General features: G+C 64.0%; 57 protein-coding genes, 1 tRNA gene, 1 other RNA gene and 1 pseudogene (2 of these 60 cut by a window edge). 29 read left to right on the forward strand and 31 right to left on the reverse strand.

Annotated elements, in window-relative coordinates; all coding sequences use genetic code 11:
- On the reverse strand, positions 1-327 hold the 5' portion of the coding sequence (locus AC6I6S_RS13150; RefSeq protein WP_497950704.1) for an SRPBCC family protein. Its footprint begins 165 nt before the window's first position; only the first 327 of its 492 coding nucleotides appear in the window; its start codon is at positions 325-327; its stop codon lies off the left edge, out of view.
- A gap of 105 nt (positions 328-432) precedes the next feature.
- Between AC6I6S_RS13150 and AC6I6S_RS13155 the strand changes: the two genes are divergently transcribed.
- Positions 433-1,218: an enoyl-CoA hydratase-related protein gene (locus tag AC6I6S_RS13155; RefSeq protein WP_497950705.1), complete on the forward strand. Its 786-nt coding sequence runs from the start codon at positions 433-435 to the stop codon at positions 1,216-1,218.
- A gap of 98 nt (positions 1,219-1,316) precedes the next feature.
- A complete protein-coding gene (locus tag AC6I6S_RS13160) occupies positions 1,317-2,282 on the forward strand; it encodes a D-2-hydroxyacid dehydrogenase (RefSeq protein WP_497950709.1) in 966 nt (321 codons plus the stop codon).
- A 22-nt stretch (positions 2,283-2,304) separates the two neighbouring features.
- On the opposite strand, the gene AC6I6S_RS13165 is transcribed toward AC6I6S_RS13160, so the two are convergent.
- Positions 2,305-2,511, reverse strand: coding sequence for a hypothetical protein (locus tag AC6I6S_RS13165; RefSeq protein WP_497950712.1), 207 nt, complete (start codon positions 2,509-2,511; stop codon positions 2,305-2,307).
- A 104-nt stretch (positions 2,512-2,615) separates the two neighbouring features.
- Here AC6I6S_RS13165 and AC6I6S_RS13170 point away from each other — a divergent pair, with 104 nt between their 5' ends.
- The 3 genes from AC6I6S_RS13170 (at position 2,616) to AC6I6S_RS13180 (ending at position 4,402) form a co-directional block, all read left to right on the forward strand.
- Positions 2,616-3,239 carry a helix-turn-helix domain-containing protein gene (locus AC6I6S_RS13170; protein WP_497950713.1) on the forward strand — a complete coding sequence of 208 codons (624 nt, stop codon included), beginning with the start codon at positions 2,616-2,618 and terminating at the stop codon, positions 3,237-3,239.
- 182 nt (positions 3,240-3,421) lie between these two features.
- On the forward strand, positions 3,422-3,781 hold the full coding sequence (locus AC6I6S_RS13175) for a group I truncated hemoglobin (RefSeq protein ID WP_497950714.1): 360 nt from the start codon (positions 3,422-3,424) through the stop codon (positions 3,779-3,781).
- 192 nt (positions 3,782-3,973) lie between these two features.
- Positions 3,974-4,402 carry a universal stress protein gene (locus AC6I6S_RS13180; protein WP_497950716.1) on the forward strand — a complete coding sequence of 143 codons (429 nt, stop codon included), beginning with the start codon at positions 3,974-3,976 and terminating at the stop codon, positions 4,400-4,402.
- A 42-nt stretch (positions 4,403-4,444) separates the two neighbouring features.
- Here AC6I6S_RS13180 and AC6I6S_RS13185 read toward each other — a convergent pair whose 3' ends face one another.
- Complete coding sequence (locus tag AC6I6S_RS13185) at positions 4,445-4,696, reverse strand: DUF8593 domain-containing protein (protein ID WP_497950717.1); 252 nt, start codon at positions 4,694-4,696, stop codon at positions 4,445-4,447.
- Between the two features lie 297 nt (positions 4,697-4,993).
- On the opposite strand from AC6I6S_RS13185, the gene AC6I6S_RS13190 reads away from it, so the two are divergent.
- The 7 genes from AC6I6S_RS13190 to AC6I6S_RS13220 are packed head-to-tail and all read left to right on the forward strand — an operon-like array spanning position 4,994 to position 13,361.
- Positions 4,994-8,428, forward strand: coding sequence for a type II/IV secretion system ATPase subunit (locus tag AC6I6S_RS13190; protein ID WP_497950719.1), 3,435 nt, complete (start codon positions 4,994-4,996; stop codon positions 8,426-8,428).
- The gene (locus tag AC6I6S_RS13195; RefSeq protein WP_497950720.1) at positions 8,425-10,488 is read left to right on the forward strand and encodes a type II secretion system F family protein; all 2,064 of its coding nucleotides are present in this window, start codon (positions 8,425-8,427) and stop codon (positions 10,486-10,488) included. Before AC6I6S_RS13190 ends, AC6I6S_RS13195 begins: the two co-directional genes overlap by 4 nt.
- A gap of 1 nt (position 10,489) precedes the next feature.
- Positions 10,490-10,996: a DUF7287 family protein gene (locus tag AC6I6S_RS13200; protein ID WP_497950722.1), complete on the forward strand. Its 507-nt coding sequence runs from the start codon at positions 10,490-10,492 to the stop codon at positions 10,994-10,996.
- Position 10,997: 1 nt separating this feature from the next.
- Positions 10,998-11,612, forward strand: coding sequence for a DUF7288 family protein (locus AC6I6S_RS13205; RefSeq protein ID WP_497950724.1), 615 nt, complete (start codon positions 10,998-11,000; stop codon positions 11,610-11,612).
- Positions 11,606-12,091, forward strand: coding sequence for a DUF7261 family protein (locus AC6I6S_RS13210; RefSeq protein ID WP_497950726.1), 486 nt, complete (start codon positions 11,606-11,608; stop codon positions 12,089-12,091). The genes AC6I6S_RS13205 and AC6I6S_RS13210 overlap by 7 nt, the downstream gene beginning before the upstream one ends.
- Positions 12,091-12,609: a DUF7266 family protein gene (locus tag AC6I6S_RS13215; RefSeq protein ID WP_497950728.1), complete on the forward strand. Its 519-nt coding sequence runs from the start codon at positions 12,091-12,093 to the stop codon at positions 12,607-12,609. Before AC6I6S_RS13210 ends, AC6I6S_RS13215 begins: the two co-directional genes overlap by 1 nt.
- Positions 12,606-13,361 carry a DUF7289 family protein gene (locus AC6I6S_RS13220; RefSeq protein WP_497950730.1) on the forward strand — a complete coding sequence of 252 codons (756 nt, stop codon included), beginning with the start codon at positions 12,606-12,608 and terminating at the stop codon, positions 13,359-13,361. Before AC6I6S_RS13215 ends, AC6I6S_RS13220 begins: the two co-directional genes overlap by 4 nt.
- Here AC6I6S_RS13220 and AC6I6S_RS13225 read toward each other — a convergent pair.
- The gene (locus AC6I6S_RS13225; protein ID WP_497950732.1) at positions 13,358-14,494 is read right to left on the reverse strand and encodes a hypothetical protein; all 1,137 of its coding nucleotides are present in this window, start codon (positions 14,492-14,494) and stop codon (positions 13,358-13,360) included. The genes AC6I6S_RS13220 and AC6I6S_RS13225 overlap by 4 nt on opposite strands.
- A 199-nt stretch (positions 14,495-14,693) precedes the next feature.
- Here AC6I6S_RS13225 and AC6I6S_RS13230 point away from each other — a divergent pair, with 199 nt between their 5' ends.
- Positions 14,694-17,297 (forward strand): methyl-accepting chemotaxis protein, encoded by a 2,604-nt coding sequence (locus AC6I6S_RS13230; protein WP_497950734.1) that lies wholly within the window; start codon positions 14,694-14,696, stop codon positions 17,295-17,297.
- A gap of 290 nt (positions 17,298-17,587) precedes the next feature.
- On the opposite strand, the gene AC6I6S_RS13235 is transcribed toward AC6I6S_RS13230, so the two are convergent.
- From AC6I6S_RS13235 to AC6I6S_RS13270, 8 genes are all read right to left on the reverse strand, one after another.
- Positions 17,588-18,406 (reverse strand): CheR family methyltransferase, encoded by an 819-nt coding sequence (locus AC6I6S_RS13235; protein ID WP_497950736.1) that lies wholly within the window; start codon positions 18,404-18,406, stop codon positions 17,588-17,590.
- Positions 18,403-18,918 (reverse strand): chemotaxis protein CheD, encoded by a 516-nt coding sequence (locus tag AC6I6S_RS13240; protein WP_497950738.1) that lies wholly within the window; start codon positions 18,916-18,918, stop codon positions 18,403-18,405. Before AC6I6S_RS13240 ends, AC6I6S_RS13235 begins: the two co-directional genes overlap by 4 nt.
- Positions 18,915-20,150: a chemotaxis protein CheC gene (locus tag AC6I6S_RS13245; RefSeq protein ID WP_497950739.1), complete on the reverse strand. Its 1,236-nt coding sequence runs from the start codon at positions 20,148-20,150 to the stop codon at positions 18,915-18,917. The genes AC6I6S_RS13240 and AC6I6S_RS13245 overlap by 4 nt, the downstream gene beginning before the upstream one ends.
- Positions 20,147-20,752, reverse strand: coding sequence for a chemotaxis protein CheC (locus tag AC6I6S_RS13250; protein ID WP_497950740.1), 606 nt, complete (start codon positions 20,750-20,752; stop codon positions 20,147-20,149). Before AC6I6S_RS13250 ends, AC6I6S_RS13245 begins: the two co-directional genes overlap by 4 nt.
- A gap of 61 nt (positions 20,753-20,813) precedes the next feature.
- Positions 20,814-24,074, reverse strand: a complete 3,261-nt coding sequence (locus AC6I6S_RS13255; protein WP_497950742.1) for an Hpt domain-containing protein — start codon at positions 24,072-24,074, stop codon at positions 20,814-20,816.
- The gene (gene cheB, locus AC6I6S_RS13260; protein ID WP_497950744.1) at positions 24,067-25,206 is read right to left on the reverse strand and encodes a chemotaxis-specific protein-glutamate methyltransferase CheB; all 1,140 of its coding nucleotides are present in this window, start codon (positions 25,204-25,206) and stop codon (positions 24,067-24,069) included. The genes AC6I6S_RS13255 and cheB overlap by 8 nt, the downstream gene beginning before the upstream one ends.
- Entirely contained in the window at positions 25,203-25,565 is a 363-nt protein-coding gene (locus tag AC6I6S_RS13265) for a response regulator (protein WP_497950746.1), read from the reverse strand. Before AC6I6S_RS13265 ends, cheB begins: the two co-directional genes overlap by 4 nt.
- Positions 25,566-25,686: 121 nt before the next feature.
- Positions 25,687-26,427: a chemotaxis protein CheW gene (locus AC6I6S_RS13270; RefSeq protein ID WP_497950748.1), complete on the reverse strand. Its 741-nt coding sequence runs from the start codon at positions 26,425-26,427 to the stop codon at positions 25,687-25,689.
- A 146-nt stretch (positions 26,428-26,573) separates the two neighbouring features.
- Between AC6I6S_RS13270 and AC6I6S_RS13275 the strand changes: the two genes are divergently transcribed.
- Together AC6I6S_RS13275 and AC6I6S_RS13280 are read left to right on the forward strand one after the other, a co-directional pair.
- Positions 26,574-27,278: a DUF2270 domain-containing protein gene (locus AC6I6S_RS13275; RefSeq protein ID WP_497950750.1), complete on the forward strand. Its 705-nt coding sequence runs from the start codon at positions 26,574-26,576 to the stop codon at positions 27,276-27,278.
- 75 nt (positions 27,279-27,353) lie between these two features.
- Positions 27,354-27,803, forward strand: coding sequence for a chemotaxis protein CheW (locus AC6I6S_RS13280; RefSeq protein WP_497950752.1), 450 nt, complete (start codon positions 27,354-27,356; stop codon positions 27,801-27,803).
- Positions 27,804-27,808: 5 nt separating this feature from the next.
- On the opposite strand, the gene AC6I6S_RS13285 is transcribed toward AC6I6S_RS13280, so the two are convergent.
- The 3 genes from AC6I6S_RS13285 to AC6I6S_RS13295 are packed head-to-tail and all read right to left on the reverse strand — an operon-like array spanning position 27,809 to position 29,794.
- The gene (locus tag AC6I6S_RS13285) at positions 27,809-28,582 is read right to left on the reverse strand and encodes a DUF5803 family protein (protein WP_497950754.1); all 774 of its coding nucleotides are present in this window, start codon (positions 28,580-28,582) and stop codon (positions 27,809-27,811) included.
- 1 nt (position 28,583) lies between these two features.
- Positions 28,584-29,270, reverse strand: coding sequence for a DUF2110 family protein (locus tag AC6I6S_RS13290; RefSeq protein WP_497950756.1), 687 nt, complete (start codon positions 29,268-29,270; stop codon positions 28,584-28,586).
- Entirely contained in the window at positions 29,270-29,794 is a 525-nt protein-coding gene (locus tag AC6I6S_RS13295) for a transcription factor (RefSeq protein WP_497950757.1), read from the reverse strand. The genes AC6I6S_RS13290 and AC6I6S_RS13295 overlap by 1 nt, the downstream gene beginning before the upstream one ends.
- 167 nt (positions 29,795-29,961) lie before the next feature.
- Here AC6I6S_RS13295 and AC6I6S_RS13300 point away from each other — a divergent pair, with 167 nt between their 5' ends.
- Positions 29,962-30,225, forward strand: a complete 264-nt coding sequence (locus tag AC6I6S_RS13300; protein WP_497950759.1) for a hypothetical protein — start codon at positions 29,962-29,964, stop codon at positions 30,223-30,225.
- A 192-nt stretch (positions 30,226-30,417) separates the two neighbouring features.
- On the opposite strand, the gene AC6I6S_RS13305 is transcribed toward AC6I6S_RS13300, so the two are convergent.
- The 4 genes from AC6I6S_RS13305 to AC6I6S_RS13320 form a co-directional block, all read right to left on the reverse strand.
- Positions 30,418-30,966: a tRNA (cytidine(56)-2'-O)-methyltransferase gene (locus AC6I6S_RS13305; RefSeq protein ID WP_497950761.1), complete on the reverse strand. Its 549-nt coding sequence runs from the start codon at positions 30,964-30,966 to the stop codon at positions 30,418-30,420.
- A 105-nt stretch (positions 30,967-31,071) separates the two neighbouring features.
- Positions 31,072-31,404 (reverse strand): BsuPI-related putative proteinase inhibitor, encoded by a 333-nt coding sequence (locus tag AC6I6S_RS13310; RefSeq protein ID WP_497950763.1) that lies wholly within the window; start codon positions 31,402-31,404, stop codon positions 31,072-31,074.
- 64 nt (positions 31,405-31,468) lie between these two features.
- Positions 31,469-32,590, reverse strand: coding sequence for a S8 family peptidase (locus AC6I6S_RS13315; protein WP_497950765.1), 1,122 nt, complete (start codon positions 32,588-32,590; stop codon positions 31,469-31,471).
- Between the two features lie 132 nt (positions 32,591-32,722).
- Positions 32,723-33,898 carry a S8 family peptidase gene (locus AC6I6S_RS13320; protein WP_497950767.1) on the reverse strand — a complete coding sequence of 392 codons (1,176 nt, stop codon included), beginning with the start codon at positions 33,896-33,898 and terminating at the stop codon, positions 32,723-32,725.
- Positions 33,899-34,037: 139 nt separating this feature from the next.
- Between AC6I6S_RS13320 and AC6I6S_RS13325 the strand changes: the two genes are divergently transcribed.
- Both AC6I6S_RS13325 and AC6I6S_RS13330 read left to right on the forward strand, forming a co-directional pair.
- A complete protein-coding gene (locus AC6I6S_RS13325; RefSeq protein WP_497950769.1) occupies positions 34,038-34,790 on the forward strand; it encodes a DUF2797 domain-containing protein in 753 nt (250 codons plus the stop codon).
- 47 nt (positions 34,791-34,837) lie between these two features.
- Complete coding sequence (locus AC6I6S_RS13330) at positions 34,838-35,236, forward strand: hypothetical protein (protein ID WP_497950771.1); 399 nt, start codon at positions 34,838-34,840, stop codon at positions 35,234-35,236.
- A 38-nt stretch (positions 35,237-35,274) separates the two neighbouring features.
- Here the strand turns inward: AC6I6S_RS13330 and AC6I6S_RS13335 are convergent, their stop codons facing one another.
- The 4 genes from AC6I6S_RS13335 to AC6I6S_RS13350 form a co-directional block, all read right to left on the reverse strand.
- Positions 35,275-36,402: a glycosyltransferase gene (locus tag AC6I6S_RS13335; RefSeq protein WP_497950773.1), complete on the reverse strand. Its 1,128-nt coding sequence runs from the start codon at positions 36,400-36,402 to the stop codon at positions 35,275-35,277.
- Positions 36,403-36,459: 57 nt separating this feature from the next.
- Positions 36,460-37,296 carry a phosphatase PAP2 family protein gene (locus tag AC6I6S_RS13340; protein ID WP_497950775.1) on the reverse strand — a complete coding sequence of 279 codons (837 nt, stop codon included), beginning with the start codon at positions 37,294-37,296 and terminating at the stop codon, positions 36,460-36,462.
- A complete protein-coding gene (locus AC6I6S_RS13345; protein WP_497950777.1) occupies positions 37,296-39,164 on the reverse strand; it encodes an ABC transporter substrate-binding protein in 1,869 nt (622 codons plus the stop codon). The genes AC6I6S_RS13340 and AC6I6S_RS13345 overlap by 1 nt, the downstream gene beginning before the upstream one ends.
- Before the next feature lie 84 nt (positions 39,165-39,248).
- Positions 39,249-40,310: a glycosyltransferase family 4 protein gene (locus AC6I6S_RS13350; RefSeq protein ID WP_497950779.1), complete on the reverse strand. Its 1,062-nt coding sequence runs from the start codon at positions 40,308-40,310 to the stop codon at positions 39,249-39,251.
- A gap of 114 nt (positions 40,311-40,424) precedes the next feature.
- Here AC6I6S_RS13350 and AC6I6S_RS13355 point away from each other — a divergent pair, with 114 nt between their 5' ends.
- The 3 genes from AC6I6S_RS13355 (at position 40,425) to AC6I6S_RS13365 (ending at position 41,959) form a co-directional block, all read left to right on the forward strand.
- Positions 40,425-40,700, forward strand: a complete 276-nt coding sequence (locus tag AC6I6S_RS13355; protein WP_497950781.1) for a ribonuclease P protein component 4 — start codon at positions 40,425-40,427, stop codon at positions 40,698-40,700.
- Between the two features lie 87 nt (positions 40,701-40,787).
- A complete protein-coding gene (locus AC6I6S_RS13360) occupies positions 40,788-41,036 on the forward strand; it encodes a YhbY family RNA-binding protein (protein ID WP_497950782.1) in 249 nt (82 codons plus the stop codon).
- Between the two features lie 23 nt (positions 41,037-41,059).
- Positions 41,060-41,959, forward strand: coding sequence for a mechanosensitive ion channel family protein (locus tag AC6I6S_RS13365; protein WP_497951482.1), 900 nt, complete (start codon positions 41,060-41,062; stop codon positions 41,957-41,959).
- A 363-nt stretch (positions 41,960-42,322) separates the two neighbouring features.
- Here AC6I6S_RS13365 and ffs read toward each other — a convergent pair.
- An RNA gene (gene ffs / locus AC6I6S_RS13370) (signal recognition particle sRNA) lies at positions 42,323-42,634 on the reverse strand.
- Positions 42,635-42,713: 79 nt separating this feature from the next.
- Here ffs and AC6I6S_RS13375 point away from each other — a divergent pair.
- Positions 42,714-43,766: an AI-2E family transporter gene (locus AC6I6S_RS13375; protein ID WP_497950783.1), complete on the forward strand. Its 1,053-nt coding sequence runs from the start codon at positions 42,714-42,716 to the stop codon at positions 43,764-43,766.
- A 9-nt stretch (positions 43,767-43,775) separates the two neighbouring features.
- On the opposite strand, the gene AC6I6S_RS13380 is transcribed toward AC6I6S_RS13375, so the two are convergent.
- Positions 43,776-44,195 carry a DUF7548 family protein gene (locus tag AC6I6S_RS13380; protein WP_497950785.1) on the reverse strand — a complete coding sequence of 140 codons (420 nt, stop codon included), beginning with the start codon at positions 44,193-44,195 and terminating at the stop codon, positions 43,776-43,778.
- A 163-nt stretch (positions 44,196-44,358) separates the two neighbouring features.
- Between AC6I6S_RS13380 and AC6I6S_RS13385 the strand changes: the two genes are divergently transcribed.
- Entirely contained in the window at positions 44,359-44,703 is a 345-nt protein-coding gene (locus AC6I6S_RS13385; protein ID WP_497950786.1) for a DUF5798 family protein, read from the forward strand.
- Positions 44,704-44,775: 72 nt separating this feature from the next.
- Positions 44,776-45,756: a PLP-dependent cysteine synthase family protein gene (locus tag AC6I6S_RS13390; protein ID WP_497950788.1), complete on the forward strand. Its 981-nt coding sequence runs from the start codon at positions 44,776-44,778 to the stop codon at positions 45,754-45,756.
- A 103-nt stretch (positions 45,757-45,859) separates the two neighbouring features.
- Here the strand turns inward: AC6I6S_RS13390 and AC6I6S_RS13395 are convergent, their stop codons facing one another.
- Both AC6I6S_RS13395 and AC6I6S_RS13400 read right to left on the reverse strand, forming a co-directional pair.
- Positions 45,860-46,477 (reverse strand): RAD55 family ATPase, encoded by a 618-nt coding sequence (locus AC6I6S_RS13395; RefSeq protein ID WP_497950790.1) that lies wholly within the window; start codon positions 46,475-46,477, stop codon positions 45,860-45,862.
- A 164-nt stretch (positions 46,478-46,641) separates the two neighbouring features.
- Positions 46,642-47,490 (reverse strand): geranylgeranylglycerol-phosphate geranylgeranyltransferase, encoded by an 849-nt coding sequence (locus tag AC6I6S_RS13400; protein ID WP_497950792.1) that lies wholly within the window; start codon positions 47,488-47,490, stop codon positions 46,642-46,644.
- Positions 47,491-47,789: 299 nt separating this feature from the next.
- Here AC6I6S_RS13400 and AC6I6S_RS13405 point away from each other — a divergent pair.
- Positions 47,790-47,864: transfer RNA gene (locus AC6I6S_RS13405), tRNA-Arg, on the forward strand.
- A gap of 146 nt (positions 47,865-48,010) precedes the next feature.
- Here the strand turns inward: AC6I6S_RS13405 and AC6I6S_RS13410 are convergent.
- Complete coding sequence (locus AC6I6S_RS13410) at positions 48,011-48,412, reverse strand: VOC family protein (protein WP_497950793.1); 402 nt, start codon at positions 48,410-48,412, stop codon at positions 48,011-48,013.
- Between the two features lie 910 nt (positions 48,413-49,322).
- Here AC6I6S_RS13410 and AC6I6S_RS13415 point away from each other — a divergent pair.
- Complete coding sequence (locus AC6I6S_RS13415; protein ID WP_497950795.1) at positions 49,323-49,724, forward strand: helix-turn-helix domain-containing protein; 402 nt, start codon at positions 49,323-49,325, stop codon at positions 49,722-49,724.
- Positions 49,725-49,945: 221 nt separating this feature from the next.
- The gene (locus AC6I6S_RS13420; protein ID WP_497950796.1) at positions 49,946-51,070 is read left to right on the forward strand and encodes an MBL fold metallo-hydrolase; all 1,125 of its coding nucleotides are present in this window, start codon (positions 49,946-49,948) and stop codon (positions 51,068-51,070) included.
- 94 nt (positions 51,071-51,164) lie between these two features.
- On the opposite strand, the gene AC6I6S_RS13425 is transcribed toward AC6I6S_RS13420, so the two are convergent.
- From AC6I6S_RS13425 to AC6I6S_RS13435, 3 genes are all read right to left on the reverse strand, one after another.
- Positions 51,165-51,428, reverse strand: coding sequence for a DUF7521 family protein (locus AC6I6S_RS13425; RefSeq protein WP_497950798.1), 264 nt, complete (start codon positions 51,426-51,428; stop codon positions 51,165-51,167).
- Positions 51,428-51,787: an ArsR/SmtB family transcription factor gene (locus AC6I6S_RS13430; protein ID WP_497950800.1), complete on the reverse strand. Its 360-nt coding sequence runs from the start codon at positions 51,785-51,787 to the stop codon at positions 51,428-51,430. Before AC6I6S_RS13430 ends, AC6I6S_RS13425 begins: the two co-directional genes overlap by 1 nt.
- A 224-nt stretch (positions 51,788-52,011) precedes the next feature.
- Positions 52,012-52,488, reverse strand: coding sequence for a hypothetical protein (locus tag AC6I6S_RS13435; protein WP_497950801.1), 477 nt, complete (start codon positions 52,486-52,488; stop codon positions 52,012-52,014).
- Positions 52,489-52,792: 304 nt separating this feature from the next.
- Between AC6I6S_RS13435 and AC6I6S_RS13440 the strand changes: the two are divergent.
- Both AC6I6S_RS13440 and AC6I6S_RS13445 read left to right on the forward strand, forming a co-directional pair.
- Positions 52,793-53,062, forward strand: a pseudogene (locus AC6I6S_RS13440) (DsbA family protein); the annotation flags it as partial.
- Positions 53,063-53,492: 430 nt separating this feature from the next.
- Positions 53,493-54,632, forward strand: the 5' portion of a protein-coding gene (locus tag AC6I6S_RS13445; RefSeq protein ID WP_497950802.1) for a hypothetical protein. Its footprint extends 894 nt past the window's final position; the window shows 1,140 of its 2,034 coding nt (coding positions 1-1,140); it begins with the start codon at positions 53,493-53,495; its stop codon lies off the right edge, out of view.

The following is a 54,632-nucleotide window of genomic DNA, read 5'->3' on the forward strand; positions in this document are numbered from 1 at the left end:
GAAGGTGTGGGTGTGCTCCCACCGGTCGAACGGCCCTCGGATCATCTCGTCGCGGAAGTAGGCGACGCCGTTCTCCCGCTCGCGCTCGACGATCAGCGATGTCCAGTGCTGGCGCGGTCCCACGCCGAACGGCTGTAGCGACATGTCGATCTCCGAGCCGGCCTCGAGCACCCCCGGTTCGGCCTCACCGTCGGGACCGACGACGCGCTCGATGTGGAGTCCCAGCCAGGTAGGTGTCAGCGCTTCGAGTCCCGCGACGGTCGAGTGAAACTCCCAGACGTCCTCGAGGGGCGCGCGGATCGTCGTCTCGCGTTCGTAGGTCGGCATGTCTCCGTGTACGGGAGCGGGCGTCAAAACCTCGGGGCCTACGCCGCGACGATCGCTCGAGGCGAAACCGGCCGCTTTTTCTCACCCTCCGTTGGACGGGCGTGTATGGACACGGATTCCCTCTCCATCGAGACTGACGACGGCGTTGGCCGAATCGTGATGACCCGTGCGGATCGCCACAACGCGATGGATGCGGCGATGGCCGGGGAGCTGGCCGACGCCCTCGAGTCGCTGTCCGCCGACGACGACGTGCGCTGTCTCCTCCTCACCGGTACCGGGACGACGTTCAACACCGGTGCGGACCTCTCGACGCTCGAGGGCGATGCGAGCGACGCCGACGGGATCGAAGCGATCGCAACGCCGCTCCACAGGGCCGTCAGGACGATCATGGAGGCACCTAAACCGGTCGTTACCGGCATCAACGGCGTCGTCGCCGGGGGCGGACTGGGACTCGCGCTCGCGGGTGACATCGTGGTGATCTCCGAGAAGGCTCGTCTCGAGTACGCCTACCCGAAGATCGGTCTGTCGGGTGACGGTGGCGCGACCTGGTTCCTGCCGCGGCTACTCGGCTACCGCCAGGCCCAGCGGTTCGCCCTCCTCGACGAACCGATCAGTCCCGAAGAAGCCGTCGAGCGGGGGCTGGTGACGGAGGTCGCACCGGCAGACGAGTTCGAGGATCGGCTCGCGGAAGTCGTGAACCGACTCGCCGACGGACCCACTCTCGCGTACGCGGAGATAAAATCGCTGCTCCGGGAGTCGACGACGGCGGAACTCGACGACCACCTCGAGACGGAGAAAGCGCGGATCACGAGCCTGGCCGAGACGGACGACTACGCGGCGGGAATCGAGAGCTTCTTCGAGAAGGGGCGCGCCGAGTTCGAGGGGCGGTGAACGCCGGCCCACCGCGCTCGAGACGGCGGCGCCAGCCTCGGTCGACTGCTCACGCCGAATGCGTGTGCTTCTTGGTGGCTCCTCGCAAGCACTGACCCATGACAGACGCATTCGAGGTGACCGTCCTGCGACGCGGCGTGCACGGAATTCCGGTCACCGAGTACGTCTCCGCGCTCGAGGAGCGATTACCCGGCTGTTCGATCCGCCACGCACGCACCCCTGCCGAGGAGCGAGACCTGATCGCGGACGCCCGGTTCGTCACCGGGCTGGACCTCGAGCCGGCGGCTCTCGAGGCCGCGTCCGACCTCGAGGTGTTCGCCTGCGCCTACGCGGGAACCGGCCACCTGCCCCTCGAGCGCCTGGCGGAGCGCGGGATCGCCGTCACCAACGCCTCGGGGGTTCACGGACCGAACATCGGCGAACACGTCCTCGGCGCGATTCTTTCGTTCACCCGCCGATTTCACGTCGGCGAGCGCCGCCAGCGTCGCCGGGAGTGGCGCCACTACCGAACGCACGAACTGCAGGGGTCGACGGTGACGGTCGTCGGCCTCGGGGCGCTCGGCACCGCGGTCTGTGAGCGCCTCGAGCCGTTCGGCGTCGACACGGTCGGTGTTCGACACAGTCCCGAAAAGGGCGGTCCGGTCGACGAGGTGGTCGGCTACGACGACGACCTCGGGGCGGCGTTCGCCCGCACCGACTACCTGGTGTTAACCTGCCCGCTGACCGAGGAAACGCGGGGGTTGATCGACGAAACCGCACTCGCCACGCTGCCGCCGACGGCCGTCCTCGTCAACGTCGCCCGCGGCCCCGTGGTCGACACCGACGCGCTCGTCGCGGCGCTCCAGGGACACGGCCTTCGGGGTGCGGCCCTCGACGTCACCGATCCCGAACCGCTTCCCGAAGAGCATCCGCTCTGGGGACTCGAGAACGTTCGGATCACGCCGCACAACGCCGGCTTCACCCCGAACTACTACGACCGGCTCGCCGACATCGTCGCGGCGAACGTCGACCGGTTCCGAGAGAGTGGCGAGACGGCGGACCTCGAGAACCGGGTGCGCCTCTGAGGGCCCCCGCGCGCTGGTCCCGTCATCGTGCGTCGGGATCAGCGTCGCTCGCGTTCCGGCCGAGGAGGTGGGCCCCGGCGAGAACGATGCCCAGCGCGAGGGCGGCGGCGACGATGACGATCCCGCCGTGCCACTCGGGGGCGAGCCAGCGCAGCCCGAACGCGAGGACCAGGCTCACGACGATCGCGACCGGCAGCGCGCCGGCGGGGAGCAAACGATCCTGTGACATGGCTCGAGTGTCGCCGGCCAGCAGCAAACGACCGTTGCAGGCGCATGCAGCCCGCCGGGACGAGAACATGGGGCACTTATTGACGGATCGCGACTGGATCGAGTATGGAGTCCGGAACGGGAGTTCACGTCCAGCTCACGGTAACCGATGCGGGCGCGTGTCCGCTCTCGTCGGTGAACGCCGAGATCGAGTCGCTCACGGTCGATCGGCGGTCGGGCGGAACCGTCGTCGGTGACGTGACGGTGGACGCGGACGGAGAGGACCCGCCGCTCGGCGAGGCGGTTTTCTCGGACGACTCGCAGGCGGTGTATCGCTACTCACACGACGGCGACTGTCCCTGCCAGCGCGTTCCGGACCACGGCTGCCCGATTCGCGACCTCGACGCGACATCGGGAACACTCCACCTCTCGTTTATCGCACCCGACCTCGAGACGCTGCGGGCGGTCGTCACCGACCTCCGGTCGTCGTCTGGCGGCGTGTCCGTCCGTCGGCTCACCCGCTCGGCACCCGAAGACGGCGACGGCTCGCTCCTGGTCGTCGACCGCCGCGCGTTCACCGACCGCCAGTACGAGGCCCTCGAGACGGCCCACGAGATGGGGTACTTCGACTCGCCGAAACGAGCGAGTTCACGGGCCGTGGCCGACGAACTGGGAATCTCGTCGGCGACCTTCGTCGAACACCTCTCGGTGGCCCAGACGAAGCTGCTCGACCAGCTACTCGAGGCATAGCTACCGATCTAATTTCCCGCTGGTGTTCGCCCGCCGATGCCTCACGCCAGTCGAGTCCCGCCCGCTACTGGCTGTTCGTCAACGTCTATGCTGGGCGATACCGCCTGACACACATATAAATAAACCCGACTGTGTGAGGAACAGGGTGTATCCGAACTCTCCACCGAGTGCAACCGGAAACAATGTCGCAATCTGTGTACCGAGAGATCGGCGGCCGCGAGGCCGTCGAGGCAGTCGTCGCGGACTTCTACGACCGCGTACTGGCAGACGAACGACTCGAGTCGTACTTCGAGGGGATGGATATGACAGAACTGCGCGCCCACCAGGTCCAGTTCATCAGCGCCGTCACCGGCGGGCCGGTCGAGTACTCGGGCGAGGGGATGCGAGAGGCGCACGCCCACCTGGATATCGACGAGGCGGACTTCGACGCGGTTGGCTCCCACCTCGAGGCCGCGCTTCGAGCGAACGACGTCGACGAGGCCAGCGTCGACGCGATTATGACGGAAGTCATCGCGCTCAAAGAGCCAGTTCTCAACCGGTAGGCGATCACCGCTGGCATCGGCTCCCGGCCGGTGAACGCCCGGGACCGGAGCACGTACGGCGAGTCGCCGAGACGGGCTGGCATTTATCTCGATCGGTGTCGAACCCTCTCCCGAGATGATTCGGAACGGAATCCGACAGCCGACGGCGAGCCGACTCGACGACCACGGCGTTCGACCCACGGTGATCGAGCGATGACGATGCACTTCGACGGGCCGGTGATCGTGCCGGCGGCGGACCCAGACGACGGCGAGCGGACCGCACGCGCGCTCGCGCCGCGACTCGCTTCCTCGAGTACGGCCGTCGTCGTCCACGTCGTCGAGAAAGCCGGCGGCGGCATCGACAAGGCGCCGATGGGAGCCCAGGAGGACGTCGCCGACGACATCTTCGGCCGTGCGCGTGGGCCACTCGAGTCAGCGGGTGCGACCGTGGAAACCGACGTGCTGTACGGGACCGACGTCGTGGAAGCGATTTTCGACGGAGCGCGCGATCACGACGCCGACGCCGTCGCGTTCGTTCCACGGGAGGGGAACCGGATCGCCGAGTTGCTCACCGGAGACGTCGCTCGGCGGATGGTCAAGGAAGCCTCGGTTCCGGTGGTCGTCCTGCCAGAGGTGGAGTAGGTATCGACGGACCCGGGGCCGTTCGGCGTCGATCCGATCGGATCAGACGTTCGGGTCCGTCCACTCCGTCAGTCGAATCTCGTCGTCGGTGACGGCGCGGACGTCGTCCGCTTCGATCGGAAACGTGTCCTCGTCGGCGCTCGACATTCCGAATCGAGAGCCGAGTTCATCGATCATCGACGGATCGGGGTCGACGTACGCCCGGCCGCGCTCTACTTCGACGACGACGCCGACCTCCCGGCCGTCGTCGTCGACGACGGTCTTGCCTTCCTCGCTGCTATCGAATGTAACCATGGTAGTACTCTCGTGGTGTCGGTGCCGTCCGACGTTCGGACACATGTCGTGACCCGTGAAATATCTCCACGGCGCACGTGCCGGGTAGCGCGGGGGGAGGCAGGCCCCGGCTCGAGCGGTGTCCTGTCGAGACAAATGGTGTCCTGGTCCTGACAAGATCTCCGAACGAGAGTCTCGACTCCGGAGGTACGGGACTGGTAGGTGCGTGGATGCTCCGAAAAGGCATGCCAGCGGGAATTATCAGACCTGGTAATGGGTGGATGAATTTTTTGAGGGGTGGGTCACTGAAGGACGGTAATGACTAGCGACGAACCCGACCAGTCGGACGCCCGACAGTTTTCTGACGGCGAGGCGTCGACCGCAGGGTCGGAAGATCACCACGCTGACGAACCGACGCGAGGATCGGACGTCCGCGTCGGCGAGTATACGTGGGCGGATTTCATGGCAGAACACGGGCATGGCGACGAGGTGTCTCGGCTGTACCCGGAGGACAGCGGCGGTCCGAACGATCAACTCGGCATCGATACGGACGAGGACACCGATGCGAGAACGCTCACTGCCGCCGACTGGGACCGTGTAGAGTTTGATCCGGCGGCACACCTCGGCTACGACCCGCTCGAACTTCCGTCTCTTCTCGGGACCGTCTTCGGCCCCAACGCGGACGCGCTTCAGGAAATCTTTCTCGAGTACGTCGATCCGGAGACGACGCCGGTCACGAAGGACGTCTGGACCTGGGAACACTACAAGTGGGAGTACTACTACGAGGACGACGGCAGTCGACCGCGCGACGGCGATGGCGAGATCGTTCGCCACGACGAGGAGGACGCGCTGGGGTTCGACCCCGATCGGATCGAGGAGTACCTCCACGCGGGCGGCCAGGCCGCGGCGGAACTCGACGACCTGGTCGACGAACGAACGGTCAACGTCGCCGAGGACGTCGACGAAGACGAGTTCTTCTCGACGGTCGAGGGGCACACGACCGTCACTAACCGGTACGATCTGGAGAAAGCGGTCTCGTTCCCGAAGAAACGTCACTTCACGGAGGTCGAGCGCTACTGGGTCGACAAACCCTACGCGTTCGTCATCATCTTCCACTCCGAGAAGGAGAACGAGAAGAAGTACTACATGATCGAGCCGTACCGGACGGAGATCGAGACGGAGCTTCAGGAGTTCCTCTCGGGCAAACTCAGGACGGCTATCAAGTACTCTGACGAGGGGATCAAGGAGATCGACGGCGAGGAGAGTCGTCGCGAGGTGATCGAGGCCGAAACACGACGGCTGCTCGAGCGCTACGACCTCTTCGAGGGGACCAGCGGGAGTACGGACGCGGGTATCCTCGAGACGCTCAAGACACTGCTCGACGACGACGAAACCGAGGAGTCCGAAGAGGGCGGTCTCGAGGGAATCGAGGCTCGTCCGGAGCCCGTGTTGCTCGAGGAGGACTCCGACCTCCTGAGCGAGTACCAGGTCGAGAAGCTGTTACACCTGCTCAAACGGAACTTCATCGGCTACGAGCGGATCGACGGCATCAAACACGACATCAACGTCGAGGACATCTCCGTCGACGGCTACAACTCACCGGTGTTCGTCTACCACTCCGAGTACGAGCAGATCATCTCGAACATCTTCCATGGGGAGTCCGAACTCGACGACTTCGTCGTCAAACTCGCTCAGCGATCGGGCAAGGGGATCAGTAAGCGGCTGCCGCAGGTCGACGCGACCCTGCCGGACGGCTCGCGGGCGCAGCTCACCCTCGGAAAGGAAGTGTCCGACCACGGGACGAACTACACGATCCGCCAGTTCAAGGACGTGCCGTTCACCCCGATCGACCTCATCAACTGGAACACCTTCAGCCTGGAGGAGATGGCCTTTCTCTGGCTCGCCATCGAGAACCACAAGAGCCTGATCTTCGCTGGCGGGACCGCATCCGGGAAGACGACCAGCCTGAACGCGGTGTCGCTGTTCATCCCCTCGGCGACGAAAATCGTCTCCATCGAGGACACCCGCGAGGTCGAACTGCCCCAGCGAAACTGGATCGCGAGCGTCACTCGACCGTCCTTTTCCGACGACTCCACTGGAGACGTCGACGAGTTCGACCTACTCGAGGCCGCCCTCCGACAGCGACCCGACTACATCGTGATGGGCGAGATCCGCGGCGAGGAGGGACGGACGCTGTTCCAGGTCATGTCGACCGGTCACACGACCTACACAACGTTCCACGCCGACTCCGTCGACGAGGTTCTGAAGCGGTTTACGACCGATCCGATCAACGTCTCGAAGACGATGTTCACCGCCCTGGACCTGGTTTCGATCCAGACCCAGACGCGGGTCCAGGGACGCAAGGTCCGCCGAAACAAGTCGCTCACGGAGATCAACCACTACGAGGCAGAACACGACGAGATCAACGTCCAGGACGTCTACCAGTGGCAGGCCGAAACCGACGAGTACCTCAAGATGGGGGACTCGAACACCCTCGACGCGATCCAGTTCGACCGCGGCTGGAGCCGGGAGAAGCTCCAGGGCGAACTGTTCAAACGGCAGATCATCCTGGCGTACCTGATCAAGAACGAACTCAACACCTACGCGCAGGTCGCGGCGACAGTCCAGGCGTTCATCAACGACCCTGACACGATCATCACGCTGATCGCCAACGGCCAACTCGAGGACAGCCTCGAGGACCTCCGGGAGATGGAGAGCGTGCTGATCGACGTCGACCCCGAAAAGGAGGAACTCGTTCCCCGACCGGGGTCGACCACCGAGACGTACAACACCTCGATGGACATCCTCGAGCGGGCCGAAGAGTCGCTGTTCGAGGATTACCGCGGAAAAGTGCCGAGCGGCCTCGCCAGTGCGCTCGGTAACCTCGAGGAGGCCGATCCGGTCGAGGTCGACGGCGAGGCGTTCGGCACCGATGCGGACGCGACGGTCGACGACTGGGATCTCGACGACGGGAGCGAGTTCACGTTCGGCGGATCGGCAGACGCGGAGAACGCGCCCTCGTGGCTCGATGACGACGGCGGGTTCGAAGTGGAGGCGGACGCGTCGGGAACAGACGATCTGGCCGACGACGCGACCGCCGATCAGACGGAAACGCCCCGACCGGACGAACCCGACCGGCCGGCGCTCGAGGCCCCGCCGACGGAGGCGACCACCGACGAGTCGGGCGCCGAGCCAGAGTCCACGGTTGACGCCGAAGCTGACGACCCTCCATCGACGGACCTGTCCCAGAACGACCCAGCATCGAGTACCGAACGCGACGACGCTGACTCCTCGGCGGATACAGCCACGGCCGACGGCACTGATACCCTCTCGTTCGACGAGGGTCTCGGCGACGGAGCGGACGACGATGGTGGCAACGAAGGTATCAACGCCGACGGCGAATCCGACCTCGGTGGCCTGTTCGACGATATGGAAGGGACACTCGAGAACCTCGAATCGGGGAGCCCCGAACCCGACTCCGAGCGGCCAGAAACCGGGGTCGACGGCTCGGAACTTGAGGGGATGTTCTCCGACGACGGCCTCGACTCGGTGTTCGGAGCCGACGCCGAGGCGGACGGTCAGCCGAACGCGGAGGGGTCGAAACCGGTCGAAACCGGCTCCCTCTTCGGCGACGAGTCGGAGTCGATCTTCGGCGACGAACCGGCGGACGAGGACGGATCGCTGTTCGATTCAGCGGACACCAGCGAGTCGGAGTCGATCTTCGGAACTGACGCCGGGGAGGACGACGAATGAGCTTGCAGACGGGCTCCGAGGGAATGAACTCCGGTTCCGACTCGCTGGGCAACGCGTTCTACCCCGTATACGACCGCCTGTTCTCCGACGACAGCCAGTTCGTCGGCGACGTCGAGTTGAAACTCGCCCAGGCGCGGATGACCGACACGGTCGAACTCTACCTCGCCCGCTCGCTCGGCGTGGGGTTCATCACCGGTCTGGTGCTCTGGTTTCTTGGCGTCGTCCTCGGCTACGCGCTGTTCGCGACAGGGCTCGTCCCGGTCGGGCGGTTCACCAGCATGCCCGTCCCGAACGAGACGGTGCTCGCGCTCATCGAAACGCTTCGGGTCCCCGCGCTAATTCTCGTAACAGGAGTCGTCTTCGGAACGATCGGTTTCGCCCTCGGCTTTGGCTCGCTCGTCGCGATCCCCTACTCGCGGGCGTCGGCGCGCAAGCGCGAGATCAACATGCTGCTGACCGACTCGATCTCGTTCATGTACGCGCTGTCGGTCGGCGGGCTCAACCAGCTCGAGATCCTCGAGTCGATGGCCCAGGCCGAAGACACCTACGGCGAGGTCGCAAAGGAGTTCCAGAGCATCGTCCAGGAGACGCAGTACTTCGACGCCGACTACCGAACCGCGGTGCGCAAGCAGGCGATCGAGACGCCGAGCGACGACCTCTCGCAGTTTCTGACGGACATGCTCTCGATCATCAACAGCGGCGGTGACATGGAGAGCTTCCTCGAGGACAAGAAGGAAAAACACATGCGCACCGCCAAGCAGGAACAGGAGACCACCCTCGAGACGCTCGAGCTGTTCGGCGAGATGTACATGACGCTCTCGCTGTTTCCCCTCCTGCTCATCATCATCCTCGTCATCATGCAGATGATTCCCTCCGCGGACGTCTCCGACGGCATGCTGTACATGACCGTCTACGGCCTGATTCCGATGACGGGAATCGCCTTCATCGTTCTCGTCTCGACGGTCAAACACGACGAGCCGGGCGACGGCTTCCTCTCGGTCGGCGGCGACGACAAGCGCATCGAGAGCGCCCAGAACCGGAGCCTGCTCAACCTCGGACTGGTCGAGCAGTTCACCGGCGAGCACAGCGTCTTCGACCGCATCAAGAACCGTGAGGGGACCCACGAAACGGCTCAGGTGCTCCGACAGCCACACCTCTTCTTTCGGGACAACCCGCTGTACACCCTCGCGCTCACCGTTCCCGCGTCGTTCGTCGTGATTGCGACGGGAATGATGAACGGGTCGGTGCCGACGACCTGGGAGGGGATGCAGGCGGCTCCCATCTGGGGAACGTTCGTCTACCTCTACCTCCCGCTGTACCTGACGATGATCCCGCTGGCGATCTTCCGCGAGTGGAACGTCCGGACCCGCAACGCCGTGATCAACACGCTCTCGGACGACCTCCGGAAACTCTCGAGTGCGAACGATACCGGGCTAACGTTGCTCGAGTCGCTGCAGTCGGTGGCGAACACGACCAACGGGAAACTCGCCCGCGAGTTCGAGGTGATGCACACCAAGGTCAACTACGGGATGAGCCTGAAGGAGGCGCTCGTGGAGTTCAACAACAAGTACCACATTCCGCGACTGGCCCGGACGGTCAAACTCGTCGTCAAAGCCCAGGAAGCCTCCAACCAGATTTCGGACGTGCTCCGCACCGCCGCGCTCGCCAGCGAGAACCACGACGAGATCGAACGCGAGCGCAAGTCGCGGACCCTGATGCAGGTCGTCATCATCATCATGACGTTCATGACCCTGCTCGCGGTGATCGCCATCCTCAAAACGCAGTTCATCGACACGATGGCGGGCCTCGAGACCGGCGGCGGAGGCGATACGGGTACCAGCAACGCCGGCGGCGCTGGTGGCGACCTTGGGGACGCGGACTTCAGCGAGAACGTCGATACGAACATGCTCTCGCTGCTGTTCTTTCACGCGATCACCCTCCAGGCGATCCTCGCGGGGTTCATCAGCGGCTACATCCGGGACGCGGACCTGTTGAGCGGGCTCAAGTACGTGATCGTCCTCTCGACGATCGCTCTCATCGCATGGATGATGGTGGCCTGAGATGGCGGGCTCGAGTCGTCCACGAAGCGTTTCGCTCTCGCTCGCAGAGCGCGGCCAGACCACCCAGGACTTCGTCGTCGGCATCGGCGTCTTCCTGCTGGCGATGGCCTTCGTCTTCTCGTTCGTTCCGTCGCTGCTGACACCGTTCGATTCGTCGGTCGGGAGTGCGGAGCAGGCGCAGGCGGATCGGATTGCTGGGGAGGTTGTGAGCGAACTCGAGGGCGATAGGCCGAACCATCTCCAGAATGACGGAGGTGAGTTCAACGGCCAGGGTGACTTCGAGGACCGAATAGATGCGATCGATTTGGGACAACGAACGATCGAGGGAGGAACGACTATCGATCGAGTGAATATCGAGATAGAACCTCTCGATAGTGGACCAGAATGGAATGTTGGTGACGAATACGAAGACGGCCAAACTGCGGCCAGTGCGAGCCGAATCGTCACCGTCGAAGTTGATGGGGCGGACTGCGATCCTGCCTGTCGGCTGATCGTGAGGGTGTGGTAAGATGAGACGAACAAACAACGATCGTGGACAGGCGTACACCCTCGAGGGATTCATCGGCGCGATCGTCGTCCTCATGGCGGTGTTGTTTGCCCTTCAGGCGGTCGTTATCACGCCGACGACCGGCGGGGCGGTAGATCGCTCGAGTCAGGCACAGACCCAACAGGAGGTGCAGGACGCGTTGGTCGTTGCGGAGAACGAGGGTGATCTGTCCGAGACACTCCGCTACTGGAACGACAGCGGCGATGAGTTCTACGAAAGCGATGCACCATCGGCGTCGACAGCATATACTGCAGAGAAATTCTCTGAGATAAGCCTCCTCGGTGAAATTCTCGAGGAACGGTTCGGTGAACGAGGTCAGAACTACAACGTCGAACTCGTCTACGAGGGACAGAGCGAAGAAAGCGACGAGGTGCAGTATTTCGTCTATCAAGGATCGCCGAGTTCGACGGCGGTCACGTCAAGCTATACTGTGACGCTGTATGATGATCAGCCCTTGACCGCCCCCGACCATGGTGGTACGTCGCTTCAGAACTCCGACCACGTCATTCCAAAGCACGATGAGGGTGATGAAAGTCCAATCTACAACCTCGTTGAAGTCCGGGTGATTGTGTGGTAACCGAAGTTCGAGAACGAGGGCAGTTGATTCTCGTCTCCGCGATTGCAATCGCGTTCATCATTCTCGGCGTCGTCGTGGTATTCAATGGACTGCTGTATACACAGACGGTTTCGACGAGCGGGACGAGTAGTGAAACGGCACATGTGAGTACGGTCGAACTCGAGATCAAACAGGGCGTTGGTTGCTACATTGATGAAGTCGATGGGTTTGAAGAAGGTGAAGACGATGATGAGAAAGAACAAATTAAAGAGGACATTCGTACAGATCTCCTGGAATTCGCGGACCTGCATCAAAATTCGGTGACGAGTTCGAGCTCGGCAGTTGTATTCATCCACGACATCGATGATGATGATATCAGTCTGGATGATGATACAGTGACTCTAACGTTTGTCTACGAGTCAAACGATGTTACCACCGTAAAAACTCTCGAAGACATTTCTATCGAAAATTGTCCGCCAAGGGATGGAGGTGGTAGCTGATGGCAGCGGCACGGAGACGATTCAGCGATGACGATCGCGCTGTCTCAATCACCGTCACGCACGTCCTAACACTCGGTATTACGGCAATTCTTATCTCTGGACTTATGCTCGGAGCCGGCTCGCTCCTCGAGTCCGAAACCGAACGAAGCGCGGATGGCTCACTGGAGACGATCGGCGAGCGGTTATCGGGCGAACTCTCGGATGCCGATCGACTGGCAACGGAGGACGATGACAAAGTAACGCTTCGAACATCACACCCTCAACGAGTTGCCAGTTCGACGTATACGGTCGAGTTGTACGATGAATGTGACGAACCGGGTGCCTGGATGATCAGAGAATATGAAGATGAGAATGGAAATGAAATAAAAGACTCCTGTCTGAAACTGTCTGCCGACAACGAGGACGTGACGGTGTTTGTTCCAGTATCGGCCAATGTCGCCGAAGATAGTGAGGCCCGCGGCGGTAGCATCGAAATCGTCTCTGAGGGAGACGAGGGGGTTTCGATTCAGAACGCATGACTCGAGTAATTGATTCTGGCAGTGACGGCCGAGATCGCGCAGTCAGCGAAGTCATGGGCTTCGTCCTCGTGTTCGCGATCATCATCGGCTCGGTCGGGCTTCTGTACGTCACCGGCTTTCAGGCCATGGAGGACTACCAGGAGGGCGAACAGCTTCACAACGCCGAGCGGGCGATGGACGCCCTCGCGGACAACTTCAACGACGTGCTGCGCTACGACGCTATTGACGAACGCTCGGGTGAGATTGCCCTCCGAGAAGGAACACTGAGTACGGGTGACGAGGGGACGACACTCGAGATTTCGGTCGATGGCGAAAGCGACCAACCGTGGGGGGACCCTATCGAACTCGGTGCCCTTGAGTACCAACGCGGTTCTTCCATTATCGCGTACGAGGGTGGGGGCGTGTTCCGGCACAACGAAGATAGCGGTGGCAGCGTTCCGCTTACAGAACCTCGAGTTCGGTGTTCGGACGAAACCGCGTTCGTTTCACTCGTCGTGATCGACGCCGACCAGCGGTCACTACAGAGTCAGAGTGGACAGGAGATCACGATCGACAAGTCGGGCGATCCGGTACGCTATGCCGAAACGTTCGAGGATGAAACGGAAGTCACCATCGAGGTCGATGGTCCACGAGAGCAGGCCTGGGAGACGGTACTCGAGAGCGAATGGGATAGCGATCCGGAAAATGGCCAATACGAGTGCTCAGCTGAGCGCGTAACCGTCCAGATCGTCGTCGTCGACATCGACTACTAACTCTCCCAATCGCCCCGCAACATCGCCCGTAACCCCGCTCGAGACGCCAACTCCTCGACCCACCCAGACAGTTTCTCCCGATCCCCAGCCGTATTCAGATACCAGCCGTTCGAGAGCTGGCGACACGGTTCCTCGAGCGCCTCCCCGGCAAGCACGACCTCCCCGTCGACCTCCCAGGGGAGTTCCACCCCGGAGAGACCGCGCTCGAGGAGGAACTCCGCGGCGTGGACGAGCGCCCCTGCGGGCGTCGAGTGGCCGATCGCGCCGACGGAGCCGCGGTCGCCGAAGAACCTGACGACGTACTCACCATCGGCGGGGTGGTCGCTGGCGACCGGCGACTCGGACTCCGACGTCGGTTTTTCGGTATCGTTGCCCGGGGATGGATTCTCACTCGAGCGGTCGGGATCCGAACCGGTGTCTCGCTCGAGGTCGCTGGCGTCGCCGACGTCGGGGTGTTGCTCGGCTGTCGAATCGGGTTCACCGGCCGTTCGGTTGGGGGTGGTTTCCGTGGGTACGGGGCCAGCGAGTTCGTCCACGAGCGTTTCGAGGAATCGGTCGGTCGCGACCTCGAGCGCCGGTTCGACCTCGTGGCCGGCGACGATCGCCAGTTCGTCTGCTATCGCGACAACGAGGTCGTCGTGGCGGAGCGCCAACCGCCGGGCGGCGAGGGCGCGTGTCTCGCTCTCGAGTCGAGCGACGAGAGTCCGGCGCGAGAGCGCCGAGAGTGCGGACTCGTGGTCCGGGATGGCCGACCAGTCGATGGTCAGTCGGTCGGGTCCATCGCTGCTGTGGGCGAGCAACCGTAGCGTCCGTCCGTTGGTGTACAGTGCTCTGTCGACGCCGGTTCGGTCCATGACCGCTTCGATTGCAGTGGTCCGGTCGTCGGTGAGCGGGTCGGTAAAAGCCTCGACGGCGACGAACAGCGCCGGCGTGTCGTCGATCGAACAGACGTACTCGAGCGACAGCCCGGCGACCGTTTCGTCCCCGCTGGCGTCCGTCTGCGGATCCCAGCCGAGCGTCGCAAGCAGGGGATCGACGAGGTGGACCCGCGTCTCCGTCCGAGTGGCTGGTGGCGAGGCGTCGACCAGCGCCTGCGTCCGTGCGACGAACGAGCGACGGTCGAACTCTGACATTACGAGACGATTCTCGCGGACGTGACATGTATCGATCGATCCGCTCTGAAACCAGCCTCGTTCGACGCAAAAAGTATTCTCAGACGTGATAATCTTAGGTAAGGTTTTATCTGGAGTGAGGACGGTTATCCGTCGTATGTTAGGCCCGGTTCGCAGAGTACTACCAAAATTCATCAGAAAGAGCTTCGCGGCAAAGTTCATGATCGCGTTGCTCATTCTTGGAGTTTCCGTGGGGGCAGTCGGGTATCTGGGTACGGACCAGATCGCTGGCGAGGTCGAACAGCGAGTGGAAGCCGACCAGGAGACGCTTGCCCACCACGAGGCCCGGAACGTCGAACAGTGGAACGATCGCAACGAACTACTCGTTGAAAGCATAGCCAAACAGGTCCAGGACGAAGACCGAGAGCGCCAGTATCTCTCCTCGGCAGAAAGCAGTGAGGACGGGATACATGCGCTCCATCACATAAACATCAACGACGAGGTCGTCGTCCACAGTTCGAACGACGAACTGCACGAGGCGTCGTTCGACGAGGTCGACGAAGAGTGGTCCGAGATGTTCGAAATCTCGGAAGTAATCACCAACTCCGGCGAGTGGACCTCCGAACCACTGCTCCTCGGCGCCGACGTTGCCGATGATGGGACGCCCGTGTTGAACTACGCGATGGTTGCCGGTGACAGCGAGCACTTCGTCATTATGTCGATGGATCTGGAGGCGTACTCCGGCGAGATGATCAACGCGGACGGCAGCGTCTCCTACATCGTCAACGTCGATGAGAACGGCGAAGGGACGATCGTCATGGACCCCGCGGGCGAATCCTTCGGTGAGACGTACGACAACGACATCTATCTCGGGGAGGACGCCCACGAACCGGAACTCAACAGGATCGGTACGGCAGGAAACGCGCTGAGTGCATCCGTTGGGAGCGGCTACGAGGACGATGAGTACCTCGCGACCGCGATGCGCGTGACCGAAGGCAGCGAATGGGTTGTGATCACTCACACCCCGGAAAGTGAAGCGTACGGGTTCGTCAACACCGTCAGCGACTACGGCCTCTACGCGTCCGCCGGTGCGATCCTGTTGATCGTCGGTATCGGCGGCCTCATTGGCCGGAGCACCTCCCGGTCGATCGATCGGCTGACGACGAAAGCAGAGCGAATGGAAGATGGCGACCTTGACGTGGAGTTCGAAACCCAGCGCGTCGACAGTATCGGCCAGCTTTACGGTGGGTTCGCCAACATGCGCGATTCGCTCAAAGCGCAGATTCAGGAGGCACAAGACGCCCGCGAAGAGGCCGAGCAGGCCCGAACCGAGACGGAGCGAATCAACCACCACCTCGAGGCGAAAGCCGACGAGTACAGCGACGTGATGCAGGTCTGTGCCGACGGTGATCTCACGGCGCGAATGGACACCGAAACCGATAACGAGGCGATGGCGGAGATCGCCGTCGAGTTCAACGAGATGGTTTCCGAGATCGAAGAGACGACCGGCGGGCTCAAGGCGTTCGCAAACGAGGTCGCGACGGCCTCCGAGCAGGTAACCGCCTCGAGCGAGGAGGTCCGATCTGCCTCCGAGCAGGTCACCGAGTCGGTCCAGGAGATCTCCGACGGTGCCGACCGCCAGAACGAGAGCCTCCAGTCGGTCACCTACGAGATGAACGGTCTCTCGACGACGATCGAGCAGATCGCCGCCTCCTCGAACCAGGTCGCCGACATCGCAGAGCGCACCGCCAACACGGGTGCCCGCGGTCGGGACGCTGCCGAGGACGCGATCGAGGGGATGAACGACATCGAAGCCGAATCCGAACAGGCGGTCGCCGAAATCGAGCGCCTCGAGGCCGAGATGGAACAGATCGACGAACTGATCGAGTTCATTACCGAGGTCGCAGAGCAGACCAACATGCTCGCGCTCAACGCCAACATCGAGGCGGCGCGCTCGGGCGACTCCGGCGAAGGATTCTCGGTCGTCGCGGGCGAAGTCAAAGAGCTCGCAGAAGAGACGAAACAGGCCGCCGAAGACATCGAGGACCGTCTCGAGCAGATCCAGGAACAGACCGAACGGACCGCAACCGAGGTCCAGCTCACGAGTGACCGGGTCTCCGAACACACCGACTCCGTCGAGCGAGCGGCCGACGCACTCGACGAGATCGCCGACTACGCCGAGGAGACGAACACCGGCGTCCAGGAGATCTCCGCGGCAAGCGAAGAGCAGGCGGCATCGACCCAGGAGGCCGTCGCGATGGTCGACGACGCGGCGTCGATCTCCGAGCAGACCTCCGCCGAAAGCGAGAACGTCGCGGCAGCCGCCGAAGAGCAGACGACCGCGCTCACCGAGGTGTCCCGCAGTGCAGGCGATCTCGCGAGCCAGGCGTCACAGCTTTCCGAGGCGCTCGACCGCTTCGACACCGACGCCGAGATCGAACTCGGCGAGGAGTTCCCGCTCGAAGTCGCCCACGACGAGAACGACATCCTCGACGAACCGGCCAACGAGCAGGCGGACTTCGAGTTGCCCGCGGACTCGGCAGATCAGTTCGACCCGGCGGACTCGGGTAGTGAACAGTCGGACGAACCAGCAGATTCGGTCGAGGAGACGCTCCCCGGGGACGGATCACCGTCCGCAGAACCGATGCCTGCAGAACCGATGCCTGCCGAACCGGTCGACGAGGATCTCGATTCGGGCGCGGACGTCGATCCGCTCGCACCGAACGGTGACTCTGACGACGGTACCGAGAGCGCCTCGGAGTCGTCCGATGAGGACTCGGAATCGGACGACGACGATATCTTCACGTTCGGCGACGACCGCTAAGCCGCGGACCCGTTTCGTTTTTTGCGTACGGCTGACGGGACCGGCGAGTCCGTCGGCCCAACCGGTTCGTCCAACGTGATGTAGTACCGAGACCACCTGTCGGTGAACCACCCCAGATTCGATCTGGCATACGCACGGTAACTGCTCGGGTCCTCGCGGGCGGACACGGTGCGAGATAACTGAGGCTCTTCGAGACTCGGCTGAGTCCCCACGGTCTCGTTGTACGAGAGTGGACATCGGAAAAGAGAAGCCACACCGATCGTGAACGCGCTCGAGCGGGTCGTCGACCGTCAGTGTACCTGCGGTGACTCGAGGGCTCGCTGGTAGATCCGGAGTCGGCTATCGTGGTTCGTGAACCCGGATTTGAGCGAGGGGGGGATCGTCTCGGCCTTGCCGATCGTCAGATAGCCTCCGGCTCGTAGCGATCGGGCGAGCGTCTCGAGCATCGATCGCTTGTAGTCGGTGTCGATGTAGATGAACAGGTTGCGGCAGACGACGAGGTCGAATCCCGACTTCGGGTCGTCGTTGATCAGGTCGTGGCGTTTGAACGTGACGGGGCGTTTGATCGCGTCGTCAACCCGATAGCGCTGCCCCTCGCGGTCGACGTACGCCCGGTATGTCGGCAGATACTCGAGTTGGGAGCCGATGTCGACCGTTCGTGACTCCTCGTAGACGCCACGCCGGGCGGTCTCGAGGGCATCGTCGCTGATGTCGGTCGCGAGAATGTGGACCGACGAGGCGTCGATCTGCGGGTCGGCGTGAGCGAGCATCGACAGCGAGTACGGTTCGCGGCCGTCGGCACAGGCGGCACTCCAGACGTGAACGCGCTCGTTCTCCGCGGAGAGCGTGCGCAACACCGATCGGAGGCCGTCCCACACCTCGGGGTTTCTGAAAAAGCCGGTGACGTTGATGCTCATCGACTCGAGGAGGGCGACCTGTTCGGCGGGCTCCGCGCGGAGCAACTCGAAGTACGTCTCGTGGCACTCACACTGAGTTCGGCGCATCCGCGAAGAGACCCGTCGGTCGAGGTAGCTGTCGTTGTAGTGGCTCGTCGCGAAGCCGAGTTCGTCCTCGACGTACTCGAGGAGCGCGTCGAAGGCGTCGGTCACAGTTCGGACACTCCCTGCCCGCCGTCGGCCGTTCGAACGGAGAGGACGCCGCTACCGGGCGTGAATTCGACGGTCCGGCCGACGTCGCCGCCGACGTCTTCGGCGATGAGGGGGACGCCGAGTTTCTCGAGTTCTTCTTTGGCCGCGGCGACGTTCCGGTTGCCGACGCCCTCGCCGAAGCTCTCGAACTGAAACATGTCGCTGCCGCCGGCGATCTTGGCCTCGACGGAGGTGTAGCTCGCGCCCCGTTCGACCATTCGCCGCAGGAGGGCGCGGATTGCGGTGTCGGCGTACTTGCCGGGCTTGGCATCGCTGTTGTCGACGGTGTCACCGTCGGGGAGCATCACGTGTGCGAGCCCGCCGATATCGGAGTCGGGATCGTAGAGGGCGATCGCGAGACACGAACCGAGACCGTAGGACTTGAGCGTATCATCGCCCTCGCTGACGACGAGTTCGGAGATACCGACCTGGACCGGATCGGGCGCGCCCGGTTCGCTTCCGTACGTCTTCATGTCTGCTCGAGTTCCTGAAACGTCGCGGTGGTCGGCGTCTCCGCGATGCGGTCGACGTCGAGGTCGTTCAGCGCGCGCTCGAGGTCGGATTCGTCCGGAATCGCGTAGATGTCACAGTCGAACTCGCGACCGTCGGCGGTGACGACCGTGTCGAAGACGAACGCGAACTCCTGGTTCTCGCCGAGCTGGATGATCACGGGATCCACCGCGGCCGCCCCGTAGTCGTGGATGAACTCGGGCGGCGAATGGTCGATCGTCGTATCCAGGACGTTCGCCCAGCCGTCCAGGAAGCCGCTGGCCATGATGTTTCCGAGCTCTTTGATCGCGCTCGTCCCCATCTCGTCGAACGCCTCGCCGTCGGTCTCCATCGGCACCATCGCGTCGACGATCTCGTGGGCGGACTCCTCGTCGAACAGGAACAGGAGGTAGCCACTCGGCGTGCCGTCGAACTCGAAGGCGACGCCGACGAGCATCTCTTCGGCCATCTGCTCGGGGATCGTCTCGAGAGAGACGAAATTGAGCCGGCGGATCTCGACGCTCGTGTCGATACCGGTGAGCGTGGTCGCCGTCTTCGCGACCTCCTCTGCGCCCTGTTCGGCCATCCGGTCGAACCCCTCGAGTTTGTCGTACTCGATGCCGTCGTTCGCCCGGAGGCGCTCTAGCAACCGGGCCATCGACTCCCGCTTCGGGAACAGGTAGTGGTCGAAGCTGATCTCCGTGCCGACGGCCTCGATCTGGCTCTGGAAGAGCAAGGCGAGGTCGCCCTCGTCGGGGGCCTCCTCGATATCGTCGAGAAACGGCTCGGCAGTCGCCCCCTCGATGAACTCGGGGGTCGAGACGTCGATCACCGTCTCGAGGACGTCGGCCCAGCCGTCGATGAAGCCGCTGTTCATCACCTGGCCGACCTCCGTCGCGGCGCTCTGGCCCATCTCGTCGAACTCCTCGACGCCGGCCTCTGCGATGAGCATCTCGACGATGCGGAACGCGCTCTCGCGGTCGAAGACGACGACGGAGTGGCCGTCGAGCCCGCCGGTGAGTTCGACACGGATGCCGACTTTCTCGACGCCGTCGTCGAACTCGTGGCGGATCTCCCCGCCGCGCATGAAGTTGAGTTTCGTGATGCCAACCTGGGTCTCGACGCCGGTCATCTTGGTGAGCCGGCCGGCGGCGAGCCCGGCGCCTTCGCGAGCCATGCGGTAAAACGTCCCAAGGGCGTTAACGTCGAGTTTCATGCGGGTTGAACATCGATGCCGTTGACCATTTCGACGAACTCCTCGAGTTCGGGGAAGGCGTAGATTTCGGCTTCGATCTGGTAGCTCGGAACCGACAGATCCGAGTCGAAAAACAGCGCGAGATCGTCGCCACCGAGGCCGGCGGTTCGCACGACGATGTCGCCCGCCGGCGCGTACACCAGCTGCGGCGCGGCGATGTCGATCGCTCGCCCCAGGACGTTCGCCCAGCCGTCGATGAAGCCACTCGCCATCATATTCCCCATCTCCTCGACGGCGCTCCTGGCCATTTTCCCGGAGACCGCCGACATGTCGTCGACGACGTCGTTGAGCATGATCGCGGTGATCTTCTTGGCGCTCGCTTCCGGAAAGAGGATAAGGATGTGACCGTGCGGGGGGTCGAGCAGTCGAACGCGAACGCCGACGCGCTTGCCCGGCTCGAGCTGGGACTGGATGTCGTCGACGTCGATGAAGTTCGTTTTCGTGACCTCCATCTGGGCGTCCTGACCCGTGAGTTTACTCATGTTATCGGCGACGCCGTTCGTCCCGACCTTGCCCATTTCGTTGATGAAACTCAGCTTGCGAATGTCGACTTTCAGCGTCATAGGTTGCTCCGTGGGTGTTCAGTTCCGTGTCTGTACTCGCCTTCGGTGTGTGTACTATCGATCATAGTTCTGTCACGTCCAGAATGGTAACGACCTTTCCGCGACCACGAACCGTCGCCCCGCTCAAGCCGGAGACGTCGCTCATGAAGCCCTCGAAGGGCTTGACAACGACCTCTTGCTGGTCAAAAACGGTGTCGCAGCGGAGCGCGACCGGCCGTACCGCATCGCGGATACGGACCACCATTCCGTCGTCCGTCCCGGTGCCGGCGGTTTCGAGGGCGTCGGCAAGGTCGACGACCGGAAGCTCCGCGTCGTCCGTCGACAGCACCTCGTCACCGTCGACGGTTTCGGTCGCCCTCGCCGGTTCGATATCCTGTACCGCCTTGACCGGGATCCCGAACTCCTCGCCGCCACACTCCAGAAAGAGTACGTCGGCGATGGCAACGGTCACCGGAAGGGTCATCGTCACCGTCGTCCCGGCTCCGGGGTCGCTGTCGACGGTCACGGTGCCGTCGAGGTCTTCGATGGTCCGCTTGACGGCGTCCATCCCGACGCCGCGGCCGCTAACGTCGGTCACCTCCCCGGCTGTTGAGAGGCCGGGATGGAAGATCAGGTCGTAGGCATCGTCGTCCGTGAGATCGGCGGCTTCGGCCTCGGTGAGGACCTCCGCCTCGACGGCAGCCTCGCGCAACCGTTCGGGGTCGAGGCCGCTGCCGTCGTCTTCGACGACGATCTGCACGCGATCTCGGGACCGGGTCGCCCGGACCTCGATGCTCCCTTCGGGGGGTTTCTCCGCGTCCTCCCGGTCGGCCGGCGGTTCGATGCCGTGATCGACAGCGTTCCGGACCAGGTGGATCAGCGGATCGCCGATCCGATCGAGAATACTCCGGTCGAGTTCGACGTCTTCACCGGAAATCTCCAGAGCGACGTCCTTCTCTTGCTCTCTGGCGATGTCACGGACGACGCGCGGCAGCCGGTTGACCGCCGTCTGGAGCGGGACCAGCCGGACGTCCATCACCGTCTCCTGGAGATCGGTCGTGAGTCCCTCGAGGTCGTCGAGTTCTCGAGCGATCGTCTGCCGGTCCGCACCGGTGTCGATCGCATGACGCAGCCGAACCCGGCTCGTCACCAGACCCTCGACGAGTGTGAGCAACGAGTCGACCTGCTCGACGTCGACGCGAACCGATTGCTGTTCGCTCTCCCGGTCGGCAGTCGTCCGCTCGGGCGGCTCCGGAACGGTGATATCCGGGATCTGCATCGGTGGCGTCTCGTCGGCGACTCGATCGGTAGACGCCGACTCGTCGTCCGCGGACGACTCCGTGAAACCCACGCTGTCGTCGACCTCAGCCGTCGCATCGAAGCTATCCGACTCGTCGCCGAACTCGACGAACGAGTCGTCGGTCTCGAGGTCGGCTGTCGTCTCGAAGCCGGCGTCGGTATCAGCGGTCGTTTCGAAGCCGGCGTCCGGGTCAGCATCCGTTTCGAGCGGATCGAACGTCACGGCGCTCGAATCCTCGTCGAAGTCGTCGAAGGTGCCGTCGGCCGTGGCGTCGACACTGTCGAGCGAGTCGGCTCCGTCGTCGAAGCCGACGTCGAAGTCAGCCTCGGCGGAATCGGAACCGGGCGCGTTGTCATCCGGTTCGAACGCGCCGAAGTCGTCCTCCCACGCCGGCTCGGGAACCGACTCGGCTTCGATCCGGTCGTCCGCCCGCGTTCCGTCCGTGTCGACCTCGTCGTCGGTGTCCTCGCTCGTCTCGAGCGGAGTGTCAGTCTCACGGTCGTCGCCACCGTCGTCGGCCGTCGTCTCCGCCTCCTCGGCAGAGCCGTCGTCGAACGAGACGGTGACGTCCGCCTCCGCCGACTCGGTGTCGTCCTCGACATCCGAGAAGGCGCCGTCGTCAGCGACCGCGCCTTCGTCGTGGCCCGCGTTCTCGTCGATACGGGAGGTGTCCACGATCGTCTCGTCGTCATCGACACCGACGTCGTCTGCAACCGCGCCGTCAGCAACTGCCTCAACGTCGTCGACAGTCGCATCGCCTGCAACCGCGTCGACCTCGTCGGCAACCGCGTCGTCCTCGAGCGCCGCCGGCTCTCCGGCCGTCGGTTCTGCCCACTTTTCGTCTTCGTCGACGCCGAGGAACGAATCGTCGTCGTCGAAATCGTCGCCGAGCAACTCGTCCATACCGACCTCGTCGTCGCTGTCGAACTCGTCGAACTCGAGTTCGTCGAGTTCGTCCTGGAGTTCGTCGAAGCCGACCATCTCGACTTCGTCTTTGAGTTCGGCGAAGACGTCGTTCGCGTCGCCGGCGGCCGGTTCGTCGGTCGAGTCGCTCGCGACTGCCGACTCCTCGGCGCTCTCCGCCGGTGGTGCGTCGTCGACGACGCGCTCGCGCTCCTCGCCGAGCAGGTCGTCGAACGACCCGGCATCGCCCATGTCGTCGAAGAGGTCGAGGTCGTCGTCCTCCGCTTCGACCATCGAATCGAGATCGTCGAACTCCTCGAACTCCTCGAGCAGGTCGTCGACCTCGAGGTCCTGTGCGTCCTCGCTGGAGAGCCCTTCGCCGGACGGTTCGTCGTCGAACGCCGTTTCCGAGCCCGCGAGCCGATCCGTCACCGCGACGATCTCGAAGGTATCGACGGCGCCGACCGGCTCGAGCGCGGACGCGATCGCCGCCTCGCCGACGGCGCTCGCGAAGACCGCGTCGAACCGGGCGCCGTACGTGCCGTTCTCGATCGCCTCGCGAGAGGGATCGGTTCCGATGAGTTCGAACGCGTCTACCAGTGCCTCGACGACCCGCGCTCCGTTTACCGTGCTGTCGTCCGCAATTTCGAGCCGAACGAGAAACGCGTCGTGATCGTCGTTGGCCGGCGGTTCGAACCGTGCGAGAACGGCATCGATCTCCTCGTCGGTCGGCACCGACCACTGTGGTCGAGCGCCCTCGCCGGCTGTTTCGACCTGTCGCCGAATCGCCTCGATGGTCTCCGTCGGATCACGTTCGATCTCGCCGGTCGCCTCGAGTTCGGCGATCATCGCCTCGAGTTCGTCGACGCCGTCGAAAACGGTATCCATGAGGTCGGCCGAAACGTCGATACTATCGGTCCGAACTCCATCGAGGAGGTCCTCGAGCGCGTGAGCGAGGTCGCTCGCTCGCGTCAGGCCCATCGCACCGCAGTTCCCCTTCAGCGTGTGGGCGATCCGGAAGATACCGTCGATCGCCTCCTCGTCGTCGGGGGTCTGCTCTAAGACCAGTAACGCGTTGTTGAGTTCCGTGATGTGCTCTTCGCTCTCTTGAACGAAGTCGATTACGTAGTCGTCAGTCATCGTTCTCACCGTTCGTTGTGAAGGTGTCGACGAGTTCGCCCGCGAGTGCGTCTGCGGGGACGACCGTGTCGACACAGCCGGTTTCGATCGCCTGCGACGGGATGCCGAAGACGGGGCTCGTCGCCTCGTCCTGTGCGAGGGTCCTGCCGCCGACGTCGGCAATCGCCTCGATCCCCGCCGCGCCGTCCCGCCCCATACCGCTCAGGACCACGCCACAGAGCGGGTCCGTGACCCGGTCGGCCGCGGTCCGCATCGTCACGTCGATCGCCGGGCGAACGCCGTGAAGGCGGTCACCATCGTCGAGGCGCACCCGGAGACGGCCGCCGACGTTAGCGACGACCTCGAGGTGGAAGCCGCCGGGGGCGACGAGCGCCTCGCCGGATTCGATCCGGTCGCCGTCTCGCGCCTCCCGCACGCCGTACTCGCTGCGCTCGTCCAGCCGGGCGGCGAATCGCGCAGTGAAGTCCGGGGGCATGTGCTGGACGACGAGCAGTTTCGCGCCGAGGTCGGTCGGAAGCGTCGCGAGCAGTCGTTCGACTATCTTCGGCCCGCCCGTCGATGCACCGACGACGATCGTCGGATCGTCGACGCTGTCGGCTGGCCCGGCCACAACGCCTCGAGTGGAAGACGGGCCGGCCCCGGGCCGGGACGCAGGCCCGCCGCCAGCGACGACCGGTCGACGGCGATCCGGCCCCGTCGAGTGAACCGCCGCCGAGGCCCGCGCGAGCGCGAGCGACGAGACGTCCGCCGCCACGAGATCGTCGACCGTTTCGACGACGGAGTCCGCCAGGTGGGCGATGTTCCGCGAACCCGAACCGTCGGGCTTGTGCAGGAACGCCACTGCGCCTCGCTCGAGCGCCTCGAGAGTCGCATCAGCGCCGCGTTCGGTGTGAGCGCTGAGCATGAGGATCGCGGTCGGGTTCTCCGACATGATTCGTTCCGTAGCGTCGATTCCGCTCAGCCCCGGCATCTCGACATCCATCGTGACCACCGCCGGCTCGTATCGGTCGACCGCGGCGACGGCCTCGTGGCCATTGGCGGCCGTCTCGACGTCGTAGCCGGCGGTCTCGAGCGCGTTGCCGACGACTGTTCGCATGAACTGCGAGTCGTCGACAACGAGTACGCACGTCATACCGCGACGACGTCAGCCAGGGCTTTCCGCACGCTGGGTTCTTCGAACGGCTTCGTCACGTAGCCGTCCGCACCGGCTTTCACGGCCAGTTTCATTTTCTCTCGTTGCCCGACACTCGTACACATGATGACCCGCGACCGGGGATCGAGCTTCTTGATCGCCGCGGTCGCCTTGATGCCGTTACACTTCGGCATCACGATGTCCATCATGACGATGTCGGGGTCCCGTTCTTTGTACAGTTTGACGGCTTCAGCTCCGTTAGACGCCTCTCCGACGATGCGATACTCCTGTTCGAGAATCTGTCCGAGGAGATTTCGCATAAAATGAGAGTCGTCCACGATAAGAACCCCTGTCGACATTCAGTTGTACACCACAATCCGATACCGATACCGGTACCATAAATGCTGTCTCCCGATTATCAGTAGTGATAGGTGCCATCGGAGCAGCAACTGCCCCGGCTCGAAACGTACCTGAACTGTTTCAGTCGATGGTCCCGGCGGTCCGCAGGAGTCCATCGACGTCGATCAGCGGTGTCGCCTCCAGGACGACCGGCTCCGGGGCTGCGTCTGCGGACTCGCTCGCAGCCTCCTCCTCGACGGAAAACTCGTCGCCGTCGCGGCGGCCGTCGCGTCCCATCTGCTCGAGTCTCGAGGCGACTCTGTCTCTGGCCGTCGTCGAGTCCCCGCTACCGCCGTCGGTGGGGGCGCGGCTCCGACGTGAGGGGCGATCCGGGGTCCGTTCACGTTCGACGATTGCCGTGACGAGCGGGTGCTCGATCGCCCCGCCCGCAACCTCGGGATCCTCGAGTTCCTCGGGCCCGTTGACGACGCGCTCGGGAACGGTTTCGACGCCGACGACCTCGTCGACGCGGATCGCCGCCGGCTGTCGATCCGTCGGCCGATCGAGGACGATCAGCTGCTGGGTGGCCGACGGCTCGCCGTCGACCGGGAACTGGACGCGCGGCTCGAGGACCGCCGTGATCTCCCCTCGAAGGTCGGTGACGCCCTCGACGGCTGCGGTCGAGCGAGGGACCCGTGTCAGATCGGCCGGCGGGTCGGTGATCGTTTTGACGTCGTCGACTGCGATCGCGAGTCGGTGCTCGCCCAGGAGGAAGTAGAGGAAGCGGGCGAGTTCTTCGTCCTCCTCCGGCGCGTCGGCTGGCATCGCTCCCGGCTCGTCGATACTGAGACCGAGAAGTTTGTCGGGGAGATCCGGGCTCATGTTCGTACTCGTGTATTTCAGTCCAGGAATAAAACATTGACTCCCACCGGGTGAGCCTCGAGCGGCGGCTGTCGCTACACCGGCGTCTCGAGTGCGCTCGCCGATCTGTCGGGAGACGCTTTTGCCGCCGGCGTTCTACGAGTGACATGGACGAAGACGACACGTTCGACCCCGAGAGGCGCGAGGCGCGTGAGGTAGCGGCGGACGCCGGCGAGGAGGCGGCGGAGTTCCTCTCGTTGCTCCCCCACTACTACCGCGGTGAGGTCGGCCAGATGTCCACCCGGATCAGCCGACTCGACCTCACGGTCGACTGGGCCATCGGCGTGATCGCCGCCATCCTCGCGCTCTCGTTTGCCTCCTCGGATAGCCCGCCGTACTTCCTCCTGATCGGGATGCTCGCACTGACGACATTCCTCGTGTTCGACGTTCGGCGGTATCGAGCTTTCGACGCGACGCGCTCTCGAGTGCGGTTGATCGAGGAGAACGTGTTCGCCAACGCGTTCGATCCGGACGGGGCGGTCCATCGCGAGTGGCGCAGCGAGATCGCTGACGATCTCCGGGAGCCGACGCTCAAGGTAACGGCCCGGGAGGCGATTTCGCGGCGACTTCAGCGGGTCTACTTCCCCCTGCTGAGCGTCCTGCTCGTGGCGTGGCTGTTTCGGATCACCCTGTTCGTTCCCGACGAACCCTGGTTCGAGACCGCAGCGGTTCCCGGGATACCGGGCGCTGCGATCGTCGCCGCCGTCGTGGTGTTCTATCTCGCTGCTCTCCTGCTCACCGTGTGGCCGACTGCGCGGGAGGCCAAAGGCGAGTACCATGACGTGGAGCCGGGAGACTGGAAGCGCGACTGACGGCGTCTGCCGAACTACGCTCCCGGGGCCGACGGAAGACTTACGGTCGGAAAGTATCGAGTGTAAGCACTAGCAATGACCGTCCCTCCTGAGGATCTCGAGTCGACGTCGTCTCGCGGCGTCCGCCTGCTCCCGTTCGATCTCGTCGACCGTTCGTACTGCGTCGAAATCGACCGCGTCGCTTCGGTGCTCGGGGTGAGCGACGAGACGGCGCTCGAGGGCGCCGAGGACCCGTGGAACGCCGGCACCATCTCGGTCGCCGGGGAGTCGGTGCGGGTGATCGACCTCCCGCGGGTGGTGACGGCCGCCACGCGAACGCTGGCTCGCGTCCCGGAGCCGAAACTGCTCGTCTTCGAGGTGGCTCCGGAGTACGTCGGCTGGCTCGTCGACGATGTCGGCACCACGGCGTCGGTCCGAACGGATAGCGTGTCGTCGCCGAACACCGCTGCTCGCTTTCTCAGGGGCCGACTCGAACTCGAGGACCGGGAACTGCTCTGGCTCGACGAGCGAGCGATCAACGGGTAAGCGGGCTACCGCATCCCCGGCGGCGGCCCCTTCCCCGAGTCGTCGTCGATATCGACGTCGAGGCCCATCTCCTCGCGCTGTTCCTGTAACTGCTTTACCTGCCGGTAGTAGTAGGCGATCCCCGCCCCGCCGGCGAGGAGCAAGATCACGACCAGGCCGGCGAACAGCGGGATGTCTCGCGTGTTGTAGAAGCGAAGCGAGATCGTGCTGTCGACCTGCTCCCAGTGGAGTCGCTCGCGGTCGTCGACGACCTCGCGCTCGTAGCCGCCGGGGCTGACCGCCCCGAACAGGAAGTTCGAGGTGCGGTGACCCTCCGGCAGCGTCACCTCGTAGGAGCCGTGGGTGTAGGCGGGGAGCCGGAACGTCTTGCTGCCAGCGTTGCCCGAAAAGGCGATGGTCCCGTTCCCGTCCGGCACTCGAACTTCGGTGCTCGAGCGACCCTGGTCGACGTCGAGTTCCGAGCCGGTCAGCTCCGTGCCGTTGGGGTGCCAGTAGCGGACGCTGTGGATGTCGAGGGCCTCGTCGCGGTAGAAGTTCGAGCGGTACAGCGAGAGCTCATCAGTGTCGTTCAGGTCGTAGACGGCACGGAACTCGCCGCTGCTGATGATGCTCCCTCCCTCGATATCGATAACGACGTCGGCGTCGCTGTCGCGAAGGTCGTCGTACTCCTGCTCGCGATCGAGTTCCTCGTCGGAGATGCCGCCGAAGATCATCGAACAGCCCGCAAGCGTCGCCAGGAGGGCGACGGCGACTGCTGCGAGGAGGAGCCGCCGGTTCATGTCAGGGAACGACACACCGGAGTTCGGCCGGCAGGTACTGCCCGACGCTCGCGAGCAGCCCCGGCGGATCGGTGTCCTCGGGGCAGATAACGCTCTGCTCGAGCAGTCCGAGGCGTTCGATCGTCACGTAGTCCTGGGCGTGGCCCGCTCGGTTGAGCGTCGCCCGGACCTCTGCGCGGGTGGCGCTGTTGACGTTCAGTCGGCCGTCGCCGCGAGTCCAGTCGTAGAGACGGTCGCGCTCTTCGTCGGCGAGTCGCGACGGGGTGTCACCGCCCTCCTCAACGTCCCCATACACGAACTGCATGGGGAGGTGCTGGACCAGCCCGAACCGCTCGCGGATCTGCGGCGGCGAGCCGGCACCGAGGCCGAGCTCGCCGGCCGGAATCCGAACCGGTTGGCCGGCGTCGAGCACGAAGCCGTTGTCGTCCCAGGACTCGAGGGTCCCGACGTACGTCTCGCCGGGCTCGAGATCGGGGACGATCTCGCCGAACTCCTCCCGGAGGACGTTTCGCGCGACCCTCGCGTCCTCACCCTCGACCGTGACCGAGGGGAAGTCGTCGTGTCTGATCCCGACCTCGTACTCTACCTCGAGTTCGGCGAGTTCGTTTCCGACGAGCGAGCGAAGCGAGTCGAGCGCCCGGTTCCGGGCGTCGCCGCCGACGTAAATCTTCGTTGCGAGAACGACCATTATGCGTCGGCGTCGATGTTGAGTTCGTCCTCGAGCGCCGCGAGACGGTCCTCCATCGCGGTGACGAGGCGGTCGTTGTCCATCGACTCGAGGGGTGAGCCACACTCGGGGCACTCGAAGCCGAAGTCCATCGCCTCGCCGAACTCGAAGCGGATCGAGCAGATCTCACAGAGGTAGAACTCGTGGTTGCGTTCGTACTCCTGGCGCTCCTCTAGAGCGCCGTGGAGGCGGTACATCTCTTCTTCAAGGTTCTCCGGGATGTTCTCGTACTGGAACGTCCAGAGGTAGGTGAGCCACCCCGAATCCTCGTCGCGCAGCCGTCGGTAGGTCGCGAGGTCGTTCTCGTAGAGAATAAACAGCGCCCGGCGGACGTCGTTGAGCTCGAGGTCTAACTCCTCGGCCAACTCTTCGTCCGTTACTTCGCCGTCCGGCGGGGCCGCCGCGACGGGCATCCCTGTCGGGCCGACCAGCTCGTGTAAGTACTTCTGGATGACCGGATCCTCGAGCAGCCCATCAAAAGCCATTACCTCTCTCTAATTCCATGGACCCATTAAGTCTTTTGAGGAGTGTCGGCCCTCGACTGTCGACGGAACGAGCGGCCGGTTCCACGTGACGGCGTCGCAACCGGGATAAAAGGGGCTTGTGAGAGAAGGCGCCGCCGATTCCCCGTCGAGAGCGGTAGTCGCGGTGTATGATTGGCGCACTCACAGCCGGTAAGAAGGCGGCCACGTACGGATACAAAAAGTACGGCGTCCCCGGTGCGGTCGTCGCGGGTGCCGGCGGTGCGGCGGGCGTCGTCGTCGCAAAAAAGGGGATAAAGCGGGTCGTACGGTCGGATGTCGGCGACGCCGAGCCACACTCGAGCGACAGCTCTACGGCCGCGGCGGCTGGCGGGTCCGACGAGGGCATTGCCGACACCGACGGCGATCAGTCCGGCGAGAGCGAACCGTCGTAGTCACTGAACGTCGGTGCACACCCGATTGCGATAACTCACCTGAAACCGGCACAGAGCTGCCGTTCGGGCACTGCTTGCGAGCAGTGTGTTACCCGTTTCAGTTGGTGCAAGTGGTCGGACTAGCGGTGATCACGGCTCGCTCGAGTCCGGCTTTTCGCGCCGTCCGAACATCTACTACTCTCGAGGCCGGCGTTACTCCTCGTCGGTCGGAACAACGCGCTTGCCAGTCTCCTGTGGGATCACGCGCCGGTCGCCCCCCTCCCACTCGCGCTCGAGTTCTCGGCCCTCGAACAGCCGGTCTAAAAACACCGCGAGCCCGGCGACCTCCGAGTGGGGCTGGTTGGTGACGCCGACGTTCCAGTCGGCCGCTTCGTAGACGTCGAAGGGGACTTTTTCGGCTCCGACGACGATCAGCAGGGGCTTTCGGTCGTCGCGGTGGGCGGTTCGAATTTCGGCCTCGACGTCCTGAACCCGCTCGCCGTACATCGTCAGGTGAACCACGCGTCCGTCCCAGCCGCGGACGATACCGCGGGGCGAGTCAGTGAGCCCGACCTCGAAGGGGCCGCCGAAGCGACCGGTGATGTCTTCGACCGTCTCTTTCGACTGGGTCGCGTTATCGGGTACCAACACCCGGTCGGCGCCCAGCGCCCGCGCCGTCAGTCCCACGTGTGTCGTCATCCGCTCGTCCCGACCGGGGCGGTGGCCGAGTCGGAGGACGACGACCTCGGGAGTCTCGTGCATGCTCGAGTCCAGTCCCGGCCGGGGTTAGGGGGTTTCGCTTTCCGGTAGTGGATCGGCAGGCTTTCGACCTGGTGGCGACCCCGGCGGCGAAGCGCTCGAGCCGTCTCAGACCGAAAATTCGGTTCGAGCCTCGCAGGTCCGGTCCTGCGCTCGAAGCTCCGCCACCGCGGTGAACGCACCGCTCTGGGGGTCGTCCCACGTACACTCGTAGCTCGTCTGTCCGCCGGGGTCGACCGCTTCGGAGCCGATCACCTGCGCGAACATCCGCCCCTCGGTGAATCGCCACACCTCGCGGCCCTCGTCCTCGACGACGAACTCGGCCTTGCAGCTATCGGAAAACTGCAGCTCGATCGGCTCGTCACCGGTGTTTTGCACGGTGAACGTAAACCGTATCTGGTCGTCATCGCCGGTCGCCTCGAGTGATCCCTCGAGTGTCATGCGTGACGGTTCAGCAGCGGGAGCCAAAGGCTTTGGCACGCGGCCGACGGCCGCCGCCGGATCGCTACACGTCGAGCGCGTCGTCGACGCGGAGGAGGCCGTGGCCCTGCTCGTTCTCCTCGAGGCCGATGTCCTCGGCGGTGTCCTGGAGCCGGGTCCGGGCCGCCTCGTGATCGTAGCCGTTCGACAGCAGGTGGCCGGCCGCACCCGCGACGTGCGGACACGCCATCGACGTCCCCGACAGCGTCGAGTAGGTGCCGCCGAGGTAGGTCGAGTAGACATCCTCGCCGGGAGCGGCGAGTTCGATCTCGGGGCCGGTCGACGAGAAATCCGCGAGGTCGTCGTTTTCGTCGGTCGCACTGACGGCCATGACGGTGTCGTAGCCGGCCGGGTAGCTCACGCAGTCGGTACATGGGCCGTCGTTTCCGGCGGCCGCCACGAGGAAGACGCCGCGGTCGTGGGCGTACTGACAGGCGTCCCGCAGCGTCTCGGATTCCCCGCCGCCGAGACTCAGGCTCCCGACGTCCCAGCCCTGATCGGCCGTGTACTCGATCCCGGCGGCCACGTCGGCCGTCGAGCCGGTACCCGCCGCCGAGAGGACTTTCACGGGGTGGAGCGTCGACTGGGTGGCGACGCCGACGACGCCGGTGCCGTCGTCCGGGGCGACGGCGGTGCCGGCGCAGTGGGTGCCGTGGCCGTTGTCGTCCTGGCCGTTCAGACTCGAGATACCGGCGACGATCGTGACGCCGTCCCCAACGTTGTCCGCGAGCGCCGGGTGCGTCCGATCGATTCCCGTGTCGATGATCGCGACGCTCGCGCCGTCGCCCGTCTCGCCCGCGTCGTGGGCTTCGGGTGCGCCGACGCGCTCGACGCCCCACGGTGTCGTCTGGAGCGCGCGCATCTCGCCGTTCTCCTCGACGTACCGGATGCCCGGTGTACGCTCGAGCGCGTCAGCGGCGGCCGCCGGCAGGCGGAGCGTCAGCGCGTCGAAGTTGAAGTCGTGGACGACCGCGTCGGCGGCCTCGAGCGCGGCGTCTCGACCGCGGGCGCTCTCGTATCCGACGTTCCGCTCGACGATGCCTGCCGCATCGTCTGCGGACGTCATCCCGACCGCGCTCAGCCCCGCGAGCGCGCTGCCGGTTGCTTTGAGAAGCGATCGTCGGCTCGGAGTGGGATTTCGTACCATCCTGCCCGATTAGATTCGGTAATGGTAATTAAGTATTATGTACATGCCCCTAAATGTATATTCGAATTGAACCTAAAATATATTGTTCGTAGAAATGGTAACGACGCCCTGGCCGATCGCAAGGGAGGCGTGTTACAGCCCGAGTGCGTCGTCGACGCGGAGGAGGCCGTGGCCCTGCTCGTTCTGGCCGAGACCGATGTCCTCGGCGGTCGCGTGAAGCTGATCGCGGGCTTCCTCGTGGGTGTAGCCGTTGGCCATCAGCTGGCCGGCCGCACCCGCGACGTGCGGACACGCCATCGAGGTTCCGGAGAAGGTGTCGTAGCCACCAGCGACGGTGGAGTAGACGTCTTCGCCGGGAGCGGCAAGTTCGATCTCCGGCCCGGTCGACGAGAAGGAGGCGAGCGAGTCGTCCTCGCTGGTCGCGCTCACGGCGACGACCTCGGGCTCTGCGGCTGGGTAGCTCACGCAGTCCGAACACGGACCGTCGTTGCCCGCTGCGGCGACCAGGAAGACGCCGCGATTATGAGCGTACGTGACTGCATCGGAGACCGCACTGGACTGGCTCCCGCCGAGGCTCATGCTACAGACGTCCCAGCCCTGATCTGCGGTGTACTCGATGCCGGCAGCGATGTCGGACATCGAACCGGAGCCGAGGCAGTCGAGCACCTTCACTGCGTGCAGCGTCGACTGGGTGGCGACGCCGACGACGCCGGTGCCGTCGTCCGGGGCGACGGCGGTGCCGGCGCAGTGGGTGCCGTGGTCGTTGTCGTCGTCCCACGGCTCGTTGCAGTCGTTGCCGTTCCCGCCGAACATACAGGTAAATCCGCCGTCTCCGCACTCGGTGAACGCCGCCCCCTCGCCGAGGACGTCGACGAGTGCCTCGTGGGTCGAGTCGATCCCGGTGTCGAGGATCGCGACGTCGGCGCCCGCGCCCGTCTCGCCCGCGCTGTGTGCCGTCGGCGCGCCGACGCGGTCGACGCCCCACGGCGTCGTCTGGAGCGCCTGCATCTCGCCGTTCTCTTCGACGTAGCGGATGTTCGGATTCCGCTGGAGTCCCGCGATCGCCTGCTGTGGGACCGTCATCGTCATCGCGTCGAAGGCGAACTCGCGGTGGACCTCTGCGGCCGCATCGACCGCAGCCCCCCGGCCCCGATCGTTCGCGAACCCAACGTTTACCTCGAGTCGATCGCCGGGATCGGCCGACGCTAGCCCCGTCATCCCAAGTCCGGCGACCGCACCTGTCGTCGCACGAAGAACCGAGCGTCGAGTCGTCTGTGAACCGTCGTCTGGTGTGTTATCTCTTGCCATCCGACCTATGGTAATATCCAAAGACAATTAATAATTTTGCTTGATTCTCCATGTGTTGTGAAATTCGTCATATCGAACTGTCGTTCGAGGGTGGACGCCGAACGCCACACCTATCATCGGCGCGGGCTTACCCCGTCGCGTGCAGATCGTCGGCTACGAACCGACCGCCATCGGCCCCGCGTTGCTCGTGAGCGACGGCGAAACGATCACCAGACGGGAACTCGAGGCCGGAGATTCTCTCTCGTACTCACTTGCCACTCGCCACTGCGCCGGCGCGGTCGACGGTGAGGTCCACCACCGCTGTGACCGGCCGACTGCACCCTACTGCGAGTACCACGCGAGCACCTGGGTCTGTGCTCGCTGTACCGGCACGTGTCTGAAAGACGAGATGGACTGCTACGAGGAACACGCGGTCTATCTCGCGGCGTTCGCTCCAGACACGTTCAAAGTCGGCGTCACGAAACTGTGGCGCCTCGAGACCCGCCTGCGCGAACAGGGAGCCGCGTGCGCGGCGCACATCCACACCGTCTCGAACGGCCGGATCGCCCGCGAACTCGAGGCCGAAATCGCCGAACGGCTCGTCGACCGCGTTCGAACGCCAACGAAGGTCGACGCCCTCGCCGAACGCGTCGACGCCGACGTCTGGGAGGCGTTGCTCGCCGAGTTCGACGTCATCGAGCGGTTTTCCTTCGACTACGGACTCTCACTCGAGTCACGTCCGGTCGAGGAGACGATCGCGAGCGGTACCGTCGTCGGCGTCGTCGGCCGCCTGCTCGTCCTCGAACGAGGCGGCACCCGCTATGCGGTCGACATGCGCGATCTGGTCGGACACGACGTGGAGTCCGGCGAAACCGGGCGCCGATTACAGTCGTCGCTCGGCGCGTTCGACTGAGTGCGAGGGCTCGAGCGTGCCCGCCTCACCCGCGACAAACGCCGGACATGGCAACCCTTTTCCGCGCAGATGCTGAATCCGAAGGCATGGCCGACGAGCACGAAAACGACGTCGACGAGGGCGAGGAGGGAGAGGAGAAATCGTTCCGCGAGCGAGTCGAGGAGATCCGCGAGAAACGCGCCGAAGAGGGCGAAGGTGAGGGCGAGGCTCCCGAGAGCCCGTTCGGCGGCGGCGGTGGCGGCCCGGGCGGTCCCGGCATGGGCGGCAACCCGTTCGCTCAGATGATGGGTGGTATGATGGGCGGCGGCCCGGGCGGTCCCGGCGGCGCCGGCGGGGACGCGGGTAACGAGGAACTCGTCCGCGAGGTCCGCCAGCTCCGAGACGAGATGCGCGACCAGACCCGCGCGCTCAAGCGGATCGCCGACGCGCTCGAGGACGGGAACTAACTGCCACGTTTTTCGCGATTTCGACGACGCGCCGTGAGTCACCCGGTAAGCGTCGCGTACAGCGATCGCAATCGCTCGAGCGAGCGGTCGACGCCGAGCGCCGTCCGCCGGTCCAGACAGCGTCTCTCGAGACGGTCACGGTCGGCGAGCGCCCGCTCGAGGGCGCGACCGAACGCGGCGACGCCGCCCGACGGGTAGTGGTAGCCGGTGTCGCCGGCGGCGACGGTTTCTCCCAGCGCACCCGCATTAGCGGCGACGACCGGAGTGCCACAGGCGATCGACTCGAGCGCGACCAGCCCCTGGGTTTCGACCGGGCTCGGAAAGGCGAAGACGTCCATCCCGGCGTAAAACGCGGGGAGGTCCTCGCGGTCGAGGAAGCCGGGAAAACGTGCGTCGATCCCGTGGTCGGCGGCGCGCGCCTCGAGTTCGGTCCGGGCGGGGCCGTCGCCCGCGACGACGAGCGTCACCGGCGTCCCGTCGCGCTCGAGGGTGGCGGCCGCCTCCAGCAGTTCCTCGAGTCGCTTCTCGTGGCCGTGTCGACCGGTGTAGCCGACGAGCGGCCGATCGGAGGCGAGGTCGTAGCGGTCGACCACGGCCGTGGGGTCGACGGGACGAAATCGCTCGAGGTCGACGCCGTTCGAGACGACCCGCACGGGCGTCGAGACGCCGACGCGGTCGAGGACGTGCTGGCGAGCCGTAACTGACGGTGCGATCACGAGGTCGGCCCGGTCGTAGAACCGCCGTTCGTAGTCGTCCGCCAGGCGTCTCACGCATCTCGCGAGACGTCGGGTCGGCGCGAGGTAGCGCGCGTACTCCGCCGCGGGCGTGTGATAAGAGGCGACGAGCGGTAGCTCCTCGCGGCGGGCGAACCGGAGCGCGCCGAGGCCGATCGAAAACGGCGTGTGGGCGTGGACGAGGTCGACCTCGGTGGAAAGCGATGCGGGAGCACTGGGTCGGCCCAGGCGGTAGCCGCCGTAGAAGGGGAACGGAACGCTCCGGACGGGATGTTCGCGAGGGGCCGGGTCGTAGTCCGCAGCGGCGGGAAAAACGACGTTCATCTGCCGGCCCTGGCGTTGCCATCGATCGCGCCACGTCCGGACGGTGTAGCTCACCCCGTTCACCGTCGGGAGGTAGGTGTCGGTGAACGCGGCGACCCGTTCGACCATCGTACGGCGAAATTCGGTCGGATCGCTTAAGTCATTTGTTCGGCCGCAGTCGGCGCGCTAGCTCCGTCGAAGCGCGGGCAGCCGGCCCTCGAGGTGACTCGAGAGCGACCAGCGGCCGACGAGGTGGGCCGAGAGGGCGACGCTGATGTAGGCGAGTCCGACGCCCGCGACGACGTCAATCGCCCAGTGGATTCCCAGGTACATCGTCGAGATGGCGACGCTGACCGCGAGCACGAGCGCGACGGGATACCACTTCGGGTAGACGCCGCGGGTGCGATAGGCGAGCATCGCCACGGTGGCCGCGAGGGAGGTGTGCAACGACGGGAAGACGTTCGTGTTGCGGTTGACCTGTCGGGTGAGGTGCTGGTACTGGGGATAGGTGTCGTACAACAGCGCCTGGACCAGTTCGGGCATCATGTTGCGCGGCCCGTAGGCGATCACGAGGGTGTAACACACCAGTCCGAGGGTGTAGTTCAGCGTGTACGCCCCCAGCAACTCGCGAAGCGGACGCGTATCCGACAGCGCGAAGTAGGCGATCACGGGAAAGACGAGCAGGAAGACGTAGCCGTAGATGTACATGAACGAGAAGTACGCCGTCAGCTCCGGCGTCGCGTGTGATTGCAGCCAGAGGATGAACTCCCCTTCGACGTCGTAAATCCAGCCCGTCCGGTCGCCGCCGATCATCCAGGAGAGATCGGGGACGATCTGTCTGGCGACGCTGTTGAACAGGAGGACGGTCGCCAGTACGGCGGTGATCGGTGCGGCGGCCCGAATTCGCGTGTCCCACTCCCCGGCGGTCGTCCGCAGGCGGGCGCGACCGACGAACAGGGCGACGCCGACAACTACCATGACCGCCACCACGAGGGCGAGCTGAGTGAGAACGCGAACGAGCATCAGCGCCTCACCAGGAGGTCGCCCCCCTCACCGTAGCGGTAGCCGATCGCCTCGAACTCCCGTTTCGCCTCATCGACGTCCAGTTCGCCGTCGGCACCGAAGAACGGCACGGTCGGATCGCTGTCGTTCCACCGCAGTTCCTCGGGGACCCACCCCCGTCCCACCGGCGTCTCGAGTGGCGTCGCGACGGGTGTCGCGTGGCCCTCGAAAATCGTCTCGGCGAGCCACGCCTTGTCGAGCAGGCGTGCGACCGTTCGCCGGAAGTACGGGTTGGAAAACGGCGCTCGGCGGGTGTTGAACCCGACGTGATAGAACGCCTGTGACGGTGACTCGAGGAGCCGCGTCTCCTCCGAGTCGGGGACTTCCTCGAGTGCGTACATCTCGAGGGGGGTCGAGGTGACGTCGGCGTCGTTGTCGGTGACCAGCGTAATCGCGGAGGCGCTTCGCGGGTCGATCTGAAACCGCAGTTCCTCGGTGGTGGCTTCGGGAAGGTCGACGTCGGATCGCCGCGTGAAGTGGTCGTCGAAGCGCTCGAGAGTGAGGTGTTCGCGCTCGGTTCGTTCCCCGAACGCGAAGGGGCCGCTGCCGACAGCGGGGACGTTGTCGGTAACGACCGCCTCGGTGGTTCCCTGTGCGACCTGAACCCCGCGTACGTTCGCCGCCGCCGCTCGCTCTCGCCAGACGTGTTCGGGGAGGATCGGAGCGGTGAACGCGCGCTCGGCGACCGCTCGATTCGTCGCGACCGTCAGCGAGAGCGCCCGACCGCCGTCGTCCGGAACCTCGATGTCGTCCTCGAGGTCGTCGAAGACGGCAGCTAGCCCACGATAGCGTGGCGAGGGGGCGGGAACCTCACTCTCGCCGAGGGAGGTGTCCGCGAGAAAGCGATAGGTGAACGCGACGTCGCCGGCGGTGACGGGTTCGCCGTCGTGGAACTGACTGTCCTCTCGCAGCGTGATCTCCACCGTCGAGTCGTCCCACTCCCAGGACTCGGCGAGCCAGGGGAGTAGCGTGCTGTCCTCGTCGGTCTCGGGCTCCTCGCTCAGTTCTTGGTTCTCCTCGCCGACCGATTCGTCCACATCCTCGGTGCCCCGAATCAGTTCCGTCGCGAGCGAGTCGTACAGCAGTTCGGTGATCGTCTCCCGGTCGCGGTACTCCGCAGAGAGCGGGTTGACGTTCTCGGAGGGACGGGCGTCCATCACCGTCGCCCGGAGCCGTTCTTCGGCCGCCTCCGTCTGTGGCTCGAGGCCGAGGTAGCCGAGGCGGGTGTCGAGGTGGTGGTCCTCCCACCCCTCGAAGCGGTCGGTCCGGACGAGGCGGTGTTCGTCGGGGACGCAGACTGGAACGAACGGCTGCTCGCGGGCGACCTCCTCGAGTACGTTCGCCACGGCGTTCCGGCGCTCGTCGCCGTCGGCGACTCGCTGGGCTTCGAGCAGGTCGTCGATCCCCATGTTCGTCACGCCGAAGGGGTTCTGCCAGCCCGCCTCGTCGGCGTACCGCGAGTGGAGCGCCTCGTAGAGAAAGTCTGGGTCTGTCGCCCCGGGATGACGCCCCACGTAGACGTCGAAGTCCTGGTTGACCAGGATCGCCCTGAGGAACTCCTCGTTCGAGCGCAGGTCGATCGAGACGTCGATCCCGACCGTCTCGAGGTTCTCTGCGAGTCGGCGGGTGAGCTGAATGCTTTCCCGGTCGCCGTCGGCCGGCAACGTCGTGATCGACAGCGAGAGCTGATCGATGGGGTCCCGGTTGACGACGTTTCGAACGTCCCTGACGCAGCCGGCCAACGACCCCACCATGCCGGTGGCTCCCGCGGCCAGCAGCCGTCGACGGGACATGCCCCGCCCGCTCGAGGCGATCGGATCTCGACTCATCTCTCAGAATCTTCGCTACTGGCGCTATAACAGTATTGCGTCACGTGCTCGCCGACGCCATTCGCGCTCTCGCGTACGCCCGTCTCACACCGCATCGCCGAGGAGGCGCCGGTAGATCCCGGCCAACCGCTCGCCGACGATCTCGAGGCGGTGTTCGCTGGCGGTTTTGCGCGCGTTCTCACCCAGCCGCTCCCTGAGCGCGGGGTCGCCGGCGAGACGCTCGAGGGCCCGGCGGAAGGCCGACTCCGTCTCGCACATGAGACAGTCGACGCCGTCGGTGTAGTACTCCCGAAATACCGGGAGATCGCGCAAAACGACGGGTTTGCCACAGGCCATCGCCTCGAGGACGGCGATCCCCTGGTTCTCGGCGTGGGTTGGAAAGCAGAACACGTCGCCCGCGGCGAACGCTTGTCGCTTGTCCTCGACCCAGCCGGTGAAGGTCACGTTGTCGGGCGGATCGCCCGTCCAGCGACGAACCGCCGAACTCGCCTGCGGCCCGGTGTCGTAGGGGCCGAACCACGCGAACTCGTGGCCCGTCTGTCGGGCGAGCCGACAGAACGTCGACAGCCCCTTTCGCTCGAAGACGTTGCCGACGGCGAAGACGACCAGTCCCTCGAGGCCGAACCGCTTTCTGGTCGGTTCCCGGAACCGCTCGTACCCGGCGAGTGAGGCGTGGTCGACGCCGTTCGTGAGCGCCTCGATCGGCGCCTCGACGGGGTAGGACTCGAGGAGCCGTTTCGTCTGCTCGCTCGGACAGAGCACGAGATCCGCCTGCGAGTAGAACCACCGGAGGTACCGTCCCAGTGGCCTCGAGAGGGGTTTCGAGCCACGGAAACTCCCCCGAAAGTCTTCCCGGGTGACGTGGGCGTGCAGGATCAGCGGTCGCCCAGTTCGGTTCGCGTGGACGGCCACCGCGAGCGACCCAGGGCCGATGGCGTTGCAGTGGGCGAGGTCGTACTCAAGCGGAACGCGACCGCGGAGCAGTCGGCGTGGAAGCGCTCGCAGCGGCTCGTCGCCGGTCCACGGATCAGTGCGGATCTCACACCCGCCGACCCGCTCGAGCGCCCGCCGTTGGTGAGCCGCTGCGGTGGCGATGCCGCTCCGACGGAGCGGTTCCTCGAGTTCGAGGTAGTTGAGCACGCGCACGTCCCCTCCATCGCCGATTCGCGGCAAAACGCTACCGTTCCTCGGCCGCGGGTTCGGGTTGGCGCGCGGGTGGAGAACGCAACACCGATAGGCCGTCCGACGAAACGCGAACCGATGAGCGTCGCCGAGGAACGACTCGAGCGCCTGCACGATCTCGCGAAAGCGGCTGCGCGAGCCGGCGAGGAAGAGCGAGCGCGCTCCTACGTTCGACTGGCTCGCAGGGTCGCAGAACGGAATCGGCTGACGCTGCCGCGGTCGTTCCGGCGATTCACCTGCGACGAGTGTGACACCTACCTCCGGCCGGGGACGAACGCCAGGGTTCGATTACAGGACGGCCACGTCGTGATCACCTGTGACTGCGGCACGCAGGCCCGGTATCCCTACGATTGAGTCGGTTGACACTGGTGAACGTACGCTCGAGCGCGCGAACCGTTCCGATTCGACAACATTGAAACTACGCGCCCGTCTATTCGGCGTATGGATCAACAGGAACTGAAGCGTCGCGCACACGACCTCGACGTCACTCTCTGGGTCGGCAAGAGCGGCCTCGAGGCCGTCGTCGACGAACTCAACGACCAGCTCGAAAACGAGAACCTCGTGAAGGTAAAATTCCTCCGAGCGGCTCGAGCGGGCGGCTCGACCGAGGAGAAGGCCGAAGAGCTCGCCGACCGGGTGAACGCTGACCTCGTCGAGACGCGTGGACACACCGCCGTGATACATCGATGAGCGGCGGTGCGCTGGTGGCACCGATGAACAACGCGACGACCGCCCTCGGCCAGTGGATCCACGACAACGTTCCCGTGCTCGAGGGGGCGCTCGCGGCGACGCTCGCGAGCGTCATCGTCTTCGCCGTTTCGCTCGTCGCTCTTGTGGCGATCGGCCGCGCCGTCGTCATCCCGCTGGTCAAGCGCGCGTTCGACCGCCGCGAACTCGACCAGCACGCACAGACCCCACTCCTGCTGGCGACCCGCCTCGGCGTGCTCTTCGTCGCGGTCGCCATCGCCTTCGGGCTCGCGGATTACGGCAACTTCCTCGTGTCGATGGCCGGAATCGCCGCCGCCGGGGCGCTGGCGGTCGGTCTCGCGCTCCAGAACGTCATCTCGAACTTCGTCGCCGGCGTGTTCATCTACACCGACAAGCCGTTCCGCATCGGCGACTGGATCGAGTGGGACAACGGCGACTATTCGGGTGTCGTCGAGGACATCAGCCTGCGCGTGACTCGCGTCCGAACCTTCGACAACGAACTGCTGACGGTGCCGAACAGCGCGCTCACCGGCGGCGTCCTCAAGAACCCGGTCGACGCCGACAAACTCCGGCTGAAGTTCGTCTTTGGGATCGGTTACGGCGACGACATCGAGCAGGCGACCGAGATCATCGTCGAGGAGGCCAAACGCCACCCCGACATCATGGACGACCCCGCGCCCTCGGTGCGACTGACCGAACTCAACGACTCCGACGTCGGCCTCCAGTCGCGGATCTGGATCGCCGACCCCTCGAGAGCCGACTTCGTCCGGATCAAAGGCGAGTACATCACGAGCGTCAAGGAGCGCTTCGACGCGGAGGGAATCGACATCCCCTACCCCGTGCGCACCCTCGAGGGCGGCCTGCAGATGGCGAACCCGGCGATGCTCGAGACGGCCGACGACTGACGGGGGTTTCGACGACTCCGATCTGGTTTTCGAAGTAGTGGCCGGGAGCGTGGCTCGAGCGACGCGAGAGCTACGCGATTCTACGGAAGAGATTGCTCTTCCGAGCATCGCGGGAGCAAAGCTCCCGCTCAACGGGGGAGGGCAGGCGATTTCCCGATACCGACCGCGAGCGAACACAGTGAGCGAGCGGGCCGACGAGTGACTCGAACGCAGTGAGGGGAACGAGGAGTGCTTTTGCTCGAAACTGAGCGGAAGCTTCGCTTCCGCGAGGTCCAAAAGAGTTTCGCTCTTTTGATGGTTTTGCCGAGCGAGCAAGGCGCGTAGCGCCGCCGCTCGCCCAGCGTAAAATTTCGGTGGGTATGAATGCGGACGCCCGCGGTTGCCCGGCGTTCCGGCCGGGGGAATCCCGGTTGCCTTCTCCACCCCGCGACCCGTCGAGCGACAGGTGTCCGGCGGTCCACTGCTCGCTTCCGCGCCTGATGGGCTGTCGCCGGCTAACCACGATGGGTCGTCCCTGCGGACGGCCACCGTGGACCGCTGTCCCCGACGGACGAGGTTTCTCCGTTGGCTCCCGGGGCCCCGGCCGGTCTGACCGGACGCCCGCGGGGTTCGGTCCCCGCTGATGACCGTAGTGCGGGTGACGAGCAGGGCCAAACTGCCCGACCTAGTCCACCTCATCGTAGACGGCGACCTCTTAAGGGCCTTTCGCTCCCTGCACGCCCAATATCATACCCGGTGTCGGTGTATGCTCTCTATGACACCACCCGTCTCGGACGAGTTCCGCTCGAGCGATCGACTCTGGCTGGCGCTGCTCATCGTCGGCGTCGGCTTCCTCTCGGCGTTGATCGTCCTCCCGTATCTCCAGTACGTCCTGATCGCGATCCTGCTCGCGTACGTCCTGGCACCGCTGCAGCGCCGCCTCGAGCCCCGCATTGGTGCGACGACGGCCGCACTCGTCCTCCTCGTGATCGCGATGGTGGCGATCCTGATCCCGATTGCGGTGCTCGTGGCCGTCGCCGTAGAGCAGGCGATCGCGTTCGCGAACGCGGTGGCAGCCGGCGAGTTAGGTGCAGACGAACTCGAGGGACGACTCGGCGAGTACGGCCTCACGGTCGACCTCGAGTCGACCTACGAGACGGTACGCGAGCCGGCGGGGATGGCGCTTCGAGGGCTCGTCGACGACGTGGCGGTGATCGTCGGGGGCGTACCAGAGTTCCTGATCGGCGTCACCGTGTTGTTGTTCGTGCTCTACTCGCTGCTTCGGGACGGCGATCGACTCATCGACTGGCTCCGGACGGTGGTGCCGCTGCGTCCGGCGCTCCAGACCGAACTGATCGCGCGGATCGATCGGCTGATGTGGGTGTCGATCGTCGCCAACGCGGCCGTCGCGCTCGTCCAGGCGCTCCTGACGGTGCTCGGGCTGGCGATCGTCGGCGTCCCCGGCCTCGCCTTCTTCGGCATCCTTACCTTCGTCCTCGCGCTGTTGCCGCTGATCGGCGCGTCGGTCGTCTGGGCACCGGTCGCGATCTATCTGGTCCTCGTCGGACAGCCGCTCTCGGGGGGGTTTCTGTTCGCCTACGGGGCGGTCGTCGTGAGCCTCTCGGATAACTACCTCCGGCCGCTCACGGTCGGCCGCGGCGCCGATCTGAGCGTCGCGCTCGTCATCGTCGGACTGTTCGGCGGCGTCGCCGTCTTCGGCTTCGTCGGGCTGTTCTTCGGGCCGATCCTGCTCGGAACGTTCAAAACGGCACTCGAGCTGTACGCCAGAGAGCGCGAGGGCGGCGTCGGCCGCTCCGCTGGGGGGTAATCGGGCGGCTCACAGCAACTCGAGGCTCTTTGCGTACCACAGCGAGCAGGCGACCATCCCGACTGCGGTAAGCAGAACCAGCCAGCGGTGGTACTCGAGCCAGGAGGCCTCACCGATGCTGAGGACGACGTTTTCGGGGACCGAAACCGCCCAGATCGCGACGAACGCCGCGAGCATCATGCCGAGAACGAGGGTGAGCCCGGCGACGTAGTCGGGTGCGGTCCGTTGCTCTCTGCCGGCGGCAAAGAGGACGATACCGACGAGCGCCAGCACCGAGAGGAACTGCGGCCCCGCGAAGCCGAAGTCGTAGTAGGCGGGGAGCGCGGCGGTTTCCGCCTCGGCGAGAAGCAGGTACGGCGCAAAAACGGCGACGAGATACGAGATCGCCGCGACGATACCGGCGGTGGGGGGCCGTTGCTCGGGGCGCATACGCGAGGCGTCGGCGCGCTGTCGCATTAAGATCGACGATCCTGGCGCAGCGAGGGCAGCAGTTAGCTCCTCGCGTCTGCTGTCGATCGCCCGCGCTCGAGGCTGTGTTACGACGCGAACAGGAGGAAAAGGCCCAATTAGGTGGACGATAGATGCTGTACGTATGGGACTCGGCAGCACTGCGAAAAAGATCCAGATGGTTTCCGATCGCGCCGAACAGATGTACAAGCAGGTCCAGGAGCTCCAGGGCCGGATCATCAACCTCGAAGAGGAGGTCGACGACACCCACGACACCGTCAAGAAGATGGACCATCAGCTCACCGAACAGCGGGCGCTGTTGCTCGCCCTCGCCGAGGAACAGGGCCTCGACGGGGAGGAGATCCTCGCGGAGGTCGCGATCGACGACCTCGACGCGGCCGACGACGCGAGTGCAGCCGACGACGAAAGCGCGGGCGAGGCGGCGGATGAAGTCAGCAACGAGTCAGCGACGTCGACCGGCGGCGAGTGAGAAGACGGGATTCGCCCGCAGGCGAACCCGTGATGGCAAGACCTAACAACGGGGGCAACATTTGCCCCGATAATGACGACCCACGAGCGACCGTTGGACTCGGTGCTCGAAACCATCGGCGAGACGCCGCTGGTTCGGATTCACGACGCGCCCTCGGGCGTGCCGGTGTACGCGAAACTCGAGTCGTTCAACCCGGGAGCGAGCGTCAAAGACCGCATCGGGAAGTACATGCTCGAGCGGATGCTCGAGCGCGGCGACCTCGCGGCCGGCGGGACGGTTGTCGAGCCGACCGCCGGTAACACGGGGATCGGCTTCGCGATCGCGGCCGAACAGCTCGGACTCGACGCCATCTTCGTCGTCCCCGAGCGGTTCAGCGTCGAGAAACAGCAGCTCATGGCGGCCCTGGGTGCGGAGATCATCAACACGCCGACCGACGACGGGATGGGCGGCGCGATCGACCGCGCCCACGAACTCGCCGAGGAACTCGAGGACGCCGTCGTTCCCCAGCAGTTCGCGAACCCGCTCAACACCGAAGCGCACTACGAGACGACCGGCCCGGAGATCTACGAGGCGCTCGACGGAAACGTCGGCGCCGTCGTCGCGGGCTGTGGCACCGCCGGGACGCTGATGGGGATCGCCCGCTACGCCAGAGAACAGGACGCCGAAACGTACGTCGCGGCGGTCGAACCCGAAGGCTCGCTGTACGGCGAGTTTCTCGGGGAAGAGCGGACGGAAGGCGAGTACAAGATCGAGGGGATTGGCACCCACAACACCGACACGAACGAACTGTTCGAACCAGACCTCGTCGACGAGGTGTTCGCCGTTCCCGACCGACGGGCCCACGACGAGCTCATACGGCTGGCCCGCGAGGAAGGACACCTCGTCGCCTCGAGCGCTGGTGCGGCGAGCGCCGCCGCGAAACACGTCGCCGGAAAGATCGCCGACGGCGAGATCGATACTCCCTACGAGTCGGTCGTAACGGTGTTCCCCGACTCGAGCGAGCGCTACCTCTCGAAGGGGATCTATCGTTCGTTCGAGGAGTGGGAGGGGTAGTCGACTGCTCGTACGCCGTTTTGAACACTGTCGGTGACGAGCGACGGTGTTCTCGACCGTCTCTCCGGAACGTTCGAGGGGGTTCGGTTTCCACCGCGTGTCGCTACAGAGAGAGACCCGCCGTCTCCATCGTCGGCTCTCCGTCTTCGACCTGGATAACGGCGTCGAAGAGCTGTGTGAGCGTGTTCATCGTCTGTTCGTCGTGGGAGGTCGAGTCGATTATGTATACGCCGAGCGCGTTCGCGCTCTGGACGCGGCCGGTAAACACGTGTAAGAATCGAAAGACCGTCTGGAGATCCGAATACATGAGCAGCGTCGAAATCGAGTGGAGGAGGATGCGATTTTCGGTCCGGCCGTGGTCCTCGTAGAACTCCTGTAGAAACTCGGAGAGCTTGATGCCGATACCGGTCATATCCACGGGGGAGGAGGCGTACTTGATCCGCGGATCGGTTTCGGTACCGGTCCCCTGCTGCCTCGAGACGCAGTCGACGGCGCCGACGCTCGAGTCGTCGACGTCGTCGACGAGTTCGGTGAGTGCGGAGAGAACCCTCTGCGCACCGTCTTTCGTCGTTACGATGATCGATCCGTCACCCCGTTCGATACCGCTTGCAAGCACTTCGAGGCCAAGCCGTCGTTTACCCGAAAGCGGTGGCCCTGTGATCAGAACGTTCGTGCCGGGAGTGACTTTGGCCGCCTCGAGGGCAGGGGGTAGTTCATACATGCCTGATACTCACTTTCGTTTGTAGCGTGCGACGACCAGCACCCACGTACCGGTTGCTGCAGTACGGTATGAAAATATCACAAGGAAGGTATAGTACTTTTGATCAACACCCTTCCTCCGAAGCGGGGAATAGAACCGGCGTCATCGCGACCGCAGATCGTCTTTCAGCCGGCCGGCAACTCGGCCAACCGACCCACGATGAACGCGAGTGCAGCGAGAAACATGCCGTACTTCAGGTGGGATTGGCCGGCCGTCGGATCCGTGAAGCTCTCGTAGGCCGCGTACAGCATTACGACGTTGGCCGGAGCCACGACGAGCAGGTACGCGACGCCGAAGTATTCGAGAAGGTACGGCGCCGGACTCGCCAGAACCGCGAGGACGAGCAAGCCGGCGGCGACGAGCAGTGCCCGACGCTCTCCGAGCGCGATCGGCAGGGTGTTCAACCCCTCTTTCCGGTCACCGTCGACGTCTTCGACGTCCTTGATAATCTCTCGGGTAAGCGTCGATACGGCCGCGAGGACGAACAGGACGACTGCCGGCCCGATGTTCCCGACTGCGGCAGCCCCGAACAGGAACGTGCTCCCGACGAGGGCAGCGACCAGCGCGTTTCCGAGCCCCGGTAATCCCTTGAACAGCTTCGTGTACGTCACCAGCGCTATCAGATTCACCGCCGCAATCGCGATCGCTGCTGGCGGGAGCACCAGGGCGAGGGCGACCGCCACGACGAACAGACCGCTACTGAAGACGAGCGCACCGCGCGGACTCACTGCTCCCCGCGGGATAGCGCGTTCCGGTTGATTGATGCGATCGATCTCCCGGTCGAAGTAGTCGTTGATCGCGTTGCCTGCACCGACCGCGCACGCGGTCGCACCAACTGCCGCACCGACCTCGAGAGGGTACTGACCGAGACCGCCCGCAACGAATGCACCGATAGCGGTCAACACACTCGCAGCGACGACGTTTATCGGTCGCATTAACTCGAGTAATCCGCGAGCAGTCTCCCCCGGAGCCATGCTCGGGACTGGTCAGCGACGGGGTATAAACGGTCCGATACGACCGCGAATAGCGGCGGTACTACCGCCAGTCGCGGAGATCACAGACCGTGTGGGCCTCGACGGAGATCCAGTAGGTCGTTCGCACTCGGTTGTGTCAATCGGGACGACCGTCCGGGATCGCCGCCAGTGAGCACCTCGAGCGGCGACGACGAGTCGCTTGGGACCCGGCTGAAACACGATCCCCACGCGGGGCTCCTCTGTCCCGAAGCGACTCGAATCGAGTGACTTATACGGGGTCGACGGGAATTCGGATGCGAGGGCGCTTAGCTCAGTCTGGACAGAGTGCTTGGCTTCGGACCAAGTTGTCGCGGGTTCAAATCCTGCAGCGCCCATGTTTCTGTCGCGAACTAGTCCGTGAGCGACAGATACCGGCCGCGAAGGATTTGAACTAGACGTGGCGCAGCGCGAACGAAGTGAGCGACCGTCTCGGGCTGGTTCATACTCTTGCAGCACCTCTGATTTTGCGACGAACGAACCGCTACCCGCCGACTGCCATGAGTTCGACCGTGTAGCCGAACGGATCGGTGATGTAGTAGGACGTGTAAGAGCCGAACTGCTCTCGTTCGCGCGTTGCTTCGTTTTGAACGGTGACTCCCTCGTCTCGGAGATGGCGTTCGACAGTTTCTGGTGCCTCGCCGATCCGGAGCGCAAGGTGCCGGAAGGAGCCGTCGGGCGGAGTGAACGAGTCGGTCGGGCGTACGTAAAGACGAACGCTGTCACCGAGGTAGATCGGAAACAGGCCCGGATCGGACTGGATCGCTTCGCGCGGATCGTCGAACCCCGTTTCGAACCCGAGCGTATCTACGTAGAAGTCGAGCACTTCGTCGAGGCGATCATCGGGGAAGGACAGGTTGACGTGATCGATTGCGGTTGCGTGCATTTTCCCGGTTTTCGGGTGTGTGCTGTGGGAACTTGGGCCTGTCGCCCACGGAGAGTATCGGCCCGCGAAGGGAACGATTTCGCTGGAGCCAGAGCGGGACGCGGGTCTCTCCTCTAGAGGTAGCTCGATGACTCGCGAGTTCGTCCGCGGGAGTCGGCTGTACCACATTCTGAGATTGGTGCGATTGCCCACCCGTCGGCGCAAACTGGAGGCGAGGTTATCGTGTACTCGAGACTGCTCCGGAGGTGAGCACTGGTACTCGAGGTAATTCCAGAAGGTTATGGGCCACTTGTGGCCGCAAGCGCTGCATCGAAAATTGATGCGGACACCCGGATTAGCCAGTGCTCGGTCTACCACTTCACTTTGGCAGCAAGACGGTTAGACAGGGCCCCCTAGTCAATGCCTCTGATCAGCTATTCTGTGGCCACTTAAAGCCAGCAATTCATTGCAAGCAGTTTATGGAGGTCTCTGCTGGCTTTCCGGATCGAGGAGCCGGTCAGCGTGTGTTATTCGTGGTCTCTCAGGAACGAATTTTACGGGTGTACCCACTGCAGTGGGTGGGATACCGATCTCGTCGAGATGGGTGATCACGGTGGGAAAGCCGAAAATGACACTCTCACGAGATGGAAGGCGACCTTGAGTCCCCACCAGCGGCCGGGATCTCCCAGTACCCGTTTTCGAGGAGTCCGAGCAACGCTGCCTCCCTCTATCTCCGGATTCGATTGTTCAGGTATAGGCGAGAACAGGGTGCAAAATTCGTGTCGCTCGAGACCAGCGTCGTCACGACGGTGAAAATACGGTCGCGTAGCGCTCTGGCGACCGGAGACGTTCTCGTTGCGGCTGTTCATCGACTTTGTACAATATTCGCACAACCCTTATACCGGAGTGGCTCCTACCTCGAGCTAACACTATGGCAGATTCGATGGCAGAGCAACTCCAGCAAGATATGGAGTGTGAGGGGCTGTTGGAGTGCATCCACGGACTCAAACAGCTCGACAAGGACTGTTTCCGGGTGATGGTCGAACACGGCGAACCGCTGACGATCGACGAGATCGCAGACCAGGTCGATCGCGAGCGGTCGACCGCCTACCGATCGATCCAGCGACTGCTTCAGAGCGGGTTCATCCAGAAAGAACAGATCAACTACGACCAGGGCGGTTACTACCACGTCTATTTCCCGACCGACCCGTCGCAGGTCGCACGCGACATGCAACGGATGCTCAACGACTGGTATGCCAAGATGGGACAGCTTATCCAGGAGTTCGAGGACAAGTACGAACCCGTCGACACCGACGCCCCCGCCCAGAGTTAGCGAGGGAGAACGTAGCGCTGACTCCCACGAATATACCGATCACTGCCTGACCGAATCGTTCGTTCCCCTGCCTCTCAGCCGTCGGAACCGTGAACGCGAACGACCAGTCACGACGGCGACCTGATAAGTAACTGACTGCGAGGCGACAATTAGTCAGTCGATCGACGATCGTCCGCCTGACCAGCGGATTTAATACTCGCCATCGTGTAGAATTGGGTAGGATGAGCAATACCAATCTCGAGCCGGTGACCGTCGCCGAACGGAATAATGGGGGCGGGGCGGAGGACCTATTCATCCTCGATGTCAGAAACGAAGAGGACTACGAGGAGTGGCAGATCGACGGGAGCACGAACCTCCCCATCTACGACGAGCTACTGGAGTACGACTATTCCACGCTGGAGACACAGCTGGACGAACTCCCGACTGACACGGAAATCGCAGTCGTCTGTGTCGCCGGAGTCACGTCGGCACGCGCCGCGGCGTTCCTCCGCGAACACGGATTCGACGCGAAATCGATCGACGACGGGATGAACGGCTGGGGGCGCGTCCATCGTCAGTACGCCGTCGACGCCGTCGACGGCATCGTTCAGATCGTTCGCCCCGGAACGGGTTGCGTCTCGTATCTCGTTCACGACGGCGACGAGGCGGTCGTCGTCGACCCGAGCCAGTACGTCGATCGATACCTCGACGCGGCCGACGAACGCGACCTCGAGATCGTCGGGGTCGCGGACACCCACGCCCACGCCGACCACGTCTCCGGTGCTCGTCGACTCGCCGGCGAACTCGACGTCCCCTACTACCTCCACGGGGACGACGCCGGGTCGCTCGAGAATACCACCGCTCTCGAGGACGTCGAGTCGATCACCGTCGGTGAGCGCGAACTCGACGTGATCTACACACCAGGACACACGCCCGGTAGCGTCTCCTTCCAGTTCGGCGATGCGCTCCTCTCCGGTGATACGCTGTTCCTCCGTAGCGTCGGTCGGCCCGACCTCGAGGACGGCTCGGAAGACGCCGTGCGGACTGCCGCGAGCCAGCTGTTCGATAGCCTCGAGAAACTGCTCACGCTCGCCGACGATACCGTCGTGTTGCCCGGCCACTTCAGCGACGAGTCGATCCGCCCGCTGGCGACCGCACTCGGCGAGCTTCGGGAGGAGACGACCAACGAACTCCTGAGCTACGTCGAAGACGGCGACGAGGAGGCGTTCGTCGAGACGATCGTCGAGAGCCTCGCGGACGAACCGGCGAACTACAACGAGATCAAGCAGATCAACTGGGGCAACGAACAGCCGGGCGGCGACGTCGAGTCCCTCGAGCTCGGCCCGAACAACTGCGCCGCGAATTGAAAAGGCGCTTCTCCGGCGTCGAAACGTCCGACAATCCGGGACACGGCAGCAGTATGACACGACGGTGGCGGGATCGCTGCTCGCGAACCCTCGACTATTTCGTCAGCGAGAGCAGAACGAGCCCCATCCCACTCGAGACGATGACCGCCTGGACGAGGGCGGCCGACGCGATCGTCGTCCCCAGCAGCTGGTAGATGAGTCCCTCACAGATCGCGCCGGCCCCGATAAAGACGAACCCGCCGGAGACGTACAGCATCGGCGTCTGTCCGCTCCGACGATAGCCGTGATAGGACAGATACGCGATCACGAGACTCAGGACGAGCGTGACCAGTTTGGCGAGCAGGAACGACGCCTCCATCACTCCTCACCCCGCATATCGCTCCAGAGGTCGGCCATACTGTCCGCAAGTTCGTCGCGGAGTTCCACCGTCATCGAGAGCTGGCCGCCGGTGATGTGGACGTGGAGTTCCTCGAGGGTCGTCTCGAACTCGCTTCGGTGGGAACCGTCGGCGTCGACAGTGTGTCGTTCTTCGATGAGACCGTTCTCCTGAAGCGTCGATACCCGGCGATAGATCGTCGTGAGCGAGGCGTCACACTCCTCGCTGAGCGCTTTCGCGGTTTTCGGGCCGTGATCAGCTGCGAGGAGTATCTTCCGGGCGTACTCGTCCGCGAGAATCTGGAATATCGCCGCCGAATCCGAGGAACCCCTGGAGTGCACACGATATCCGCCGTCGTTCAGCGACAAATAGGCCACGATTCGCCGAACCGGTGAATCACCGCTACCGTTTTGTACCTGACTTCCGGCCGGTGCGGTGGTTCTCTCACCGACCGACGCCCCCTCTCGACCGACCAGCCGTTCTCGAGAGCCTCGAATCGATTGTGGTGGCCCCTGACCCACGGTGTCGGTTTCAGCGCTATTCGTCGGTGGGCGCTCGCGAACGATCACGGCTCGCAGGCCGGACACGACCGCTCGTGACGTACGAAGATGAGTCCCGCCAGAACCGCCACTGCGATAGCGCCGAGGAGCGGTCGTAACGGGTCGAAGTACGTCACGAGCGCGGACGAACCGAACAGTGCGAGCAGCACGACGTTACAGGTCGGACAGCCGACCGCCAGGAACCCGCCGACGAGACCGCCGAACGCCCAGTGATCTTCGCCCCTTGAGGCGCTCACTTCGTCTGCGGTTTCGATGGTGGTCGTCGCCAGACGTTGTGCGGTGTAGACACCGGCAAGCAGTGCGGTTAGCGTCAGGAACAGGTAATCGACCGGCGTTCGTGGAACCATCCGAACGAAAAACGGGTTCGGGATGAGCTCGGTAACGAGTCCGATCAGGAAGAACGTGCCGACGCCGACGGCCGCTCCCCACACCATCGCCCGCCCATCCGACACGAGTGGGCGAAAGAAGCCGTGATCTCTCATCTCGTCACCTTCGTCGTTCTCGCACACCGCTCGAGGGGATACGAAACCGCTCCGGAGAGGTTTGCCAGGAGTTTCCAGGCAGCGTCGCGCAATTTCATCCATTCGATCCAACAGGGTGACCACTCAAATCGCCAGTTACGGTTCCCCGATCCAGCAAATCGACGACTCCATTACAACCCCGGAGCGGAAACATCCGTCTCAATGTCGTTCGATCAGCCAACCCGCCGTGCCCTCCTTGCTGGCGGGGCCTCTCACTCTGGGTGCTGGCAGCACCTATTATTTCACACGGTCCGACACGATTTACTCCGGCTGGGCGTCGACTGAAAACCTCCTCGAGTACACCCGATCCGTTCCAGCTATCGACGCTGATTCCCTCGAGTCGTGTCTCGACGGCCGACGACCGGAACTCGAGGAAGAGGTCGACGCCGACGCGGAACTGGCGTCATCGTTCGGCATATCGGGAACTCTCACGCTCGTCGTCTTTGACCCGGAGTCGGAAGCTGCTGGAACGCTCGTCGGGGCGCAGCCGCCGGAATGCTTCGACGATGCGCTCGAGCGAATCGAAAACGCGTGAAACCTGACCGAGTGTGTTTTCGGGGACTGATACGGTTTGCTGTAATTCGTTACCAGGAGTCGCTCGGCCGGGACAGCGATCATGGATAAATGTTACAACGACCCGCATGAACCGGCATACTACAGCCGATGAACAGATCCCACCGATAACCGACGTTGCTTTTAGCCGTGAAGACGAACTATCGTTATGAACCTCCCGGTAGTACCGACGGTTTTGCTGTTCGTCATCGTCGGTCTCTGTCTCCTCGCATTGCTCTACATCTCTACCAGATGGGAGTGATGACACTGTGTCTCGTGACGAATGTGCCTGGAGGTTCCGTTCTCAAAGTCAGTGGTGTCGTTCTCTTACCCTTGTGTGTCAGACTATATCATACACGCTCTCTGTCGACGAACCGAGACAAATATGTTGCTGTGTTGGATAGTTATTAACAATGGTTGGTGACGAGTCATTTATCACCTTTAGGGCAGACGGCGAGGCTGTATGCGTCCACGATGAGCTAGAAGAGCAAACATTTCGGATCCAGACCAGCGCTGAACCAGTAGTACAACCAGCATTGACTGATCTTTTTGTCTTTCCCGTGGATCGTGCAGTTACGATTAGCACAACGGAACTGTCCCTTCCTCCACACAGTGACGCGTATCTCCGCGACGAAACTGGCGAAAACCTCGGCGAATTTACCACAGAGGAACGCCGTATTCCCAGCGGAACTTATTTCGTTGAACTATCTGGGCCAGTAAAGATCTATTTGCGTCTCTCGGGGAGTGCGTTTTCTGCAAGGTATCCACACCTCGATTCGAACAGTGCCTCACTGGAAATCTCCTTTGAGACCGACACTCCCGTCACGATTGGTGCTCGGTCGTTCCATACTCGTCCGCAGGGAACAATCACTGTCCCGGACGACCCACTCGAAGTGATGAAGGCGGTATCGTATCTCGGTTCCTCGATCAAGGAGTTCTCCTGTGAACGATCGTGGCCGTCGATTCGGGGACACCCACCGCGGATTAGCTGCGGTGAGGACCTGACGATCCCCGATACGCTCTCGAAGCCCGATACCGGTCTGACCATTACTGTACCTCCGAACTATGCGGACATCTATCGCGTTTCTCCGCTCGCGTTCTATCTCGGGGCGGGTGTGGAACCCGGTTCGCGAGCGGCACTACATCTCGAGAATGGGTACGTCGAATCGTTGCGGACCTCGTCAGAAACACTCGAGCAATCGGTCAACCGTGTGTTGAGTACGTGTCTGTTCCTCGACTCTCTTACACGTATTGGCGGCTACTATACTTGCCCACGGATCGAGTATCAAGAACTCGCTTCGCAACTCCCGTTCTATCCGCCAAACCTGTACGGGGAATCCCTCTCCGACCAACTCCTGGAATATCTCGAGGTCCCAATGTCACTGATTGATCCCTACCTTCCGAAATGGCCGCTGAACGCGATCGTGCCTGCGACGCCGTCTCAGGTCTCCCTGTTACCACACCTTTGTAACCGGCTAGCCCGGATTCGGACCGGCGAATTGGGCCGCGAGCCTGAGAGAATAACTAATACCGCGTGTGCGGTGTCAGCGTAT

Source organism: Natrononativus sp. DTA114, from assembly GCF_059736515.1.

Excerpts from the sequence above, each read along its gene's own strand:
- AC6I6S_RS13170 (WP_497950713.1), top strand. The coding sequence starts at position 2,616 with ATGGAGTCCGGAACGGGAGTTCACGTCCAGCTCACGGTAACCGATGCG.
- AC6I6S_RS13290 (WP_497950756.1), bottom strand. The coding sequence starts at position 29,270 with ATGGTCGTTCTCGCAACGAAGATTTACGTCGGCGGCGACGCCCGGAAC.
- AC6I6S_RS13245 (WP_497950739.1), bottom strand. The coding sequence starts at position 20,150 with ATGAAACTCGACGTTAACGCCCTTGGGACGTTTTACCGCATGGCTCGC.
- AC6I6S_RS13160 (WP_497950709.1), top strand. The coding sequence starts at position 1,317 with ATGACAGACGCATTCGAGGTGACCGTCCTGCGACGCGGCGTGCACGGA.
- AC6I6S_RS13425 (WP_497950798.1), bottom strand. The coding sequence starts at position 51,428 with ATGGAGGCGTCGTTCCTGCTCGCCAAACTGGTCACGCTCGTCCTGAGT.
- AC6I6S_RS13280 (WP_497950752.1), top strand. The coding sequence starts at position 27,354 with ATGACCGTCCCTCCTGAGGATCTCGAGTCGACGTCGTCTCGCGGCGTC.
- AC6I6S_RS13365 (WP_497951482.1), top strand. The coding sequence starts at position 41,060 with ATGAACAACGCGACGACCGCCCTCGGCCAGTGGATCCACGACAACGTT.
- AC6I6S_RS13340 (WP_497950775.1), bottom strand. The coding sequence starts at position 37,296 with ATGCTCGTTCGCGTTCTCACTCAGCTCGCCCTCGTGGTGGCGGTCATG.
- AC6I6S_RS13315 (WP_497950765.1), bottom strand. The coding sequence starts at position 32,590 with ATGGTACGAAATCCCACTCCGAGCCGACGATCGCTTCTCAAAGCAACC.
- AC6I6S_RS13265 (WP_497950746.1), bottom strand. The coding sequence starts at position 25,565 with ATGTCGACAGGGGTTCTTATCGTGGACGACTCTCATTTTATGCGAAAT.
- AC6I6S_RS13375 (WP_497950783.1), top strand. The coding sequence starts at position 42,714 with ATGACACCACCCGTCTCGGACGAGTTCCGCTCGAGCGATCGACTCTGG.
- AC6I6S_RS13355 (WP_497950781.1), top strand. The coding sequence starts at position 40,425 with ATGAGCGTCGCCGAGGAACGACTCGAGCGCCTGCACGATCTCGCGAAA.
- AC6I6S_RS13320 (WP_497950767.1), bottom strand. The coding sequence starts at position 33,898 with ATGGCAAGAGATAACACACCAGACGACGGTTCACAGACGACTCGACGC.
- AC6I6S_RS13360 (WP_497950782.1), top strand. The coding sequence starts at position 40,788 with ATGGATCAACAGGAACTGAAGCGTCGCGCACACGACCTCGACGTCACT.
- AC6I6S_RS13205 (WP_497950724.1), top strand. The coding sequence starts at position 10,998 with ATGAGACGAACAAACAACGATCGTGGACAGGCGTACACCCTCGAGGGA.
- AC6I6S_RS13155 (WP_497950705.1), top strand. The coding sequence starts at position 433 with ATGGACACGGATTCCCTCTCCATCGAGACTGACGACGGCGTTGGCCGA.
- AC6I6S_RS13305 (WP_497950761.1), bottom strand. The coding sequence starts at position 30,966 with ATGCACGAGACTCCCGAGGTCGTCGTCCTCCGACTCGGCCACCGCCCC.
- AC6I6S_RS13195 (WP_497950720.1), top strand. The coding sequence starts at position 8,425 with ATGAGCTTGCAGACGGGCTCCGAGGGAATGAACTCCGGTTCCGACTCG.
- AC6I6S_RS13225 (WP_497950732.1), bottom strand. The coding sequence starts at position 14,494 with ATGTCAGAGTTCGACCGTCGCTCGTTCGTCGCACGGACGCAGGCGCTG.
- AC6I6S_RS13190 (WP_497950719.1), top strand. The coding sequence starts at position 4,994 with ATGACTAGCGACGAACCCGACCAGTCGGACGCCCGACAGTTTTCTGAC.
- AC6I6S_RS13295 (WP_497950757.1), bottom strand. The coding sequence starts at position 29,794 with ATGGCTTTTGATGGGCTGCTCGAGGATCCGGTCATCCAGAAGTACTTA.
- AC6I6S_RS13255 (WP_497950742.1), bottom strand. The coding sequence starts at position 24,074 with ATGACTGACGACTACGTAATCGACTTCGTTCAAGAGAGCGAAGAGCAC.
- AC6I6S_RS13330 (WP_497950771.1), top strand. The coding sequence starts at position 34,838 with ATGGCAACCCTTTTCCGCGCAGATGCTGAATCCGAAGGCATGGCCGAC.
- AC6I6S_RS13435 (WP_497950801.1), bottom strand. The coding sequence starts at position 52,488 with ATGAGAGATCACGGCTTCTTTCGCCCACTCGTGTCGGATGGGCGGGCG.
- AC6I6S_RS13250 (WP_497950740.1), bottom strand. The coding sequence starts at position 20,752 with ATGACGCTGAAAGTCGACATTCGCAAGCTGAGTTTCATCAACGAAATG.
- AC6I6S_RS13420 (WP_497950796.1), top strand. The coding sequence starts at position 49,946 with ATGAGCAATACCAATCTCGAGCCGGTGACCGTCGCCGAACGGAATAAT.
- AC6I6S_RS13220 (WP_497950730.1), top strand. The coding sequence starts at position 12,606 with ATGACTCGAGTAATTGATTCTGGCAGTGACGGCCGAGATCGCGCAGTC.
- AC6I6S_RS13385 (WP_497950786.1), top strand. The coding sequence starts at position 44,359 with ATGGGACTCGGCAGCACTGCGAAAAAGATCCAGATGGTTTCCGATCGC.
- AC6I6S_RS13310 (WP_497950763.1), bottom strand. The coding sequence starts at position 31,404 with ATGACACTCGAGGGATCACTCGAGGCGACCGGCGATGACGACCAGATA.
- AC6I6S_RS13240 (WP_497950738.1), bottom strand. The coding sequence starts at position 18,918 with ATGAAGACGTACGGAAGCGAACCGGGCGCGCCCGATCCGGTCCAGGTC.
- AC6I6S_RS13185 (WP_497950717.1), bottom strand. The coding sequence starts at position 4,696 with ATGGTTACATTCGATAGCAGCGAGGAAGGCAAGACCGTCGTCGACGAC.
- AC6I6S_RS13230 (WP_497950734.1), top strand. The coding sequence starts at position 14,694 with ATGATCGCGTTGCTCATTCTTGGAGTTTCCGTGGGGGCAGTCGGGTAT.
- AC6I6S_RS13415 (WP_497950795.1), top strand. The coding sequence starts at position 49,323 with ATGGCAGATTCGATGGCAGAGCAACTCCAGCAAGATATGGAGTGTGAG.
- AC6I6S_RS13165 (WP_497950712.1), bottom strand. The coding sequence starts at position 2,511 with ATGTCACAGGATCGTTTGCTCCCCGCCGGCGCGCTGCCGGTCGCGATC.
- AC6I6S_RS13395 (WP_497950790.1), bottom strand. The coding sequence starts at position 46,477 with ATGTATGAACTACCCCCTGCCCTCGAGGCGGCCAAAGTCACTCCCGGC.
- AC6I6S_RS13270 (WP_497950748.1), bottom strand. The coding sequence starts at position 26,427 with ATGAGCCCGGATCTCCCCGACAAACTTCTCGGTCTCAGTATCGACGAG.
- AC6I6S_RS13200 (WP_497950722.1), top strand. The coding sequence starts at position 10,490 with ATGGCGGGCTCGAGTCGTCCACGAAGCGTTTCGCTCTCGCTCGCAGAG.
- AC6I6S_RS13275 (WP_497950750.1), top strand. The coding sequence starts at position 26,574 with ATGGACGAAGACGACACGTTCGACCCCGAGAGGCGCGAGGCGCGTGAG.
- AC6I6S_RS13400 (WP_497950792.1), bottom strand. The coding sequence starts at position 47,490 with ATGGCTCCGGGGGAGACTGCTCGCGGATTACTCGAGTTAATGCGACCG.
- AC6I6S_RS13215 (WP_497950728.1), top strand. The coding sequence starts at position 12,091 with ATGGCAGCGGCACGGAGACGATTCAGCGATGACGATCGCGCTGTCTCA.
- AC6I6S_RS13180 (WP_497950716.1), top strand. The coding sequence starts at position 3,974 with ATGACGATGCACTTCGACGGGCCGGTGATCGTGCCGGCGGCGGACCCA.
- AC6I6S_RS13300 (WP_497950759.1), top strand. The coding sequence starts at position 29,962 with ATGATTGGCGCACTCACAGCCGGTAAGAAGGCGGCCACGTACGGATAC.
- AC6I6S_RS13175 (WP_497950714.1), top strand. The coding sequence starts at position 3,422 with ATGTCGCAATCTGTGTACCGAGAGATCGGCGGCCGCGAGGCCGTCGAG.
- AC6I6S_RS13285 (WP_497950754.1), bottom strand. The coding sequence starts at position 28,582 with ATGAACCGGCGGCTCCTCCTCGCAGCAGTCGCCGTCGCCCTCCTGGCG.
- AC6I6S_RS13345 (WP_497950777.1), bottom strand. The coding sequence starts at position 39,164 with ATGAGTCGAGATCCGATCGCCTCGAGCGGGCGGGGCATGTCCCGTCGA.
- cheB (WP_497950744.1), bottom strand. The coding sequence starts at position 25,206 with ATGACGTGCGTACTCGTTGTCGACGACTCGCAGTTCATGCGAACAGTC.
- AC6I6S_RS13380 (WP_497950785.1), bottom strand. The coding sequence starts at position 44,195 with ATGCGCCCCGAGCAACGGCCCCCCACCGCCGGTATCGTCGCGGCGATC.
- AC6I6S_RS13390 (WP_497950788.1), top strand. The coding sequence starts at position 44,776 with ATGACGACCCACGAGCGACCGTTGGACTCGGTGCTCGAAACCATCGGC.
- AC6I6S_RS13410 (WP_497950793.1), bottom strand. The coding sequence starts at position 48,412 with ATGCACGCAACCGCAATCGATCACGTCAACCTGTCCTTCCCCGATGAT.
- AC6I6S_RS13335 (WP_497950773.1), bottom strand. The coding sequence starts at position 36,402 with ATGGTCGAACGGGTCGCCGCGTTCACCGACACCTACCTCCCGACGGTG.